The sequence below is a fragment of the Myxococcaceae bacterium JPH2 genome, from assembly GCA_016458225.1.
Taxonomy (GTDB): domain Bacteria; phylum Myxococcota; class Myxococcia; order Myxococcales; family Myxococcaceae; genus Citreicoccus.
On sequence record JAEMGR010000005.1, the window covers coordinates 745842 to 803512 of the forward strand.

At 70.6% G+C, this 57671-nt stretch carries 42 protein-coding genes (2 of these 42 cut by a window edge); 20 read left to right on the top strand and 22 right to left on the bottom strand.

What is annotated here, in order from left to right:
• The 5 genes from kynU to JGU66_11900 form a co-directional block, all read left to right on the top strand.
• Window positions 1–477, top strand: partial view of a kynureninase gene (gene kynU / locus JGU66_11880; protein ID MBJ6761466.1) — the final stretch only. It extends 801 nt beyond the left edge of the window; only the last 477 of its 1278 coding nucleotides appear in the window; its start codon lies off the left edge, out of view; its stop codon occupies window positions 475–477.
• Window positions 470–1861 (top strand): FAD-dependent monooxygenase, encoded by a 1392-nt coding sequence (locus JGU66_11885; protein MBJ6761467.1) that lies wholly within the window; start codon window positions 470–472, stop codon window positions 1859–1861. The genes kynU and JGU66_11885 overlap by 8 nt, the downstream gene beginning before the upstream one ends.
• Window positions 1839–2576 (top strand): SDR family oxidoreductase, encoded by a 738-nt coding sequence (locus tag JGU66_11890; protein ID MBJ6761468.1) that lies wholly within the window; start codon window positions 1839–1841, stop codon window positions 2574–2576. The genes JGU66_11885 and JGU66_11890 overlap by 23 nt, the downstream gene beginning before the upstream one ends.
• A 91-nt stretch (window positions 2577–2667) precedes the next feature.
• The gene (locus JGU66_11895; GenBank protein MBJ6761469.1) at window positions 2668–5871 is read left to right on the top strand and encodes a TonB-dependent receptor; all 3204 of its coding nucleotides are present in this window, start codon (window positions 2668–2670) and stop codon (window positions 5869–5871) included.
• A gap of 29 nt (window positions 5872–5900) precedes the next feature.
• Window positions 5901–6701 (top strand): hypothetical protein, encoded by an 801-nt coding sequence (locus tag JGU66_11900; protein MBJ6761470.1) that lies wholly within the window; start codon window positions 5901–5903, stop codon window positions 6699–6701.
• Window positions 6702–6765: 64 nt separating this feature from the next.
• On the opposite strand, the gene JGU66_11905 is transcribed toward JGU66_11900, so the two are convergent.
• Both JGU66_11905 and JGU66_11910 read right to left on the bottom strand, forming a co-directional pair.
• Window positions 6766–7149: a hypothetical protein gene (locus JGU66_11905; protein ID MBJ6761471.1), complete on the bottom strand. Its 384-nt coding sequence runs from the start codon at window positions 7147–7149 to the stop codon at window positions 6766–6768.
• A 127-nt stretch (window positions 7150–7276) separates the two neighbouring features.
• Window positions 7277–10033: a carboxypeptidase regulatory-like domain-containing protein gene (locus tag JGU66_11910; GenBank protein ID MBJ6761472.1), complete on the bottom strand. Its 2757-nt coding sequence runs from the start codon at window positions 10031–10033 to the stop codon at window positions 7277–7279.
• A 175-nt stretch (window positions 10034–10208) separates the two neighbouring features.
• Between JGU66_11910 and JGU66_11915 the strand changes: the two genes are divergently transcribed.
• Complete coding sequence (locus JGU66_11915) at window positions 10209–11801, top strand: hypothetical protein (protein ID MBJ6761473.1); 1593 nt, start codon at window positions 10209–10211, stop codon at window positions 11799–11801.
• A gap of 21 nt (window positions 11802–11822) precedes the next feature.
• Here JGU66_11915 and JGU66_11920 read toward each other — a convergent pair whose 3' ends face one another.
• Complete coding sequence (locus JGU66_11920; protein ID MBJ6761474.1) at window positions 11823–14477, bottom strand: pentapeptide repeat-containing protein; 2655 nt, start codon at window positions 14475–14477, stop codon at window positions 11823–11825.
• Between the two features lie 21 nt (window positions 14478–14498).
• Between JGU66_11920 and JGU66_11925 the strand changes: the two genes are divergently transcribed.
• From JGU66_11925 to JGU66_11940, 4 genes are all read left to right on the top strand, one after another.
• Entirely contained in the window at window positions 14499–15323 is an 825-nt protein-coding gene (locus JGU66_11925) for a class I SAM-dependent methyltransferase (protein MBJ6761475.1), read from the top strand.
• Entirely contained in the window at window positions 15320–16069 is a 750-nt protein-coding gene (locus JGU66_11930) for a class I SAM-dependent methyltransferase (GenBank protein ID MBJ6761476.1), read from the top strand. Before JGU66_11925 ends, JGU66_11930 begins: the two co-directional genes overlap by 4 nt.
• 79 nt (window positions 16070–16148) lie before the next feature.
• On the top strand, window positions 16149–18773 hold the full coding sequence (gene uvrA / locus JGU66_11935) for an excinuclease ABC subunit UvrA (protein MBJ6761477.1): 2625 nt from the start codon (window positions 16149–16151) through the stop codon (window positions 18771–18773).
• Window positions 18773–19156, top strand: coding sequence for a YdeI/OmpD-associated family protein (locus JGU66_11940; GenBank protein MBJ6761478.1), 384 nt, complete (start codon window positions 18773–18775; stop codon window positions 19154–19156). The genes uvrA and JGU66_11940 overlap by 1 nt, the downstream gene beginning before the upstream one ends.
• 33 nt (window positions 19157–19189) lie before the next feature.
• Here JGU66_11940 and JGU66_11945 read toward each other — a convergent pair whose 3' ends face one another.
• From JGU66_11945 to JGU66_11980, 8 genes are all read right to left on the bottom strand, one after another.
• Window positions 19190–19687 carry an FBP domain-containing protein gene (locus JGU66_11945; protein ID MBJ6761479.1) on the bottom strand — a complete coding sequence of 166 codons (498 nt, stop codon included), beginning with the start codon at window positions 19685–19687 and terminating at the stop codon, window positions 19190–19192.
• 69 nt (window positions 19688–19756) lie between these two features.
• Window positions 19757–20233 (bottom strand): spore coat protein U domain-containing protein, encoded by a 477-nt coding sequence (locus tag JGU66_11950; protein MBJ6761480.1) that lies wholly within the window; start codon window positions 20231–20233, stop codon window positions 19757–19759.
• Window positions 20226–22568 (bottom strand): fimbrial biogenesis outer membrane usher protein, encoded by a 2343-nt coding sequence (locus JGU66_11955; GenBank protein ID MBJ6761481.1) that lies wholly within the window; start codon window positions 22566–22568, stop codon window positions 20226–20228. The genes JGU66_11950 and JGU66_11955 overlap by 8 nt, the downstream gene beginning before the upstream one ends.
• A gap of 10 nt (window positions 22569–22578) precedes the next feature.
• Window positions 22579–23352, bottom strand: coding sequence for a fimbria/pilus periplasmic chaperone (locus JGU66_11960; protein MBJ6761482.1), 774 nt, complete (start codon window positions 23350–23352; stop codon window positions 22579–22581).
• 16 nt (window positions 23353–23368) lie between these two features.
• The gene (gene pru / locus JGU66_11965; protein MBJ6761483.1) at window positions 23369–23896 is read right to left on the bottom strand and encodes a fruiting body spore coat protein U; all 528 of its coding nucleotides are present in this window, start codon (window positions 23894–23896) and stop codon (window positions 23369–23371) included.
• Between the two features lie 339 nt (window positions 23897–24235).
• Window positions 24236–25180, bottom strand: a complete 945-nt coding sequence (locus JGU66_11970) for a serine hydrolase (protein ID MBJ6761484.1) — start codon at window positions 25178–25180, stop codon at window positions 24236–24238.
• 2 nt (window positions 25181–25182) lie between these two features.
• Window positions 25183–26364 (bottom strand): DUF819 family protein, encoded by a 1182-nt coding sequence (locus tag JGU66_11975; protein MBJ6761485.1) that lies wholly within the window; start codon window positions 26362–26364, stop codon window positions 25183–25185.
• A gap of 23 nt (window positions 26365–26387) precedes the next feature.
• Window positions 26388–27416: a dipeptide epimerase gene (locus tag JGU66_11980; GenBank protein MBJ6761486.1), complete on the bottom strand. Its 1029-nt coding sequence runs from the start codon at window positions 27414–27416 to the stop codon at window positions 26388–26390.
• A 208-nt stretch (window positions 27417–27624) separates the two neighbouring features.
• Between JGU66_11980 and JGU66_11985 the strand changes: the two genes are divergently transcribed.
• The 4 genes from JGU66_11985 (at window position 27625) to JGU66_12000 (ending at window position 37799) form a co-directional block, all read left to right on the top strand.
• On the top strand, window positions 27625–29046 hold the full coding sequence (locus JGU66_11985; protein ID MBJ6761487.1) for a M20/M25/M40 family metallo-hydrolase: 1422 nt from the start codon (window positions 27625–27627) through the stop codon (window positions 29044–29046).
• A gap of 31 nt (window positions 29047–29077) precedes the next feature.
• Window positions 29078–30331: a peptidase C39 family protein gene (locus JGU66_11990; GenBank protein MBJ6761488.1), complete on the top strand. Its 1254-nt coding sequence runs from the start codon at window positions 29078–29080 to the stop codon at window positions 30329–30331.
• Window positions 30332–30487: 156 nt separating this feature from the next.
• Window positions 30488–36172, top strand: a complete 5685-nt coding sequence (locus tag JGU66_11995) for an AAA family ATPase (GenBank protein ID MBJ6761489.1) — start codon at window positions 30488–30490, stop codon at window positions 36170–36172.
• A 184-nt stretch (window positions 36173–36356) separates the two neighbouring features.
• A complete protein-coding gene (locus tag JGU66_12000; protein ID MBJ6761490.1) occupies window positions 36357–37799 on the top strand; it encodes a glutamine synthetase in 1443 nt (480 codons plus the stop codon).
• An 87-nt stretch (window positions 37800–37886) separates the two neighbouring features.
• Here JGU66_12000 and JGU66_12005 read toward each other — a convergent pair whose 3' ends face one another.
• Both JGU66_12005 and JGU66_12010 read right to left on the bottom strand, forming a co-directional pair.
• On the bottom strand, window positions 37887–38693 hold the full coding sequence (locus JGU66_12005; protein MBJ6761491.1) for an alpha/beta hydrolase: 807 nt from the start codon (window positions 38691–38693) through the stop codon (window positions 37887–37889).
• 21 nt (window positions 38694–38714) lie between these two features.
• Window positions 38715–39683: a class I SAM-dependent methyltransferase gene (locus JGU66_12010; GenBank protein ID MBJ6761492.1), complete on the bottom strand. Its 969-nt coding sequence runs from the start codon at window positions 39681–39683 to the stop codon at window positions 38715–38717.
• 159 nt (window positions 39684–39842) lie between these two features.
• Between JGU66_12010 and JGU66_12015 the strand changes: the two genes are divergently transcribed.
• On the top strand, window positions 39843–42497 hold the full coding sequence (locus JGU66_12015) for a S8 family serine peptidase (GenBank protein ID MBJ6761493.1): 2655 nt from the start codon (window positions 39843–39845) through the stop codon (window positions 42495–42497).
• Window positions 42498–42714: 217 nt separating this feature from the next.
• A complete protein-coding gene (locus tag JGU66_12020) occupies window positions 42715–46275 on the top strand; it encodes a protein kinase (GenBank protein ID MBJ6761494.1) in 3561 nt (1186 codons plus the stop codon).
• 3 nt (window positions 46276–46278) lie between these two features.
• Here JGU66_12020 and JGU66_12025 read toward each other — a convergent pair whose 3' ends face one another.
• Both JGU66_12025 and JGU66_12030 read right to left on the bottom strand, forming a co-directional pair.
• A complete protein-coding gene (locus JGU66_12025) occupies window positions 46279–46785 on the bottom strand; it encodes a hypothetical protein (GenBank protein ID MBJ6761495.1) in 507 nt (168 codons plus the stop codon).
• Window positions 46786–46855: 70 nt separating this feature from the next.
• The gene (locus JGU66_12030) at window positions 46856–48451 is read right to left on the bottom strand and encodes a sigma-54-dependent Fis family transcriptional regulator (GenBank protein MBJ6761496.1); all 1596 of its coding nucleotides are present in this window, start codon (window positions 48449–48451) and stop codon (window positions 46856–46858) included.
• 113 nt (window positions 48452–48564) lie between these two features.
• Between JGU66_12030 and JGU66_12035 the strand changes: the two genes are divergently transcribed.
• From JGU66_12035 to JGU66_12050, 4 genes are all read left to right on the top strand, one after another.
• Complete coding sequence (locus tag JGU66_12035) at window positions 48565–49293, top strand: DNA alkylation repair protein (protein ID MBJ6761497.1); 729 nt, start codon at window positions 48565–48567, stop codon at window positions 49291–49293.
• Window positions 49294–49504: 211 nt separating this feature from the next.
• A complete protein-coding gene (locus JGU66_12040; GenBank protein MBJ6761498.1) occupies window positions 49505–51727 on the top strand; it encodes a hypothetical protein in 2223 nt (740 codons plus the stop codon).
• Window positions 51728–51783: 56 nt separating this feature from the next.
• Window positions 51784–52326 carry a DUF2378 family protein gene (locus JGU66_12045; GenBank protein ID MBJ6761499.1) on the top strand — a complete coding sequence of 181 codons (543 nt, stop codon included), beginning with the start codon at window positions 51784–51786 and terminating at the stop codon, window positions 52324–52326.
• A gap of 20 nt (window positions 52327–52346) precedes the next feature.
• Window positions 52347–52739, top strand: a complete 393-nt coding sequence (locus JGU66_12050) for a TonB family protein (protein ID MBJ6761500.1) — start codon at window positions 52347–52349, stop codon at window positions 52737–52739.
• A gap of 8 nt (window positions 52740–52747) precedes the next feature.
• On the opposite strand, the gene JGU66_12055 is transcribed toward JGU66_12050, so the two are convergent.
• The 7 genes from JGU66_12055 to crtI all read right to left on the bottom strand — a co-directional run.
• Complete coding sequence (locus JGU66_12055; GenBank protein MBJ6761501.1) at window positions 52748–53647, bottom strand: MerR family transcriptional regulator; 900 nt, start codon at window positions 53645–53647, stop codon at window positions 52748–52750.
• Between the two features lie 169 nt (window positions 53648–53816).
• Entirely contained in the window at window positions 53817–54515 is a 699-nt protein-coding gene (locus JGU66_12060; protein ID MBJ6761502.1) for a lysophospholipid acyltransferase family protein, read from the bottom strand.
• Window positions 54512–54856 (bottom strand): lycopene cyclase domain-containing protein, encoded by a 345-nt coding sequence (locus JGU66_12065; GenBank protein ID MBJ6761503.1) that lies wholly within the window; start codon window positions 54854–54856, stop codon window positions 54512–54514. Before JGU66_12065 ends, JGU66_12060 begins: the two co-directional genes overlap by 4 nt.
• Complete coding sequence (locus JGU66_12070) at window positions 54853–55197, bottom strand: lycopene cyclase domain-containing protein (protein MBJ6761504.1); 345 nt, start codon at window positions 55195–55197, stop codon at window positions 54853–54855. The genes JGU66_12065 and JGU66_12070 overlap by 4 nt, the downstream gene beginning before the upstream one ends.
• The gene (locus JGU66_12075; protein MBJ6761505.1) at window positions 55194–56324 is read right to left on the bottom strand and encodes a glycosyltransferase; all 1131 of its coding nucleotides are present in this window, start codon (window positions 56322–56324) and stop codon (window positions 55194–55196) included. Before JGU66_12075 ends, JGU66_12070 begins: the two co-directional genes overlap by 4 nt.
• Entirely contained in the window at window positions 56321–57244 is a 924-nt protein-coding gene (locus JGU66_12080; GenBank protein MBJ6761506.1) for a carotenoid 1,2-hydratase, read from the bottom strand. Before JGU66_12080 ends, JGU66_12075 begins: the two co-directional genes overlap by 4 nt.
• Window positions 57241–57671, bottom strand: the 3' portion of a protein-coding gene (gene crtI, locus JGU66_12085) for a phytoene desaturase (GenBank protein ID MBJ6761507.1). It continues 1027 nt past the right edge of the window; the window shows 431 of its 1458 coding nt (coding positions 1028–1458); its start codon lies off the right edge, out of view; its stop codon occupies window positions 57241–57243. The genes JGU66_12080 and crtI overlap by 4 nt, the downstream gene beginning before the upstream one ends.

The window sequence follows — 57671 nt, forward strand, 5'->3', positions numbered from 1 at the left end:
CGCTCGCCCCAGCTCCCGCGCTTCGAGGGCTGGTGGGGCCACAACAAGGCCACGCGCTTCCAGATGGGCCCCACGTTCGACCCGCTCCCCGGCGCGGAGGGATGGCAGCTCTCCAACCCGCCCATCTTCCAGCTCGCCGCGCTGCGCGCCTCGGTGGAGTTGTTCGACCGCGCCACCCTGCCCGCGCTGCACGCCCGGAGCCAGAAGCTCACGGGCTACCTGGAGTTCCTCCTCGACCAACTGCCGGAGGGCTTCGTGCGCATCACCACGCCGAGAGACCCCGCGCAGCGCGGCGCCCAGCTCTCGCTGCGCTTCCGCGGCGAGCCCAAGCAACTGCTCACGCGGCTGGGCGAGGCGGGCGTCATCTGCGACTTCCGCGAGCCGGACATCATCCGCGCCGCGCCCACCGCGCTCTACAACTCGTTCCTGGACGTCTATCGCTTCGTGAAGACGCTGGAGGGCCACGCCCGTGGCTGAGCCCAAGGAAGCGGTCACCATCGCGGGCGCGGGGCTGGTGGGCTCGCTGCTCGCCATCAACCTGGCTCGACGCGGCCACCCCGTGGAGGTGCTGGAGCGCCGCGCGGACATGCGCCGCGAGACGGTGGAGGCGGGCCGCTCCATCAACCTCGCCATCTCCACGCGCGGCCTGTACGCGCTCCGGCAGCTGGGCCTGGAGGACGAGGCGCTGCGCCACGCCATCCCCATGCGCGGGCGGATGATCCACTCGCCTCGGGGCGAGCTGACCTTCCAGCCCTACGGCAAGGATGACTCGCAGCACATCAACTCGCTGTCACGAGGCTGGCTCAACCAGTTCCTCATGACGCGCGCGGAGGAGACGGGCCGGGTGAACATCCGCTTCCGCCAGCGCGTGAGCGGCGTGAACCTGAAGGCGGGCGAGATCCGCGTGGTCGACGAGGCCACCGGCGCGTCTCGCGACGTGCGCCCGGGCGTCCTCTTCGGGACGGACGGCTCGGGCTCGGTGCTGCGCCACACCCTGGCGGCGTGGAGCGATGCGCAGGTGACGCAGGAGCAGCTCGGCCACGGCTACAAGGAGCTGACCATTCCCCCCGGCGCGGGCGGGCGCTTCCAGATGGAGAAGCACGCGCTGCACATCTGGCCGCGGGGCACGTACATGCTCATCGCGCTGCCCAACGAGGATGGCAGCTTCACCTGCACGCTGTTCCTCCCGTGGCAGGGCCCGGTGAGCTTCGCCTCGCTGGATACGCCCGCGCGGCTGGAGGCGTTCTTCCAGGAGCAGTTCGCGGACGCGCGCGCGCTCATCCCCGACCTGGTGCAGGCGTTCTTCGCCCGGCCCACCGGGCACATGGTGACGGTGAAGTCCCCGCGGTGGCGCCTGGGCGGCGGCACGCTCCTGTTGGGCGACGCGGCCCACGCCATCGTCCCCTTCTACGGCCAGGGGATGAACTGCGGCTTCGAGGACTGCACCGTGCTGGAGGCGTGTCTGGACCGGCACGCCACGTGGGAAGGCGCCTTCGCGGAGTTCGAGCGGCTGCGCAAGACGAACGCGGACGCCATCGCGGACATGGCGGTGGAGAACTTCATCGAGATGCGCGACAGCACGGCCGACCCGCGCTTCCTCCTGGAGAAGGGCGTGGAGAAGGTGCTGCTCAACGCCTTCCCGGGAGAGTTCGTCAGCCGCTACTCGCTCGTGAGCTTCAGCCGCGTCCCGTACCGGCTGGCCTACGAGCTGGGCGCGCTCGCCAGCGGCATCGTGTCCGAGCTGGCGCGGGAGCTGACGCGCCCGGAGGACGTGGACCTCACGCGCGCCGGCCAGCTCATCCGAGCCCGGATGGTGCCCTTCATGAAGGAGAACGCGGATGGATTTCGGACTGAAGGGTAGACGGGCGCTGGTGATGGGCGCCTCGGCCGGCCTGGGGCGCGCGTGCGCCACCGCGCTGGTGAAGGAGGGCGCCACCGTGGCCCTCTGCGCGCGCGGCGGAGACCGCCTCAACGCCACGGCCCAGGCGATGGGCGCCGCGCTCGCCGTCCCGTGCGACCTGTCTCAGCCCGGCGCTGCCCGCGCGCTGGTGCGCGAGGTGGTGGCGAAGCTGGGCGGCGTGGACATCCTCGTCATCAACTCGGGCGGCCCGCCGCCCGGCGGCATCGAGTCCATCAGCGACACCCAATGGCAGGCGGGCTTCCAGAGCCTGTGGATGACGGCGGTGGACAGCATCCAGGAGGCCCTGCCCGGCATGAAGGCCCAGGGCTGGGGACGCATCGTGCTCGTCACCTCCACCGCCGCACGCGAGGCGCTGCCCAACCTCACCATCTCCAACGGCCTGCGCGCCGGGCTCCTCGGATTGGTGAAGACCGTCAGCAACGAGGTGGGCCCGCACGGCATCACCGTCAACGCGGCGCTGCCCGGCTACCATGCCACGGACCGCATGAAGGACCTGGGCCTCACCGACGAGAAGGTCGCCCCCCAGATTCCCGCGCGCCGCCTGGGTCGCCCCGAGGAGTTCGGCGCCCTCGTCGCCTTCCTCGCCTCCGAGCCCGCCGCGTACATCAACGGCCAGTCCATCGCCTGCGACGGAGGCGCCCTCCGCGGCTTCTGAGCCCTCCGCGGAGAAATCTCGCTGATTACCTCTTTTCGACTTTTCACGTCTTGAGACAGAGTTGACCCCGCTGGTTCGAGGGAGGTTGGCTTTGTCCAAACGTGCAGGTCTCGCCCGCGGGCTGTGTCTCGCGGTGTTGCTATGGGGTGTCGGGGCGTTGGCCCAGGGCACCTCGGTCATCATCGGAACCGTGGTCAGCGCGGACGGTGGCCACGCGCCCCTGGCGGACGCGGTGGTGACGGTGACGTCGCCCCACCTCCAGGGGGCGCGGGATGTCGTCACGGATGCGAGCGGCCTGTATCGCGTGCCGCAGCTTCCGCCCGGCACGTACACCGTGCGCGTGGAGCGAGACGGCTTCCAGCCCTACGCCCGCGAGGGGCTGGTGCTGCGATTGGACCGCACCATCCGCTTCAACGTGGAGCTGCTCCCCTCGACCATCACCGAGGAGCGCACGGTGGTGGGCGCGCCGCCCACGGTGGACGTGGGCTCCAGCAGCTCCGGGGTGAGCGTGGACCAGGAGTTCCTGCGCAACGTGGCCATCATCCGGCCCGGCACCAAGGGCGCGGCCTCGCGCTCGTTCGAGTCGCTGGCGGAGCTGGCCCCGGGCGCGCAGTCGGACCGCTACGGCGTCAGCGTCAGCGGCAGCACGTCCCCCGAGAGCCAGTACGTGGTGGATGGCTTGTCGGTGAACAACCCGGGCGTGGGCACGCTGGGCACGCCGCTGTCCGTGGACTTCGTGCAAGAGGTCAACGTCATCACCGGCGGCTACCTGCCGGAGTACGGGCGCTCCACGGGCGGCGTGCTCAACGTCGTCACGAAGTCCGGCTCCAACGAGTTCCACGGCTCCGTCTTCACCTACTTCGCCCCGGGCGCGCTCCAGGCCTCCACGGCGGAAATCCGCCAGGAGGGCAGCGTCATCTCCGCGCAGGGCACGCCCGTCAATCTGGGCAGCTTCGGCTTCGACCTGGGCGGCCCCATCATCAAGGACCGGCTCTGGTTCTACGTGGGTGCCGCGCCGTCCTTCAATCGCATCCGCGTGGACCGTCAGCTCAACGCGTATGACATCTGTGAGGGGCCGGATGACCAGGGCTGCGCGAAGAAGGACGCCAAGCGCAAGGACCTGGAGACGGGCTACTCGCTGGCCACGCCCATCGAGGGCACCAAGACGTCGCGCTTCGCGGATGAGCGCAGCCTCCAGTACGTGGCCAAGCTGACGTACCTCTTCAATCCCAACCACAACGTGTCGCTCTCCGTGTTCGGCGCGCCGCGCTCCTCCGGTGGGCAGGGCAAGTACTCCTTCAGCGCGGACGGCGCGCCCGAGGTCTGCCTGGGACTGGCCTGCACCGCGTACGTGCAGGGCGCGTATGGCTCCATCGCCACGCAGCGCAACAACGGCGCGCTGGACCTGGTGGCCAAGGACTCCTCGTCGTTCTTCGACAAGAAGCTGCTGGTGGACGCGACGTTCGGCTGGCACCACCAGAACGACTCCATTCTCCCGTCGGATGGCTCGGGCCTCTCCAGCGGCGAGGGCCTGTCCGCCACGCCCAACATCTCCTGGCGGCGCACGAAGAACCCCGGCTACCACACCATCGACGAGTTCGAGGAGCTGCCCGACGCGGACGCCTGCGGCACCACGCCCGCGGAGCGCCGGCTGCGCTGCCCCGTCACCAGCTACACGACGGGCGGCCCTGGCACCATCAGCACCCAGCGGTTGGACCGCGTGCAGGGCAAGGTGCTGGCCACCGGACTCCTCGAGGGCCTGGGCCACCACGTCATCAAGGCCGGCTTCGACATGGAGCGGCTGAGCTTCTACAACAAGCGCGCGCGCACCGGCCTCACGCCCTGGCAGGAGTGCACGGATGGCTCGTGCTTCTTCAGCCTCAACCAGTACGGCTATCTGGAGGGGCCGGACCAGCCGGTGTTCCTCGCGGAGAAGGAGGGCACGTCCACGTCCGTGACGGTGGGCGGCTTCGTGCAGGACAGCTGGTCCGTGCTCGACAAGGTCACCGTCAACGCGGGCGTGCGCTACGACGCGCAGACCATCTGGGGCCTGGATGACAAGGTGGGGCTGTACCTGCCCAACCAGTGGTCGCCGCGCGTGGGCCTCATCTACGACTTCACCCAGCAGGGGCGCAGCAAGGTCTTCGTCAACTACGCGCGCTTCTACGAGAACGTCCCGCTGGACATGGCGGACCTGTCCTTCCCGCAGCAGCAGCTCCTGTCCGCCACCTACGACGCGCCGCCGTGCAACCCGAGCGACGCCACGGGCCGGCTGACCACCTGCGTGCCCACTCGCAGCGGCCAGCCGCTGGGCAACCGCGAGAGCCCCAACCAGTACTGGGACGCGCAGGGCGGAGACCGCGTGCCGGTGGATCCGAACATCAAGCCGCAGTCGGTGGACGAGTTCGTCATCGGCGCGGAGTACGAGGTGCTGCTCGGCCGCGTGGGCCTGTCCTATACGCGCCGCGCGCTCAACAACGTCATCGAGGACATGAGCCGCGACGACGGCAACACGTTCTTCATCGGCAACCCGGGCAAGGGCTTCTCGTCGGACTTCCCGGTGGCGCGCCGCGACTACGACGCGGTGAGCCTCTATTACAACAAGGCCTTCACCGGCGGCTGGCTGGCCCAGGCCAGCTACACGTGGTCCACGCTGCGCGGGAACTACTCGGGCCTGTTCCGCGCGGACACAGGCCAGCTGTCGCCCAACCTGACGCGCGACTTCGACCTCTTGTCCCTCACCTACAACCGCGAGGGGCCGCTGCCTGGAGACCGCACGCACTCCATCAAGGTCATGGCGGGCCGCGATTTCGAGTTCGACGCGAACACCCACTTCAACCTCGGCGCCTACTACCGGACGCGCTCGGGCGCGCCGCTCAACTACCTGGGCGCGCACCCGCGCCGCAGCGGCTCGGAGACGTTCATCCTCCCGCGTGGCAGCGCCGGCCGGCTGCCCTGGGTGCATGACATCGACGCGGTGGTGGGCGTGGCCCGGCGCCTGTCCGGCCCCTACGTGCTGTCCGCCTCGCTGGAGGTCTTCAACCTCTTCAACTTCCAGCAGTACACCAACGTGGACCAGACCTTCACGTTCACGCGCGTGTATGCCATTGAGCAGGGCGGCAAGCCCGAGGACCTCACGGCCTGCGCCCACGATGAGACGAAGGCCGCGTGCAAGGTCATCTCCACGTCCACCAACACGCCCATCGGCACCGCGGACATCAACCCCAACTTCAAGCGCCCCACCGAATATCAGGCGCCGCGCGTCATCCGGCTGAGCGCGAAGTTGAGCTTCTAGCCTCGGCTCCCGCAAGGACACGACTCCACATGAAACTTCGATTGTTGGGACTGAGCGCGGGCGTCGCGGCGGCGGCCATCGCGGCGGCGGCTTGCAACACGGACGCTCCCGAGCCGCAGTGCGTGGTGGCCCGCGCCGTCATCGACGGCTCCACCGGCTCGTTCACCACCTCGTACACCCTCAAGCCCGGGCAGAACCCGGACCTCGCCTGCGCGCGGCTCAAGCCGGAGCCGGTGGGCATGCAGAAGTTCTTCAGCCAGGACCCGAGCGCCCCCGACTCCGTGGGCGTGCGCAGCGCGCGCATGGGCAAGCTCTCCGAGGACTACGCCTCACGGCCGGATCCGGATGCGGCGCACACGCTCTACTCGGTGGGCCCGCTGAGCACCGCGGTGCCAGGTGAAGACCACTTCTGTGAGGTGCCCACGCTGAACGCGGCCCGGCTCCAGGTGCCCTCCTCGCCCCCAGGCCTGGCGGACGGTGGCACGCTTCCGGACGGCGGTCCTCCCGCGATGCCCGCGCAGAGCTTCGAGTACGCGTGGTCCAACCTGCGCATCTACAACACGCCAGAGATTCCCGGCACGCAGTTCACCGCGGACCTGCGCTACACGGAGAACGGCTGCACGGCGGAGTACAGCGCCAAGGGCATCTGGCCCGTGGTGTCGTGCCGCAACAGCAAGACGGGGAAGGCGGATGACGCGCTCTGCGACCCGTACGCGGACTTCAACGCGGGGCGCCTGCGGGGCTCGGGCATCAACCCGCTGTTCCCCGTGAAGTGCGACCCGGACGTGCTGCTCTGCGTGCTCACGGGCGAGGTGCCTTCCGCGCCGTAGTCACGCAAACGCCGGCCGCGAGGTGAATCGCGCGGCCGGCGTAAAGGACGTCACGACTGCGACGTCAGGACTGCTTGGAGCTGGCGCGCTTCTTCTCCGCCAGCATCTCGCCCAGCCAGGGCCACAGCTTCTGGTACTCGGGAATCTCCTCGGACTCCTCAGGCGCCGCGGCCTTGGCGGCGGCCTTGGGCGCGGCCTTCGCGGCGACCGGCGCGGCCTTGGGGGGGGCGGCCGGGGCCGTGGACCGCGTCTGGCGGACGGGCGCCTGAGTCTTCGCCGCGGCCTTGGCGGGCTTCTGCGCCTCGCCCTTGGCCAGCACCACCGTCAAACCTTCGGCAATCCCTCCCAGGCGCTCCGCGGTCTCTCGGACCCGGCGAAGCTGCTGGACTCCCTGAGTGAGTCTCCGCGCAAGCTCCGGGGCCAGGGGCGAACTCTCCGCATTCTTCATTGCAGCGCTCTCTCCAGGAAGATGACGTGCATCGTGACGCGTGAGCACTATCCCAATCCGACCCAGGAAAGAAGTCCCGGCGTCTGTCGACGCACGCTGTTACACGCCGCGTGACGCTCCCGGGGCCTCATCCCCCTTCATCCGGGGAACCCTCGCCGAGCCGCACCTCCAGGAACTCATCCCCCCCCGAGAGCGGGTGCAGGGAGGTGGCGTGCGATGAATCAAAGACCTTCAGCGTGAGCTGGCGGGGCTCCACGGCGGGAAACTCGAAGGCGCCCTCTTCCTGGGAGAGCACCTCGCGCAGCGCCTCCTGGTCATCCGGTGCATGGCTGTAGAGCAGTTGGACCTGGGCGCCCACCAGGGAGCGGCCCGTCTGGGCATCCAGGACGCGCCCGCGAATCCGCCGCCCTCGCTCCAGCCGGACGGTGCCCAGGTCCACGCTCTCCCCCAAGGGGACGTCCACCTGGCGCGTGGCGTACGTGTAGCCCGGCACGTCGAAGATGAGGAGTTGCTTCTCATTGCGATAAACGGAGTAGGTAAAGGCCCCGGTCGGGTCGCGGTGGGACTCCGAGCTGACCGAGAACGCGGTGATGGGCTTGCCCGCCTCGTCCACCAGGCGTCCGGTGATGCGCCCCTGGAATCGCATCACCAGGCGCGTGTTGCGCGTGCCCGTCTTCGCGAGCACCTCGCTCTCCTCCGCCGCGGTGATTTCGTCTGACGCGTCTGAATCCAGTGCATCGTCGGACTCCTCGCGCGGAGCGGGCGCCCGCCTGGCAGGCCGAGGGACCTCCGTCGCATAGCCATCCAGACTCGCGCGCAAAGCGTAGCGGCCCTCTGCCATGCGCTCGAAAGAGAAGCGACCGTCCGGCCCGGTCCGAGCCTGGAGCGTGGAGAAGCCCAGCGCTCCCAAGCGCGTGTCCTCGTCGCGGGCCTCGGCCTCCACGTCCACCCCGGCCAACGGGCGGCCCGCGGTGTCCACCACCACGCCCGCCAGCGAGCCCGTCAGCGGCACGCGCAAGGACACCTCCACCGTCTCCGCGCCATGGATGCGCACGGGGACGGAGGCCTCGCGCCGCATCCCGCCCTCGCCCACCGTGTAGAACACGGCGTAGCTCCCGGGAGGAACTCCGAGGAGCGTGAAGTGTCCCTCCGAATCGGTCGCCTCGGTGACCGTCGGGCCCAGCTCCTCGCCCTCGGTGCTCGTGAGCGAGACCTCCACGTCCGCGATGGGCACGCCGAGGTGGTCTCCCACGAAGCCCTTCACCGTGCCGCCGTGATGAACCACCACGCGCACATCTCGCGAAGGGGCGTCCACCGACTGCGTGAGCGACAGGTATTCCTCCGCGCGCGCTTGCAGCTCGTAGGACGCGGCGGCCGGCGCCTTGAGCTGGAAGCGCCCCTGCGCATCGGACGTCACCAGCGAGCCGACGAGCATGGCGCGCGAATGGCGAATGGGCGCATGGAATGAAGACGGCGAGAGGTGGCCGTCCAGGTGGCGCGCCACGCCTTCCTCGATGACGGCCCGGGTCATCAAGCCCAGGGAGATCTCCGGGACCGGGTTCCCCTTCTCGTCGGTGACGACACCTTCGACGAGCACGGCGGGCTTGAGGGTGAAGTCCATGGCCTCTCCGAAGACCACCGTGCGCTCCTCGCTCACGTCGATGTGTCCCGGCGCCGACACCACGAAGCCGTAGCTGCTCGCCGACAGGGGGCCGATTCGGAAGTGGCCCGCCGCGTCCGCATCCGCCTCCCTCTCCCGAGGCAGCACGACGCGCCCCATCTGCACGAAGTCACGCACCACCACGTGAGCCCCCGCCACCGGCCGGCCATCCTCTCCGCGCACCGAGCCTTCCACGTACGCCAACGTGCCCAGCCGCAGCGTGACGCGGGCCTCGCTCAAGTCCTCGGTGAGGGCGACACGGGAGAAGCCCTGTCGGTTCGCGTTGTCCGCCACGAGCCGGTACTCACCGGGCGGCAGGGACTCGAAGGAGAAGCGCCCCTCGGAGTCCGTCACCGACACGCGCTCGCCCTCCTCCTCGTGGACCTCGACCCCCGCGATGGGGCGATCTCCATCCACCACGCGGCCCACGATGCGGCGCGCGCGGAACAACACGATGTCTTCGTCTTCTTCTCCCGTCACCGAGGTCTCGGCGACGTCCGAGGTGAGGAACCGCGGATGGGAGACGATGAACGAGTAGTCACCCGGAGGCAGCGGGCCCACGCGGAAGCGACCGTCCGCGCCCGTGCGGCCCTCGAAGTAGCGGGAGTGCGCCCGGTGGAACACCGTGACCTGTGCGTCGGGCAGCGGCACACCGCTCTCGTCCACCACCCGGCCGGACACGGCGTAGCTCGCCTGGAGAATCAAGGAGACCTGCTCCGAGCCCGACGGGACATCTCGCGCCAGCGCCGACCCCGCCGCACTCAAGGCCCAGATGGCCACCCTGCCCTCGGGCAACGCGTCCAACGTGAAGGTGCCGTCCGCCGCCGTCGTGGCGCGCGCGAGCACCGGCGCCTGTCCTCGCTGCTGCTCCACCTGCTCGCGCAACCACAGCGCGGCGGCTCCCTGACATCCGGAGTTGGACAGCGTCAGCTCCGGCGAGTCCTCTGAACAAGGCTGCGAGGACAGCGTCTCCCCCGCGATGGCCATCGTGGCGGACACGTCCACGCCCGCCGCGGGCTCGCCGCGCGCGTTCTTCACGATGCCGCGCGCGTGCAACAACCCACGGGGTGGGGCCGCGAGCGGAGGCAACACACGCAGCCGGTTCGACGCCGCGCGCACGGGCACCGGCGCGGGCTCACGACCTCCGCGCCAGGCCAACAGCCCCACAGCCACCACCAGCACGAGACTCCCCAGGCCCACCGCCACGTATGACCGAGTCCGCATGGTGCCCTCCCAGGCGCGCCAGCGTACCAGCGCCCCAGGGCCTGAGACGACATGCAGCTATTCCAATAAATACTGCTTTATCCCGAAGCAAAACCGGGGGCCCCGTTCCCAGGGAAACGCGGCCGTCGCGCCCCCATGGGGAGGGGTGCTCCAGGCCCGTTCGAGGAGCGACTCCATGAAGCGAATCATCGGGGGATTGTTGTGCGCGGGCATGCTGTCCGCATGTGGTGGCGCCGAGGCCGTGGACACTCGGGCGGCGGCCACCGCGAGCGAGCAGCAGGACCCAGGCATCCAGCTCGCGAGCGTGCGGTTGCCAGAGGGACAAACCCTCACGTTCTATGAGACGCCGGAGCACGGCATCGTCTCCGTCGCCAAGGGCCCCAAGGGCTCGCCCATGCCGGACAGCCGCGAGCTGCAAGGCCTGTCGGTCGTCGAGGCGTATCGCAAGCTGTCCGGCCAGGAAGCTCCCGCCGCGCTGGTGGAGGCGTCGCGCCGCATCGAGGATCCCGCCATGTCCGCGCTGCGTCGGCGGGAGCCCGCGCCGGATGTCGTGGCCCAACGCACGGAGGGGGGCGGCGTGAGCGCGGCGGGCACGCCCAACACGTCGTGGTTCACCTCCAACTTCTGCACGGGCCTCAACGTCGAGTACGACGCCATGTGGTGCCCCACGCATTCCTACGCGTCAGCGTGGTCGGGCTGGGGCGCGTGGCAGAAGTTCTATCAGACGTGCGGCACCACCACGGACGCCACCGGCGTGCTGCGGTTGGAGAAGTGGGGGAGCGGCGCATGGCAGCGCTTGCAGACGGTCAACCTCCAGACGTGGCAGTGGGCGTGTGCGTGGGGTTGGGGCGTGGGCCAGTACCGGTCGGGCATCGACTCGACGCAGGCAGTGCTGTTCTCGGAGCGCTTCCGCTACAGCATCCCCAACATCAGCGCCTACCTGGGAGACTTCCCGGACGACCGCAGCTATCCCAACTTCTACAATGACATCCAAGGCATCACCCACGATGCCTACAACTGGTACCTCACCCGAAACGACACCAACTGGGGGAAGGACGTGAACCTCAACGGCATCATCGGCCGGCAGGCGATGACCGCCATCAACGAGGACCCGTCGCCGCGCTACTCCATGCCCACGCCCTGGTACAACGCGGGCTTCCGGCACTACGGCGACCTCGTCCACGTCAACGGCCTCATCTACGTGGCCATGGATGGACCCGGCGCGGGCGTCGCGGGCATCGGCGTCTTCAATACCAACCTGCAATACATTGGCATGGCCTACATGCCCAACTGGTCGGGGGGCGTGCCGTTCCTCGCGTACAACCCTCGCAACAATTGGTTCTACGTCGTGACCAACGCCTTCGGGCCCACCACGATGCGCGCCTTCCAGATTGGCGTGTCCGGGAACACGGTCACCATCACGGAGAAGCAGAGCACCCAGCTCACGAGCCTCATCCCCGGTGACGCCTGGATTCAGGGCGGCAAGGTCTCCGCGCACGGCAACCTGTACGTCAGCGTCGGCGGTGACGGGAAGCAGTCCGGCATCTACATGATTGATGCCGTGAACGGCTATGTGCAGACGTTCTATCCCATCGGCTACGGCGCCTCGTCGGAGTTCGAGGGCCTGGACCTGTGGGACCTGGACGCGGACCCGCGCATCGGCGCGTACGGGCAGATCCACCTCCAGCAGCTCCACGTCGACTGGCCCGGCTTCGCCGACGACTACTGGCTGGCCCACTTCCGCGTGGACGACCCGAGCAAGCTGTAGCGCTCGGCGCCGAGCGGGGCCTCACCAGGGCCCCGCTCCCTTCGGCCAGCGGGTCTTCGCGTCGTGCTTCACGTCGCGCGCGTTGGCGGGCAGGCGCGCATCGCGCAGGTCCGCGCCGCTGAGGTTCGCGTAGTCCAGGTTCGCGTCCGACAGGTCCGCGCCCCGGAGGTCCGCGCCGTCGAAGCGCGTGGTCATCAGGTCGGCGGACAGCTTCGCCTCGCGCAGGTCCGCCAGGGTGAAGATGGCGCGGTAGCAATGGGCTCGGGAGAGGTTCGCGCCGCGCATGTCCGCGCCTCGGAAGTCAGCGTCGAACAGGTTCACGTCCGAGAAGTCCGTGCCCACGAGCTTCGCCTCGCGGAAGTCCATGACGTCGAGCATCGCCTCGGACAGTCGCCGCCCGCTCAGGTCGATGCCCGTCAGCGGAACCGGGAAGCGCTCCCCCAGGTCACGGCGGAAGCGCTCGCGCCACGCATTCCAGCGCCCGAGCCCATCCTCCACCTCGCCCCGCAGCATCGCGAAGGCCTCCTCCCGCGTGGGCAACAGGAGCCGGATGAGCACCTCCTCGGAGAGCACCCGCGCCTTCGTGGGCACACCCGCCTTCGGCTTCCCCTTCCCCAGCTCCCCTCGCGCCACATCCGTCACCACCGGTCCAGGCTTCGCCACCACGGCGCCGCCCAGCTCCTTCACCGTGACCTCCCGCAGGGCCTTGCTGGCCTGCTTGAAGCGTCCCTCGAAGAAGAAGTGATGACCCGCGAGGCGCTGCTCGAACAAGCGCACGGGCTCCGCCGGCACCACCACCCGCGTCTCCGATTCCAGCAGGAAAGGCTCACCGGCCTCGCGCGCCACCGCATCGAGTTCGATGACCGCGACGCTCCGGTCCTCGCCGATGAAGGCCACGTGATTGCCGTCGACGGCCAGCGGGTGGGCCCCGAGTTCCTCGCGTCGGGTCGGCTCCTCCTCCTCATCCCGCGCCTCTTCGGGAGCGTCGTGCCAGCGCGCTTGCGCCACGTCCGCGAGGAGCAGTCGCCCCCCGGAGCCGGTCACCGCCAGCCGCGTCCCTTCCCCCACGAAAGCCACCTGTCCCAACCGGAGCCGCGGGCGCGCCAGCCGCGACACGACAGCGCCATCGCGTGGATCCACGACGAGGATGGCGCAGCGGGCATGGTAGTGGTTCACGTCCTCGTCGAAGCTGACCGCGATCCACCCGCGCGCGGAGACCGCGAGCCCGCGCGCCACGCCGCCCGCCTTCAAGGGGATGGAGCGCAAGAGTCGCGGTGTCCCCACGAGCGACCAGATCCGCACGGCCGTGTCCACGCTGACCAGCCACGCGTCCTGGGGGCCAAAGGCACACGCCTGGACCCGGGCGTCATGCGTCAGCGTCGCGACCCGCACCTTGCGCTGCACATCCCAGACTTCGACGTCGTGGTCGGCGGAGGCTGCGATCCACGTCTGACTTCGCGAGAGGGCGAGCGGGCCACTCGCATAGGTCCCCAGTTGGAACGCCGGCAGCGACTCCTCGCCCAACAACTCGCCCACGAAGACCGAGTCGTAATCGAGCCGCACCCACTCCCCCGAGGCGAGCCCCTTCACGTCCGTGGGCGGAAACGTCGTGGGAATCTCCGACCGCTTCCCCGTGGCCCGCTCCCACGTCACGCACGTCGAGCGGCTCGCGGCCGACACGGCACGAGCAGTGAGCGCCAGTCCCTCGATGTCCGTGGGCGCCGCGTCGCCCGTGCACGGCTGCCCGTCCTCCGTGGACCAGACGCTCAGCGCGCCGTCCGTGGAGCCCGTCGCGAGCCACTTTCCATCCGGCGACAGCGCGGTGCTGGAGCCCTGCGCGTGACGGCGCGGCACCGTCAGGTGGGACAGCTCTTCCCCCGAGTCCACGCTCCACACGCGCACCCACCGCTCGTTGCCCAGCGAGTACGCGCGCGCTCCGTCTGGAGAGAACGCCACCCAGCGGCACCCCGCGCCTCCCGAGGCGCCCGTGGCCTCGAAGGTGTGTTGTCCCGTGAAGCCGGCTCGCGGCGCCAGACCCGGCACTTCCCAGAGCCTCACGTCTCCCACGCCGTGCCCGCTCAGCAGCAGGCTCCCATCCGGAGAGAAGGCCAGGGCGAGCACCTTGGTGCGCTTGCGCTTCGCCCGCTCCTTCCCCGTGCGCGCATCGAACACGCGCACCATGCCCCGTGAAGAGCCCGTGGCCAGCCACGCCCCATCCGCGCTGAACGCCGCCGCGTAGAGCTGTCCGTCCTCGGGTGGCAGCGTGTGCAGCAGGGCGCCGGTCTCCACGTCCCAGACGCGGGTGTCCTGCTCCTCGCCGAAGGTGATGAGCCGCGTGCCATCCGGGCTCACGCTCACGTTGCCCAGCTTGTTGTCCAGCGTCCCCACCTTCCACGCCATCCGGCCCGAGGGCTTCAACCGCCGCGCCTGTCCCCAGGTCGAGGTGATGACGTCTCCATCGGGCAGACAGAACAAGGACCGCCCCACGTCGAGCACCCGCTCGTCCACGAGCGCACCGTCCTCCACGGAGAAGGTCAGCAGGCGCGTGTCGTCGGCCAGCACCGAGAGTTCGCGGGAGTCCGACGAGAAGGCCAACCCCGAGAAGGATCCGGGCGCGTTGAAGCGCGTGGCGCCGTAGACGACACGAGCGGACGAGTCGAGAGGGGTGCGGGACATGCGAGCCAATATACTGGCCACATGCTTCCGCGAGCTGCTGACGCGCTCCCACCCCACCCTCGCCTCCCGCTGCTCGTCACCACCTCGGACCGGGTGGATGACGACCTGTCCACGCGCGCGCGCCTCGCGGCCGAGGACGCGGGGGTGCCCTTCGTGGCGCGGCACCACAAGCTCCCGCTCAAGAAGCTGCTCGCGGAGACGGCGGATGCGCTCGTCGTCTTCGAGGCGGAGGCCGTGTCGCTGGTGGACGCCGAGGGCGTGCTGCGCTTCTCGCCGGGCCTGGGACACCTGCGCATCCGGCAGCTCGACGCGGGCGTGCCCGAGGACATGCTCCTGCGCGTCGCCGGACTGCGCGAGGGCGAGCACGTCCTCGACTGCACCCTGGGCCTGGGCGCGGACGCGCAGGTGGCGGCGCGAATCGTGGGGCCCTCGGGCGCGGTGACGGGTCTGGAGAAGAGTCCCGCCCTGTACCTCCTCGTCCGCCACGGACTCGAAGGGCTTCCTCGTCATCCCGCCGCGTGCGCCATCCGCGTGGTGCACGCCGACGCGTCGGAGCACCTGCGCACGCTTCCCTCGGGCGCCTTCGACGTGGTGCTCTTCGACCCGATGTTCGAGCGTCAGCGCAAGTCCTCCGCCGCCTTCGAGGCGCTGCGCCGCCACGCGGACTACAGCCCCCTCACGCGAGAGACCGTGGCCGAGGCCCAGCGCGTCGCGCGCCGCGCGGTGGTGCTCAAGGGCTCGCGCTACTCGCAGGACTTCAAGAAGCTAGGCATCCAGCCAGAGCCCGCGCGCCCCAACGCCACCGTCCTCTGGGCGAAGCTCCCTGGCATCAGCGCCGCGCCATGACCGAGCCCCAGCCCCCGGACTCACGCCACGACGACGCGTTGACGGAGTTCGACCTCCCGCTCGTCCAACGGCTCGCGCTCCAGCTCCAGGTGACGGTGCTCAGCGTCCTCCTGCGCGCCAGCGACGTGCTGCTCGTGGTGCTGCGTCCCCGTCTGCTTGGGCCCTACCTGGGAATCTGGTGGGAAGGGATTCTGCGCACGCCCTACCGCGCGCGACGTTCGTTCGAGGTCGTCCGCGCGCTGCAAGCCAGCGGGCAGCGCTTCCGCGAACTGGTGTATGGCGAAACGCCGCTCGTCACCGCGCTGTTTGTCTTGAAGCGCGCCGGGGTCGGGCCCTCAAGCCGGCTGGTGGACCTGGGCGCGGGCCGAGGCCGCGTACTCATCGCGGCGAGCTGGCTGGGCTCGCTCGCGCACGGCGTGGAGCTGCTCGCGGAGCACGTGAATCGGGTCGCCCCGAGACTCCGGGCCGCGGGCATGACGCTGGAAGAGGGAGACATGATGCGGGCGGACCTGAGCCAGGCCACGCATGTCTTCACCAACTGGGTAGCGCTCGGCGATGAGACGAAGGCCCGGCTGGTCGCGCACCTGCGCACCTGCCAACCCGGAACGCGCATCATCACCGTGACCCGGTCCATCGAGGCCGAGGACTTCCCGCGCCGCTCGCGGCACTGGGCCCTCTTCTCCTGGGGTTTGGAAGCGGTGTGGGTCCACGAATATCGCCCCAAGGCTCCGCCCGAGCTGGCATGACGGGCCCCGGCCCCCTCGCCTCCCCCTTCACCGAACGGTCCCCTGAGCGGGGGCCTCTCGGATGCGCAGTCTTCCCGCCATGACCCGACGAAGTCCGCCGCCCTCCCGGGCGTCCACCGCGCCCCAGTCGCCCAGCGCTTGCGTTCGCGTGCGAGGCGCCCGTCAGCACAACCTCCGCGACGTCGATGTCGACATTCCTCGCGACGCGCTCGTGGTCTTCACCGGGGTCTCCGGCTCGGGCAAGTCCTCGCTGGCCTTCGGGACGCTCTACGCGGAGGCGCAGCGGCGCTACTTCGAGTCGGTGGCGCCCTACGCGCGACGCCTGCTCGACCAGGTCGGCGTCCCCGAGGTCGACTCCATCGAGGGGCTCCCGCCCGCCGTCGCCCTCCAGCAACAGCGCGGCACGCCCACGACGCGCTCGTCGGTGGGCAGCGTCACGACGCTGTCCAACTCGCTGCGCCTGCTGTACTCGCGCGCGGGCACCTATCCGCCCAAGCAGCCCCACCTGGAGGCCGAGGCGTTCTCGCCCAACACGCCCGCGGGCGCGTGTCCGCAGTGCCACGGGTTGGGCCGCGTGTATGAAGTCACCGAGCGCTCGCTCGTACCGGACGACTCGCTCACCATCCGCGAGCGCGCCATCGCCGCGTGGCCGCCCGCATGGCACGGCCAGAACCTGCGCGACATCCTCGTGTCGCTCGGGTACGACGTGGACCGCCCCTGGCGCGAGCTGCCCAAGAAGGACCGCGATTGGATCCTCTTCACCGAGGAGCAGCCCGTCGTCCCGGTCTACGCGGGGCTGACGCCGCAGGAGACCCGGCGCGCGTTGCAGCGCAAGGATCCGCCCAGCTACATGGGCACCTTCTCCGGCGCGCGGCGCTACGTGCTCCAGACGTTCGCGAGCACGGAGAGCCCCGCCATCAAGAAGCGCGTGCAGCAGCACCTGCTGAGCCAGGAGTGCCCGCTCTGCCACGGCAAGCGCCTGCGTCTCGAATCCCTCTCCGTGACGTTCGCGGGCGTGGACATCGGTGAGCTGTCACGCCAGCCGCTCACCCGAGTCGCCGAGGCGTTGCGCCCCACCGCGGAAGGGACAGCGCGCGGCTGGGCCCAGCTCGTGCGCGAGCATCCCGAGAAGGCCCTGGTGGCCGAGCGCCTCGCGCGCGACGTGCTCGGGCGCATCCAGGTGTTGGTGGACTTGGGGCTCGGTTACTTGTCGTTGGAGCGCAGCACGCCCACGCTGTCACCCGGCGAGCTTCAGCGCTTGCGGCTGGCCACGCAGATCCGCTCCAACCTGTTCGGCGTGGTGTACGTGCTCGATGAACCGTCGGCGGGGCTGCATCCCGCGGACACGCAGGCGCTCCTCCAGGCCCTCGAGTTGCTCAAGCGCTCGGGCAACTCCCTCTTCGTCGTGGAGCACGAGGTCGAGGTCATCCGCGCGGCGGACTGGGTGGTGGACATCGGGCCCGCCGCGGGCGAGCAGGGCGGACAGGTGCTCTACAGCGGTCCTCCCGCAGGACTGGAAGCCGTGGAGGCGTCGCAGACGCGGCGCTTCCTGCGCGAGGCGGACCTCGCCGTGCGCCGCACGCCCCGCGCGCCCCAAGGTCAACTCCAGTTGCGAGACATCACCCGCAACAACCTGCACCACCTCGACGTCGACATCCCGCTCAAGGCCCTCACCACCGTGACGGGCATCTCGGGCTCGGGCAAGTCGAGTCTGGTGAGCCAGGTGTTGGTGGAGCTGGTGTCTCGGCACCTGGGCCACGCGAACCCCACCGAGGAGCCCGAGGAGGGCGAGGAGCTGGAGCGCGCCGTGCCGCTCACGCTCGGCGGGAGGATTCACGGCGGCATGGAGGACATCCAGCGGCTGGTGGTGGTGGACCAGAGGCCCATCGGCCGCACGCCGCGCTCGAACCTCGCCACGTACACGGGCCTCTTCGACAACGTGCGCAAGCTCTTCGCCGGGACGAAGGAGGCGCGGGCGCGCAAGTACGACGCCGGGCGCTTCTCCTTCAACGTGCCCAAGGGACGCTGCGAGACGTGCGCGGGCGAGGGCTTCGTCAGCGTCGAGCTCATCTTCCTGCCCAGCGTCTTCGCGCCCTGCCCCACGTGCCACGGCGCCCGCTACAACGCCCGGACACTGGAGATTCAATACCGAGGCAAGAACATCGCCGAGGTGCTGCGCATGACCGTGGATGCGGCGCACGAGTTCTTCGCGGACGTGTCGCATGTGATGCGCTCGCTCGGCGTGTTGCGCGAGGTGGGCCTGGGCTACTTGAGACTGGGCCAACCCGCCACGGAGCTGTCGGGGGGCGAAGCCCAGCGCATCAAGCTCGCGACGGAACTCCAGCGCACCCAGCATGGGGACACGCTGTACGTATTGGACGAGCCCACCACGGGGCTCCATCCCGCGGATGTGGAGAAGCTCCTGGCGCAGCTCGATCGCCTGGTGAACGCGGGCAACACGGTGCTGCTGGTGGAGCACGACATGAGCCTCGTGGCACGAAGCGACTGGGTCATCGACATCGGCCCTGGGGCCGGCGAGGCCGGCGGGCGCGTCGTGGCCCAGGGCACTCCCGCGGAGGTGGCGCAGTCCCACGAGAGTCGCACCGCGCCGTTCCTCGCGAGGGCGCTGGGAGGCACTCGCGGACATGCGCGCCATCCCGTAGCATCACCTGCCCGCCGCTCCCGCACCGCGAGCTCCCACTGATGAAGACCTCAACCCGAAAGACCACAGCCAAGAAGACCGTGGCGAAGAAGACCGTGGCGAAGAAGACCGTGGCGAAGAAGACCGCAGCCAAGAAGACCGCAGCCAAGAAGACCGTCGCGAAGAAGGCTCCGGTGAAGGAGCCGGACACCTCGCGCCTCCAGAGGGCGCTGCACCCCATGCCACCGTTCGTCGAGCGGGCCCTCCAGGAGCACCGGCTCGTGGAGGCCTACAGGCAGCGTCCGGCCTACCAGCGGAATGACTACGTAGGGTGGATCTCCCGCGCCAAACAGGAAGCGACCCGGCAGAAGCGCCTGAACCAGATGCTGGAGGAGCTGGCCGCGGGCCACGGCTACATGCGCATGGCGTGGCGCCCCAAGTCCTGAGGCACGTCTACGCGGGATCGAGAGACTCGCCACTCAATTCCTGTCGTCAGACAGTTCGACCGGTGACGCCTGCTCGACCTTGAAGTCCAGGACCTCTTGCGCGAAGCGGGACATCCGCGCGCGCAGCTCCGCGAGAATCTCTCCTGGATGGCGACCGGAACGATTGGCCGCGTCCTCCAGCCGATCCTTGCAACGCAGGTCCGCGCAAAGACTCACGCCCACCCGGCGCTTGCTGTTCACGTCCGTGGTCAGCAGCCCCACCTCGGACGACCCGCCATAGGTGTGGCACCACTCGCACATGCTCGCCATGCGCTCTCCCCCCAGGGAATCCCGGCGGAAGATGATGCCAATCGGCTTCACGCTGCCCGTCGCGGCGAAGACGAGGTACACGCGCGCGCCCGAGGTCTCCGTCCAGGCGAGATAGTCCCGGACGAAATGGGGAAAGGAGACGCCCTTGGGCATCTCAATGACCCGGCGATCTCTCGGTCGGAATGCCTGGATGAGCGCCCGGTCAGTCTCGAGTCGGAACACGACGGCTCCTTGAGGTAGTTCCTGCAACTAACAGGCAAGCCACCCCAGGTCCATTCAAGACGCGCGCGCTCAGAAGGTCATCGTCACCACCACCGTGTCGGAATACGCGCCCGACGCCACGTTCTGGAGGGCGGGAATCCTGCCATAGACAGGCAGGCTCACGTCCGCCCCGAGAATGGGCAGCACCGGCCCATAGCGTGACGTGCCCGAGCTGCCATCGCCCCAGACCGTCAGGTGCGCCGCGTCCATGTAGAGGTTGTAGGAGAGGGTATTGGAGGAAGGTCCCTGCATCTGCCGAGCGGCGTAGCTGCCCGAGCTGCCTCGGCTCAAGGAGATGTTGACCACCGACAACTGCAGCAAGTCACAGCGGTAGCCCACGCTCCCCACCGTATCGAGCGGCACCGCGGAGCCCGGATTGTACGCGCCGAAGCTCAGGCCCACGATTCCCTGCAAGGAACACGAGGCCCCCGCCGACGCGGGCACCAACGCACACAGTCCCGCGAGGAAGAGGCCACCCCCGCGCCCTCGCACGTCGCGCCTATTCATTCACACACCTCACCCGCCCCACGTCCACGACCCGGCCCGACACCGCGGGGACATCCAAGGTGGCGACACATTGGCCCCCCGAAAACACCACCGTCGCCGGGTAGCGCCCCGGCGGCACGCCCGACAGCTCGAACTCTCCCTTCGCCCCCACCGGAGAGCTCCAGCGCTCCCCTCCCGCCTCGACTCTCAGCTCGCCATACGCGGGCGCGCGCGACTCCTCCCCCGTGACGAGCACCAGCCGTCCGCGCAGGGCGCGCAGCACCCGCGCGCGAAAGTCGAGCACCACGCCGCCCCGGCGCCACGGCACCACCATGGCCTCGGTCGTGGGCACCTGCATCTCCAGGGGAAGCTCCTCGTCCGAGAGTGACAAGCGATTGGGGCTGTAGGCTTGCAGTCGCGTCACCACGTACTCGCCCGCGGGGTCCGTGCGCCCGATGACATGGTTGTTCAAGCGCACCCCAATCCCTTCCACGCCCGTCACACGCACCAGCGCGAAGCCCTGGTCCACCACGCGGGTGGCGCGCACGCGTCCGCCAATGGCGACCACTCCGCCAGACACCTCCGCCAATCCCACCAGGTTGCCCGCGGCCCACTCCATGCCCGCCGTGGCGCGGCCCACGTCTCCCTCGTAATCCACCCGCCCTCGCGCCTGCTCCGCGCGCCCCGTCTGTCCTTGGACCTGGAAGCCCCAGCCCCCCTCCAACGGCACGCCGCGCGAGACATCCACCGAGGCCGTGTCCCCACCCACCGCGCGGCCATAGCCCACCGAGGCCGAGGTCCGCGCATCCAGGATGGCGCTGAGGAACACCGTCCCCTCCAGCGCGGCGACCCCGGACTGTTCCTGGCCTCGGCTCGCGGTGAAGGAGAGCGTGGCCAGGTCCGTCACCCGCGCGGACGTGGTCGCGCCCAGCCACGTGGTCCAGCCGCGGTCTCGCCAGTGCGTCACCGCGAGCTGTCCGCCCACGTTCACGCGATTGCCCAGCGAGAGGAAGAAGCCACCGCCCGTCTCCAGCCGTGGGTGATCATCCGCCGGCGCGAGGTTGGTGTGGGCATAGTGAGCGCTCATCGCTCGCGTGAAGAACGAGCCGCCCATCCACTGTCCTTGCAACGCGTAGGCGACTCCCGCCGCCACGCCTGTCTGTCCTTCGCTCCGGCTCACGGCCTCCGCCAGCTCCATCGCCCCCACCGGAAGCTGCGCGGTCTGCATGAGCCCCGTGCTCAGGCGGTCCGGGGACACCTCCAGACGCACCCCGGGCGTCAGCCATGGCGTCGTGCCCACGCGGAAGCTGCCCAACAGCAGCGGCGATCCGAAGTCGAAGCTGCGCGTGGCCAGGGACTGCCGCTCGGCCCCCACCGAGAGGTGATAGTCGACCACGCCCGGCGCCAGGAGCTGCTCGCCCAGCGAGTACGAGGAGCGCACCTCGCGGGCGCGACCGAACGCGTCCCGCACCACGTAGCGCGTGGAGCCTTCGCCCCGAGGCACCGTGACGTTCTCCAGTCGGAATGGCCCAGGCGGCAGGTCCGTGCGACGCACGAGCTGGTTGTTGACGTAGACCTCCAGCGACGACGGCGTGCTGACGTCCCCCGCGAAGTCCTGCACCGGGTTGCGCACGAAGTAGGGATTGAGTTCGAACGAGCGCAGCACGTGCAGCCCCGCCACCACGGCGCCACCGCCCAGGGCACCGCCATAGCCGGTGGACTCCCCCGCGATGGCGCGCACCATGACCTCAGGGAAATCCACCGTGAGCTGCGTCAGGCCGCGCAGAGGCTCGCGGCCTGGATGCCACTGCGCCTGCGTGGTGAACAGGCCCCGGCCCACCGAGGCGCCCACCTCCCCAAACAGGGTCAGCCACGTGTTGCGCGTTCGCGCGGCGTAGTTCAGGAAGCCACTCGGATCGCCTCGCACGCCGTAGCCCCGAGGCGGCTCCAGGGCCAGGTCGATGCGCGTTGGACGAAACGCCGTGGCAGGCAGCCGGACCTGGAGCGTGGCCGCGCGCGCGTCGAACTGGAACGTCGTGTCCGGAGCCAAGGAGCGCAGCGAGACATAGCCCTGCCCCGCGACGACCTCCGTGCGTCCCCCCAGCTTCCCCATGTCCACGTCGCATTCCTGGAGCGTGGAGAGCGGGAGCCACACGTCCTCGTCGCGCAGCAGGGGGAACACCTCACCGCGCGGGATGTCATTGAGGGTCAGCTCGGCGACGATGGGCTCTTGCGGCGCCACCCGCGCCTCGGGAGTCGGGAGCGCTCGCGCCTCCAGGCCCATCACCAGGAGCGAGGCCGCGCACGCCCATCCCAGGTGCCCCCACGAGCGCCGTGCCGACATGGCCCGAGACATGACGGAGGACTCAAGACGCGCAGGGCGCCGCCCCGCTGTTGGGAATGGCGACGGTCTGGCGAAGCACGCCCTGGTCCGTCTCCACCTCCAGCTCCACGGAGCGCACCTTTCGACAGTGCTCCGGAGGAACCTCCAGCTCGAAGACCTGCGAGCCTCCGGCCAGCACGTACCAACCCGGCTGTCCCAGCTCCGCCACGGCCTTGCCCTCTGCGTCCAGGCCGTGGCCGCGCGCCTGACGCACGAAGAAGTTCACCGTGCCCGCGTTGCGCACGCGCAGGCGCAGGCGCGAGGCGCGCACCTCCGCGTCCTCGATGCGCCCCTCGAAGACCCGGCGCTTGGGCGCGACGAACACCGGCAGCGAGACACGGGTGAGGACCTTCAGGCCCGCCGTGGGCACGGCGGGCTCCAGCGGCGGCAGCTCCTCCACGATGAGCCGGAAGGCCCGCTCCGCCTCCGCGGGAGCCGAGGAGAGCCCCACCCGAATGGGACGAGACTCCCCTGGCTCCAGCGTCAGCATCGACGGGAAGAAGAACAGCTCCTGCGTGGGTTCGAGCGTCATGTGTCCGCGCTCGTCCTGGGCCCAGGTGTGGACCGAGGCCTGGAAGCGCGTGGGCTCCGTGCCTTGGTTCTTCACCATCACCACCGTCCCGCGGGCGCCGGACGCCAGTTCGAGCCGGACCGGGTTCACCTCCACCGAAGAGGCACTCACGCCCCTCGGGAGCATGCAGGCCAAGGCGGCCCATCCCACGAGGGCTCGGGTCCGGGAGAGCAAGCGGATGCACATGACGCGTCGGTCTCCCTCAGAAGGTGATGGTGGCGACGACGACGTCGCTGTAGTTGCCCGAGGGCACGTTCTGCCCCTTGGCCACGGTGCCGTAGACAGGCACGGGAACGGACAAGCCCGTGCCCACGTAGGCCAGGCCCGTGCCCGCGGTGTTGCCCCACACCACGAGGCGCGCGGCGTCCTGGTCCAGCGAATAGGACAGGTAGTTCGCCGAGGCCGTGTTCTTCATCCGACGCAGCGGCGCGGCATCCGTGGAGCCCGTGTCCGCGTTGGAGCCCTGCCCCATCGTGATGACAGCCGTGCCCAACAGCGTGCACTGCACGTTCATGGTGCCGGAGCCGAGCAGGTCCACGCCTGTGCTCGCGTTGAGGATGACCGGGTCATAGCTGCCGAAGTTGAGGGTGCCCGAGCTGATGCTGCACACCGAGCCCACCGTGGCCGTCACCGTCAGGTTCGCGGTGGCCGTGGCGGCGTGCGCGTCGGAGAACGAGGCGAATGCAGAGGCGACGCCAATGACAGCGGCAACACGCGAGATGGCTTTCATGGGCAATGCTCCAGCAATGGGCCGGCGGATTCCGGCGAGACCTTCACTGTTGCAAGCTGAGCGCCGGGCCCCGCCGCGCCCAGCACGGCCCACCGGTTTCGCGCAGCAGCGCACGCTGGCATCGCGCGCTATCGGTCAGTTCCCTGCGCGCGACGCCGCGACGTTGTCTGGAGGAAAGGTCCCCTGCCCCGAAGCCGCTCCACGCGCGCGCGAGCCACGCCGCGACGAGCGGAGGGGCACAGCGAGCGGTGACAGGGTCTTCCCAAGCTGGGAAGCACGTGGCGCAGGGTGTTGCGTCAGCGCTCCCCGCGCTCGTTCACACGTGAGCGGTCCCCACGCTCAATCACAGTCGTAGTTCGGAGGCGCCTCTCCCGGCGCGAGGCGCGAGGGAGCGGGACCGCCCGCCGCCGCGAGCGCCTCGCCACAGTCCAGCGCCGCGTCGCGCGAGAAGTGGCGGTAGAGCACGCACGAGGCGCGCTCGATGAAGAAGGCCTGCTTGGGCCAGTCCGGCCCGTGCGCGGCCAGCAGCGCCACCGCGTAGCGCCGGCCATCTGGCAGGGTCACCAGCCCCACCTCGTTGAGGACGTTGTAGCGCGCGTCATCCGAGCAACACCCCGGAGGCAGCCAGCCGCCCTTGTGCTGCAACGACGCCCGCGCGGCGGCGGGCAAGCGCGTGCCCAACCAACCGCCACAGCCCTCGCGCGGCGTGAGCAGCATCCAGGCGCGCAGCCGCTCCGTCCGCTCGGCATCCAGCAACTCGCCCCGGTCCAGGCGCCGAAGGAAGGACACCGCGTCCGCCGCGCAGAAGTAGTTGTCATTGCCCAGCGCGCGCGGCGAGTTCGTCGCCCAGCGCGGCTTGCCGTAGTTCCACTTGGTGAGCGCCGTGTGCTCCAGCCCCAGCCCGTGCAGATAGACGTTGATGGCGTCCGGGCCGCCCACCAGGTCGATGACCTCTCCAGAGGCCTCGTTGTCGGACGTGCGGAAGACCTTCTCCGCGCGCGGCGACACCTGGGACAGCGCCACGTCTCGCAACGCCGCCGCCACCCAGAACACCTTGGCCGAGCTGGCGGACACATGCGGCACCGTGTCCGCCGCGCCCGCGTACTCGCCCGTGCCCACCTCCTGCACCGCGAGCGCCACGTCCGAGCCCGGAGCCAGCCGCGCGGCCTCCTGCACGAGCCCGTCCACCACGCCCTGCAACGAGGGCCGAGGCGCCTCCGAGGACACCGGCGCCGTCGCACACCCCAGCACGAGCCCCGCCGTGCACACCCAAGCCGCGCGCATCATCAGCCTCCGTGGATGAAGTGGTGCACCTGCTCCAGCACCAACGCCGTCACCAGCCCGCCGTAGGTCCCCAGCACGTAGCCCAGCACCGCCAGCAGCACACCCACCGGCGCGAGCGCGGGGTGGAACGCCGCCGCCACCACCGACGCGGACGCGGTGCCCCCCACGTTCGCCTGCGAGCCCACCGCCGCGAAGAACACCGGCGCGCGCAGGTAGCGCCGCACGCCCATGGTGACTCCCGCGTGGATGACCATCCAGAGCGCGCCCACCGCCACCAGCGCGGGCGCGTCCAGCAGCTTGCGGAACTCCGCCTGGGCTCCGATGGTGGCCACCAGCAGGTAGAGGAACAGCGAGCCCATGCGGCTGGCGCCCGCGCCCTCCAGCTTCCGCACCGGCGTGAAGGACAGCACCACGCCCGCCGTCGTCACGAGCAGCACCACCCACGTGAAGCCCGTCACCACCGTGCCGATGTCCGGCAGCCGCGCCGCGAGCGCGGTGGCCGCCACGGTGACGCCGAAGGCGATGGTCACCATCCACATCAGGTCCGGCAGGCTCGCGGGCCGCGCGGTGCCCGCTTGGAGTCGAGCCGCCTCCTCACGCACCGCCTCCAGCGCGCGCCGGTCCGCGCCGATGCGCGCGTCCATGGCCAGCTCCCGACCCGCGAAGGACAGCAGCACCGCCGTCCACACGTTGGAGACGCCCACGTCCACCACCACCATCATGCTGAGGATGCTGTCGAGCGCGCCCACGCTCTGGCCAATGGCCACGAAGTTCGCGCTGCCGCCAATCCACGAACCGCTGAGCGCCGCGAGCCCCTTCCACGCCTGGTCCCCCAGCTCCGCCGGCACCAGCCGCCCGAGCACGAGGTACGCCAGCGGACCGCCCACCATGATGCCCAGCGTGCCCGCCAGGAAGAGCACCACCGCGTCGCGACCGAGCCTCGCGATGCCGGGCAGGTCCACCGAGAGCACCAGCAACACGAGACTGCCGGGCAGCAGGTACGTCCGCACGAAGCGGTACAGCTCCGACTGCGTGGGGATGACGCCCAGGTTCGACAAGAGCGTGGGCACGAAGTACGCGAACACCAGCAGCGGCACGACCTGGAACAGCCGGCCTCCCGCCCGCGTCCGCTCCACCGCGTAGAGCGCCGACAGCACGGTGAGCAGCACGGCCAGCACCGCCATCGGGTCCTGGATGAGCGCGGCCTTCATGAAGCGGCCCGGAGTTCGACGCCCAGTCCGGCGCCGCTCCCGAGCTGGATGCGCCCCGCCACCACGGGGTGCCCCACGAAGGGGTCCTCCGCCAGCAGCAGGTTGCCGTCCAGGTCCACCCAGTCCACCAGCGGCGCGAGCTGCGCGCCCGCCGCGATGCCCACGCCCGTCTCCACCATGCAGCCCAGCATCACCTTCAGCCCGCACGCGCGCGCGGTCTCGATGATGCGCAGCGCCTCGCGGATGCCACCGCACTTCTGCAGCTTCACGTTGATGCCGTGGTAGCCCTCCACCAGCCGAGGCACGTCGCCCGCCATGGACAGGGCCTCGTCCGCCACCAGGGGCAGGGGCGAGCGCGCGCGCAGCCACTTCGCGCCCTCCACGTCCGCCGCGGGCAGCGGCTGCTCCACCAACTCCACGCCCTGCGAGGCCAACCACTCGATGTGCGCCAGCGCCTCATCGGGGCGCCACGCCTCGTTGGCGTCCACGCGGATGGGCTGCCGCGTGTGGGCCCGCACGGCGCCGAACGTCTCACGCACGCGCTCCGCGCCCAGCTTCACCTTGAGGACCGCGAAGTCCGCCGCCTCGCGGACCTTGAGCGCGAGCGCCTCGGGCACATCGATGCCGATGGACATGGACGTGGCCGGCATCCGCGTCGGCGTGACGCCCAGCATCCGATACAGCGGCGCGCCCAAGAGCTTCCCCGCCAGGTCATGCAGCGCGAGGTCCACGGCCGCCTTCGCCGCGTGGTTGCCGGGCAGCGCCGCCTCCAGCGCTTCGGAGAGGTCGCGAAAGCAGCGCGGGTCACGCCCCTCCAATACCGGGGCCAGCACCTGGAGCGCGGCGGTCACCGTCTCCGCGGACTCGCCATAGCGCACGTTGGGCGCGGCCTCGCCGTGGCCCACGTGGCCCTCGGCGCGGAGCTCCACGAGCACGTTGCGCTTCGAGGTGCTCGTCCCTCGCGCGATGGTCCAGGCGTGACGCAGCGGCAGCTCGACGGTGCGAAAACTCAGAGGTGCGGACATCGGTGCGGTCTCCCGTTGCGGAGGCTCGACACGCGGGCGTTCAAGCCACCCCCGCGCACGAGCCCCATCTCGACTTCTCCTCGCTTCGAGCCTCGACCCGCGCGCCCACCGTGACGCCCCTCCAGAATCCGTTGCCCCCGCGACCGCGTGTCGTGGTGCGCACGCTACAATGAACCCGCGTCCTCCACCCGCGTTCCGCACGGTTGCCATGCGCTCCTTGCTTTGTCTCTGGTTGATCCTCATCCCCGGGCTCTGCCTCGCGGATGGTCCCCGCGAGGCCGCGGAGATGCGCGCGCTGCTCGCGGAGCTGGTCGCCGCTGACACCTCCAATCCTCCCGGCAACGAGGTCGCGGCGGCCCGAGTCGCGGCGCGGTGGCTGAAAGAAGCGGGCATCGAGTCGGAGCTCCTCGAGCCCTCGCCTGGACGCGGCAACCTCCTGGCGCGACTGAAGGGAAAGGGCGCAGGTCGGCCCGTGCTGGTGGTGGCGCATCTGGACACCGTGCCCGCCGTGCGCGCCGAGTGGGAGAGCGACCCGTGGGTCCTCACCGAGAAGAACGGCCTGCTCTACGGCCGCGGCGTCCAGGACAACAAAGGCATGGTGGCCGCCAGCGTCCTCGCGCTGCGTCGGCTGAAGCGCGAGGGCACGCCCCTGTCGCGCGACGTGGTGCTCTACCTGGGCGCGGATGAGGAGGTGGGCTCCGGTCAGGGCCTGGACTGGATGCTGGAGCACCGGCCCGAGCTGCGCGAGGCGGAGTTCGCGCTCAACGAGGGCGGCCTCACGGAGCTGACCCGCGACCGGCGCCGCGTGCTCTTCGTCGCCGTGCAGGCCGCGGAGCGCGTGTCGCGCAACGTCGTCCTGAGGGCGAAGGGCCCCGGAGGCCACTCGTCCGCGCCGCCCGTGGAGCCGGGCCCCCTGGTGCGCGTGGCGCAAGCGGTGGCGCGCGTGGGCACGCTCACCTTTCCCGCGCGCCTGACGCCCGCCACCCGCCTCCACGTCCAGGGCCGCGCCGCCGTCACGCCGGGCGAGCTGGGACAAGCGCTGCGCCGCATCGCCGCCGCGCCGGACGCTCCCGCCCAGGAGGACGTGGACACCGTCGCGCGCCTGGAGCCCGCGCTGGGCGCGGTCCTGCGCACCACCTGCGTGCCCACCCTCTTCCAAGCGGGCACGCGCCCCAACGTCATCCCCGCCTCCGCCGAGGCCACGCTCAACTGCCGCCTGCTGCCCGATGATGACGCCCGCGCCGTTCGCGAGCGCATCGTCGCCACCATCGCGGACCCCACCCTCCAGGTGGACATGGACGTGAGTCCGCCCGACTCGCCCATGTCCCCCGTGGGAGACAACGCGCTGTTCCGCGCCGTGACGTCCGCCGCCGCGCGCGTGTGGCCCGGGGTGCCCGTCATCCCCCGCATGTCCACCGGCACCACCGAGTCCGCCACGCTGCGCCGCGCGGGCATCCACGCGTATGGCATCGACCTGTTCGCGCTCACGCCCGACGACGCGCGCACCGCCCACGCGCCCGGCGAGCGCATCCCCGTGGGGTCGCTGCAACCCGGCGCGGAGTACGTCTACCTGACGCTGAAGCACCTCGCGAAGGAGGGTGCGACGCCGAAGTCCGCGGGCTCCTTGTGAGGGCCGCGCCGCGCCTGACAGACTCGCGCGCGTGAACGCACGCGCCCGCTGGCTGACCGCCTTGTTGCTCTCCCTCGCGACGGCATGCGCCTCGCAGCCGCCCTCGTCGCTCCCGGGTTCCTCCACCGATGACGGCCCCACCACGCGCCAGTGGCGGCGCGGCGCGGAGGCGCGGGACTTCGAGCGCTTCACGCGCGACGGCACGACCCTCACGGCGGACGGCGCGCTCGTCCTGGGCGACACGGCCCACGCGAGCACGGTGCCCTTCCCCACCGGCGCGCCACCGGACGCGGGCACCGGCGCCACGCTCGACGCCTATCGCGTAGGCACGGCGGTCTCCGAGGTTCAGGCCGTCTCGGGAGGCTTCGACAGCGTCGTGCCGTCGTTCGAGGCGCAGACGCCGCCGGGCACCTGGGTGCAGGTCTGGGTGGCCGCGCGCATCGAGGGGCAATGGACGCGCGACTACGAGCTGGGCGTGTGGGCCTCCGAGCGGGACACCGTGTCGCGCCACAGCGTGAACGCACAGGAGGATGCGGACGGCACCGTGTCCACGGACACGCTGAACCTGAAGCGCCGCGCGGACGCCTTGCGCGTGACGGTGGGCCTCTACTCCACGCGGCCGGAGGCGAGCCCTCGCGTGCGCGCGCTCTCCGCCGCGGTGACGGACACCCGCCGCACGGCCGAGGACTCGGCCTCCGAGCGCACGGCGTGGGGCACCGCGCTGGAGGTGCCGGGGTACTCGCAGATGCTCTATCCGGACGGCGGCGAGGTCTGGTGCTCGCCCACGTCCACCACGATGTTGCTGGGCTACTGGAGCCGCAAGCTGGGCCGCGCCAACCTGGAGGAGCCCGTGCCCCAGGCCGCGGCGCACACGTATGACGTCGCGTACCAGGGCACGGGGAACTGGAGCTTCAACACCGCCTACGCCTCGGCGCGCGGCAGCGGCGAACTGCAGGGACTGGTGGCCCGGCTCGACACCTTCGCGCAGGTGGAGCGCCTCATCGCGGCGGGAATCCCGGTGAGCATCAGCATCGCGTTCGAGGAGGGCCAGCTCACGGGCGCGCCCTCGCGGCGCACGGACGGACACCTCATCGTCGTGCGCGGCTTCACGCCCGAGGGAGACGTCCTCTGCAACGACCCCGCGGCCCGCAGCAACGAGGGCACGGCCGTCACCTACCGGCGCTCGGAGCTGTGGCGAGCGTGGAGACACTCGCGCGGCGCGGCGTATGTCCTGTGGCCCACGGGCACGCCGCTGCCTCCCGACGTGGTGGAGTGGCTGCGCTAGCGAGACCGGCAGAGAGGCGGCGCGCTCGCTCCGCCTGCTCGCCCCGGTGCTTCGCGCCCTGAAATCGCGACGCCGCGGTGTTCAGCTAGGCGGGGAGCCGTCGCCGCGCGAGCAGCACTGCCGTGGCCTCGGCTCCCACCACCGCGGGAGTCGAGGATGTTGCAGTCCCTCTGCGACAGGGGTGTGCGGGAAATCCATCGCGGGCACCGGTACCTCGTGTTGCGAGGACACCTGCCGGGCGGTGAGCTCCGGGTCATCAAGCAGGTGCGCGCCGGGCCGCTCGCGGTGGGCAGCGGCGCCATGCTGCGGCACGAGTACGCGCTGCTGCGGTCCCTGCAAGGAGGCATCCCGGGGGTGGCCCGCCCGGTCGCGCTGGAGGAGGACGCGGCGCATCGGCCCGTGCTCGTCCTGGAGGACGTGGGCCCGGAGAACCTCCAGCAGTGGACGCGGCGCCGGCCCGTGACGGTGGAGACCTTCCTGACCATGGCCACGCAGCTCGCGGCCATCGTCGCGCGGCTGCACCGTCAGCACGTCATCCATCGCGACCTCAACCCCACCAACATCGTGGTGGCCGCTGGCGGCGGGCAGGTCACCCTCATCGACTTCGACCTGTCCACGAAGGTCTCCGGCCTGTCGCCGCCCGACGAGAGCCCCGGGGAGCTGCCGTGGGCCCTGCCCTACGTGTCCCCCGAGCAGACCGGGCGGATGAGCCGGCCCATCGACCATCGCGCCGACCTCTACTCGCTGGGCGCGACGTTCTACGAGCTGCTCACGGGCCAGCCCCCCTTCCTCGCCACGGATCCCGCCGAGCTGGTGCACGCGCACCTCGCGCGCCCGCCGGTCCCTCCCACGTTCGCCAACCCCACCGTGCCGCAGCCGCTGTCGGACATCGTGCTGCGGCTGCTCGCGAAGATGCCCGAGGCGCGCTACCAGAGCGCGGAGGCCCTCCTCGCGGACCTGGAGGAAGCGCGCCGCCGCTGGAGCACGGGACGCGCGGAGTCCTTCGAGCTGGGACGCGTGGACCTTGCCCGACAGCTCGTCGTCTCCGAGCACCTCCACGGACGCGAGCGCGAACAAGCCGAGCTGAGCGCGGCCCTGGAGCGCGTGCGCCACGGCCCCAGTGAGACGGTGCTCATCACCGGCAACGCGGGCGTGGGCAAGTCGTCGCTCGTCCGAGACCTCCAGCGCCGGGCCCCCCCGGGAGACCGCTTCCTCTTCGGGAAGTTCAACGCGCTCCAGGGCAACGTTCCCTATGCCGCGTTCGTGGAGTCCTTCCAGTCACTCTTCCACGCGCTGCGCGAGGAGCCCGAGTCTGTGCGCGAGCTGCTGCGGCGACGCCTGCTCGACGCGGTGGGGGACTCGCTGCGCGTCATCCGCGACGTCGTGCCGGAGCTGGAGTCCTTGATGGGCGCCCTGCCTCCGCCTCCGGAGCTGGGCGCGGTGGAGGCCGCCGCGCGATTCCACCTCGCGTTCCAGTCCTTCGTCCAGGCGCTCCCCGAGCCCGGTCAGACGCTGGTGCTCTTCCTGGACGACCTCCAGTGGGCGGACTCCGGTTCGCTCCAGCTCCTGCAGAGCCTGATGCGAGACCCCGACTCGCGGCGGGTGCTGCTGGTCGCGGCCTACCGCCCCGATGAGGTCGAACCCGAGCATCCGCTCGCGCACGTGCTGGCCGCCCTGCGCATCCCGCAGGTGATGCGACACCAGACCCTCGCGCTCGCGCCGCTGACCCTGGAAGCGCTCACGCGATTGTGCGCGGAGACCTTCCGCCGCGCGCCCGAGGGGGTCTGTCCGCTCGCGGATCTCCTGCTGCGCAAGACCGCGGGCAACCCCCTCTTCATCCGCCGCCTCCTGCGCGACCTGCACCAGGATGGCCTGCTCAGCTTCGACCTGGAGCGGGGCGTCTGGGATTGGGACCTCGCGCGGCTGGAACGGGTGGAGGTGACGGAGAACGTGGTCGAGCTGATGCGCGACTCCATCCGCCGACTCCCACCGCGCGCCCAGGACGTGCTCAAGGTCGCCGCGTGCCTGGGAGACCGCGTGGAACTCTGGCTGCTGTCCGCGCTGGTGGGCGCACCCGAGGACGAGTCCGCCTCCGCGCTGTGGAGCATCCTGCGCGAGGGCCTGCTCATCCCCGAGCAGGAGGCGCCTCGTGCCCTGCGCGTGGACGGCCCACCGCTGCCGGGAGCCCCTCCGCCTCAGGACGCCACGTACCGCTTCGCGCACGACCGCGTCCGGCAAGCCGCCTACGCCCTGCTGTCGGACACGCAGCGAAAGCGACTGCATCGCGAGGCGGGGCGCCTGCTCTTGCGAGGAGCCTCGGGTGAGCTGCTCGATGCGCGGCTGTTCGCCGTGGTGGACCACCTCCACCTGGGCGCGGAGGCCGTGAGCGGATCCGCGGAGCGACTGCAATGGGTGGGGCTCAATGGTCAGGCGGGCCGCAAGGCCAAGGCGGCCTCCGCGTTCGGCGAGGGACTGGTGTACCTCTTGCGCGCCATCGACCTCCTGCCCCCCTCGCTGTGGCCGTCCCGCCGCGCCCAGGTGTTCTCCCTGCATCAGGACGCGGCGCTGTGCGCGTACCACTCGGGCGAGCCCGCGCTGGCCACGCGGCTGGTGCGCACCGCGCTGGAGCACGCCGCGAACCGGTTGGAGCAGGTGGACCTCTATGCCCTCCAGACGCTCGCGAGCCTGGCGAACGCGGACCTGGCGCAGGCCGCGCACTGGGGGCAAGCGGGGCTGAGCCTCTTCGGGGTGGAGTTCCCAGAGCACGACCGCGAGGCCGCGCTGGCGGCGGAGCTGGCCGCCGTGCCCGGCAACATGCGAGGCCGCTCCCCGGAGGAGCTGCTGAGCGCGCCGCGCATGGAGAACCCCGAGCACCTCGCGCGCGTGAGACTCCTGTCGGAGTTCATCAGCGCGGCGCTGCTGCTGGACCCCACCCTCTTTGCCCTGGCCAACACCCGCGCCTTGAACCTCCTGCTGACCGAGGGCAACGCGCCGTGGGCGCCCGTGGTGTACGCCGGCCACGGCATGGTGCTGGCGACACTCGGAGACCTGGAGGGTGGCAACGCCTTCGGGAACCTGGGCGTGGAGCTGGCGCGGCGTATGGGGGATGCGCGCATGGAGTGCCGCGCGCTGCTCTCGCTCACGCTGCACATCCAGCACTGGCGCGCGCCGCTGCGCACCAGCCTGCCGCTGATGCGCCGAGCCACGGCCACGGGGATGGCCAGCGGTGACTTCCAATCCACCGCCTACGCGCTCACCACCGCGCTCACCATCGAGCTGGCCATGGGGACCGAGCTGGCGCGGGTGATGGGCTCCGTCGTCGGCACGCTCTCCTTCCTGCGCAAGAGCGGCGTGCGGGCCACGACCGACGCGGTCATCGTCTGCCGCCAGTTCATCCGCAGCCTCCAGGGACTCACGCACCAGGTCGCCCGCTTCGACGACGACGACTTCCGCGAGCAGGCCCTGCTCGACACGCCCCACATGGCGCCGTCGGTGCGCCACCTGCTCGCCTCGCTGCGCATGGAGGCCGCGTACCTGCTGGGCGACCTGGACGAAGCCCAGCGCATGGCTGACGCGACCGTGCCCCTCGTGGAGCATGCCCGCGGCTTCTTCCGCTCCGTGGAGAGCGCCTTCTTCCTCGCGTTGACGCTCACCGCGCGCGACGACGCGCCCGCCCGCACCGTCGCGCGGGTGACGCCCTCTCTGGCGCAGCTCGCGGCGTGGGCCACGCAGTGTCCGGAGAACTTTCGTCACAAGCATCGGCTCGTCGCCGCCGAGCTGGCCCGGCTGGAGTCTCGCCCCACCGAGGCGATGGCGCTGTACGACGAGGCCATCGACGGCGCGCACACCGAGGGCTTCCTGCGCGACGAGGCGCTGGCGAACGAGCGCGCGGGGCGCTTCTACCTGTCGCTCGGGAGACGCCGCTTCGCGCTGCTCCACCTGCGGGCCGCGCTGGAGACGTATGCGCGCTGGGGCGCGAGCGCGAAGGTGGCCCTGCTGGAAGAGGAGTTCCCCGGCCTCAAGCTCTCCAACGAGGGGGCCGCACGCCTCGCCCCCGATGCCTCGCTGGACCTGAGCAGCCTGCGCAAGGCCTCCGAGACGCTGATGGGCGAGGTGGTGCTGGACCGCCTCTTGGAGAAGCTCATGGCGGTGTGCTTCGAGGTCGCCGGGGCGACGCGGGGCGCCTTGGTGCTCGATGAAGACGGCGCCCTCGTGGTCCGCGCCGTGGGCGTCACGTCCGAGCCCGTCGGGCTGGAGCGCGTGGCGCTGGCCGCGTCCGATCAAGTCCCTGCTTCGCTGGTGGAGCACGCGTGGCGCACGGGGGAGACGCTGGTGTTGTCGGACGCCGCGCACCAGGGGCGCTTCGTCGCGGACCCCTACGTCGCGCGCCGCGAGGTGAAGTCCGCGCTCGCCGTCCCCATCCTCCGGCACGGTCGCGCCGTGGGCGTGCTGTACCTGGAGAACGAGCTGGCCACGCGCACCTTCTCGCCCGAGCGGGTGGGCGTGCTCCGGACGCTCTCATCCCAGCTCGCCATCTCCCTGGAGAACAGCCAGCTCTTCGAGCAGCTCAAGGTGGAGGTGCAGGAGCGCCGACGCGCGGAGCAGTCCGTCCGCTTCCTCGCCGAGTCGGGCCTGTCCCTGGCTGAGTCGCTGGACCTGGAGTCCATGCTCGCCCAGGTGACGCGGCTGCTCGTCCCGTTCCTGGCCGACTGGTGCATGGTCACGCTCGTGGAGAAGGATGACCGGCTGCGCGTGCTCGCGCTCGCCCACGCGGACCCCCGCTGGGAGGCGCGGCTGAGACTGCGGCTCGGTCAGGCCCCTCCGGACTGGCATCGGGACATGGACTCGCCCCTGGCCGAGGTGCTGCGCACTGGAACGCCCCGCTTCGCGTCCGACGCCCCGCTCGACGACCCCGCCGCGCCTTCGCGCTTCCAACACGAGCTGCGCGCGATGGGCCTCGGGCCGCTCATGCACGTGCCGCTCACCGCGCGCGGCAAGACGCTCGGGGTGCTCACCTTCGCCTCGTCCGCGACGGGGCATCGCCACGACGAAGCCGACCTGCGACTGGCCCAGGAGCTGGCCCGCCGCGCCGCCGTGAGCATCGACACCGCGCGGCTGTATGGCGAAGCCCAGGACGCCATCCGCGTGCGCGACGAGTTCCTCAGCGTCGCCTCGCACGAGCTGAACACCCCGCTCACCTCCCTGCGGCTGACGGTCCAAGGCGTCCTGCGGCACCTGCCAGCCAACCTGCCGGAGCGCTCACGCAAGGCGCTGCGCATGCTCGACCAGCAGACGCTGAAGCTGGCCCGGCTGGTGGAGGAGCTGCTCGACGTGTCCCAACTCCAGTCCGGTCGGCTGGCGCTCACCGTGGAGTCCGTGGACCTGGCCGCCGTCATCCACGCCGTCGCGGAGCGCCTCCACGAGTCCCTCGCGCAGGCCCACTCGCCGCTCGTGCTGCGCGTGCAAGGCCCCCTGGTGGGACGCTGGGACGCACAGCGCCTGGAGCAGGTCCTGCTCCACCTGCTCTCCAACGCCATGAAGTTCGGCGCCGGGGGACCCATCGAGCTGGCGGCCGGCACCCGCGACGACACCGTGTGGCTCACCGTGAAGGACCAGGGCATCGGCATCGCCCCCGACCGCCTCCCCCACATCTTCGAGCGGTTCGAGCGGGCCGTCTCCGTGCGCGCCTACGGCGGGCTGGGGCTCGGCCTCCATCAGGTCCGGGAGGTCCTCACCGCCCTGGGCGGCACCGTCCAGGTGGAGAGCACCCTGGGGGAGGGCACCCTCGTCACCCTGGAGCTGCCCCGGGCCGGTCCGCAGCGTCCGGATTTCGACATCTGAGCCTCCAAAACCCGGTTTGGAGCGTTCAGAACCTACATTCAAGGCTCTGAAGCCAAGGCTCTTGGCTAAATGCCACGAGATTTAGACTTGATTTCTCGCCAGCAAATGTAAATACCTGTGCCCAGAACTTTCTGGCCCCGCCCACGAAGCGCTCGGCGAGGGCCCACTGCCGGGAGGCATGCTCATGGAGTCGACGAAGCCGCTGCGGGATTTCCTGGAGATTCCCTACGACGAGCTGGAGGTGATGAACCTCCGCGTGAAGGAGCAGCGCATCAAGCGGGAGTCGCCGGAGAAGCTCCGCGACGAGCGCATCAAGTACCTGACGGACGAGAAGCGGATCAAAGCCGTCACCGTGTGCTTCACCGACCTCGAGGGTCGGCTGCACATGCTCGACTACGACAAGAAGTTCCTGCTCAAGAGCGCCGACAACCTCACCTTCGACGGCTCGTCCATCCGGGGCTTCTCCGCGCAGGCGGAGAGCGACCTGCGGCTGAACATCGACTGGGCCTCGTTCTACTGGCTGCCGTCGGACATCTTCGGGCCGGGCAAGGTGCTGGTGTTCAGCGAGGTCCTGGAGCGCGACGGCACGCCGTACCACTCCGACATGCGCGGCCAGCTCAAGCGCTTCACGGACGGCCACTTCCAGAAGGACGGCTCCGTGTTCCACGCGGCGCCGGAGATTGAGGGCTTCCTCTTCAAGGGCCGCGACGCCGAGCGCCACTACCACGAGACGAACCAGTTCGAGTTCATCTCCACGGGCGGCTACTACCACGCGCTGCCGGGAGACTCGCTCCGCACGTTCATCGACAAGGCGGCCGAGGCCCAGCGCGCGATGGGCTTCCAGAACGAGAAGGACCATCCGGAAGTGGCGCCCAGCCAGTTCGAGATGAACTTCACGTACAGCGAGGCGCTCATCGCCGCGGACCAGATCCAGCTCTACAAGCTCCTGTGCCGCCAGGTCGCCGCGCAGATGGGGCTGACCGCGTGCTTCCTGCCCAAGCCCGTGACGGGCGTGAACGGCAACGGCATGCACATGAACATGTCGCTGTCCAAGGGCGGCAAGAACCTGTTCTACGACAAGAACGGGCAGGACGGCCTGTCCGCCGAGGGCTGGTCGTTCATCGACCGCATCCTCACCAACGCGAACGACATCTGCCTGGTGCTCAACTCCAGCGTGAACGCGTACCGCCGGTTGGATCCGCACTTCGAGGCGCCGAATCAGATCAAGGCGAGCGCAAACAACCGCGGCGCCATGGTGCGCATCCCGTTCGGCAACGAGCGCAGCGCGCGCGTCGAGGTGCGCAGCGTGGCTCCGGACTCCAACCCGTACATGGTGCTGCTCACGCTGCTGCGCACCGGCATGGAGGGCCCGCAGCCGCAGGAGGACGCCGAGTCCAAGCGCAGCCGCACGCGCTTCCTGCCGGACAACATCTTCGACGCCGTCCGCCTGTTCAAGGGCAGCCAGTTCGTCGCCCAGATTCTGGGTGAGAACGTGCAGGGCAAGTTCGCCGAGCTGAAGACCGCCTCGGCCGAGCGCAGCCCCAAGCAGCTGGGCACGCGGGTGAAGACCTCGGAGATCCAGTTCCACCACGAGGTGACCAACCAGTACCTCTGGAGCATCTTCTGAGACGCGCGGGTCCTCTTCGGTAGGACCCTCACGGCGCGCGGCCCCTCCCCGGGTCGCGCGCCGTTCGCGTCTTGAAGCGCGTGCAACTCACAGCAGGGACTGGAGCGCCTCCACCACGCGGGGCCACTCCTGGGAGCGCGGGTCGATGAGTTCGTAATGTCCCGTGCCCTCCAGCCGCACGTAGGTGATGGGCGCGCCGAGCGCGGTCCCTCTCGCATGGAAGGCGTCGCTCATCTCCACGGGCACCGTGTCGTCCACCGTCCCGTGCACCAGCACCTGCGGCACCGTCAGCGGCTGGAGCATCGCGGGAGAGGCCACCGCGTAGCGCGCGGGCAGGTCGGTCGCGCCCTCGCCCACGAACGCCGCCACGGCCCCATCACCCAGACGCTTCGCCACGCCCTCTTCCAGGTCCACCACGCCCGCGAGGGACACCACGCCTCGGAGCTTGAGCGGATCCGCTGAGTACAATGGCTGACCAGGCTTCAGCCGAGACCGCGCCGCCAGCCACATGGCGAGCTGCCCGCCCGCGGAGTGGCCCATCACCGCCACGCGGTCCAGGTCCAGCCCGCGCGAAGGCGCCACGGCCCGCAAGTGGTCCAGCCCCGCGGCCACGTCTTCGAGCGTCCCGGGGTAGCCGCCGCCCGCGTGCCCCACGCGACGGAACTCCAGGCTCCACGTCGCGAAGCCTCGACGGGTCAGGTCCGCGCAGAGGTGGCCAGCGTGCTCCAGCCCGTACTTCGCGCGCCAGAAGCCGCCGTGCACGAAGACCACCACCGGGTGCGGACCCGGGCCCTCGGGCACTCGAAGCTCCGCGAACCGGTGCGGCCCCTCGCCATAGGCGATGCGCTCATCGGGGGGCGGCTGCGGCTCGTCGAGGACCCAGGTGGAGTTCATCCCGGCATCTTCCGGAGGGACTCATTCCTCGGCAAGCGCGCCGCGCACGGCGGTGAGGAGCAGGTCGTACTTCCCCCCGAGGAACGTGCGGAAGCCGTGCTGGTGCAGGTAGCGGCGATAGAACGACAGGTCCTTCACCACCAACGACAGGTCTGGCTCGCGCAGGTTGCGCACCCGCGCGCCATAGACGACCTCGCCTTCGCGGAAGCGCGAGTTGGGGAAGCCCAGCACCAGCGCCGCCGCGGGCTCCAGGTGCTCCTGCACCAGCTTGCGCAGGAGCGCGTGGTCCTCCACCCCCGGGCTCTGCAGCGTGCCCACCGACACCACGAGGTGGAAGCGCCCGAGGTCCGGCGGCAGCGCGTTCAGGTCCGCGACGTGGAAGGAGTGCCGAGCGTCCGGGAAGCGCGCCCGCGCCTCGGCGAGCGCCGTGGCGCTGTGATCCACGCCGACGAAGGCGACGTCTTGGAGTCCCTCGAACCACGCGAAGGTCTCCAGCTCGTCACCTCGGTTGACGCCCAGGTCCAGCACGCGCGCACCGGGAGGAAGCCGCAGTCGCCCCAGCGCTTCGAGCCACGGCAAGAGAAACCCCGCGTCCTCGAACTTGCGCAGCGCGGAGAACGCCGAGCCCGCACCGTATCGCTCCTGCCGGGGCGTGGACTCCGAGGACGCAGCGCCATGCCAGGACGCCTCGGCGCCCAGCGGCTCGAACGTCAACGCGATGTGCGTGGCGTCCACGGAGCGCGGCGTGAGCAGACGGCACGACAATCCTTCCGCCAGGTCACACCACGAACGGAAGGAACGGTGGACGAGCGTTCCCTCCGGCCCGACTCGCGCCCCCGGATACTCACCGCGCCCCAGGTCTGGATCCGCAACCTCGATGCACACCCGCGGCTCACCGCGAGCCAGTGCCTCGCGAATGTGGCGCACCACGAGGACGAGGGGCTCGGCATGGAAGCGGCGCGGAGCAGCGGATGACGTGAGGCTCGACATGGCCCCGGCAGCGTAGGGGCTCCGCTGAACCCAGGGACGGAAATCCACTGTCGCGTTCCTCCGCGACACCGCAACAGCAGCGCTCTGTGTTCAATGTCGACATGACACGGCTGTGCTATTTTTCAAGATAATCAGGCTTGGCCTGAAATTGGAGGATGGATGCGCAGAGCCGTAGGTGTTGCGTCGATGTGGGTGATGGCCGTGACCTGGGCGGGCTGTGAGGTACGCGAGGTCGAGCCCCCGGGTTCCACCGACCTCAAGGCCCAGAGCGCCCTGGTCTCCGAGGGCTACCGCCACGGGATGACCTGGCGGGTGTTTGAACAGAGGGGCCTCTATGTCGACATGGGCGCGGATGGGCAGAGCAATGCCTATCTCGGTGACACCACGACGGACACGGCCTTGCCCGTGCTCTGCCTCAAACAAGATGGGCGCGCGGCTCCAACTGGGTTCACCTTCACCGCCAACAATGGATGGGCCGCCGGAGAAGTGAAGCTCACCCCGGCCATCCCCGCCTTGGTGCTGACCTCACCCGAGCTGGCGGACACGATGTGCGCCGAGACCTTTGGCCCGGGCTGGCAGATGGCCGAGTTCCACGATGGAGGGGGTGGCTGGGCCTATTGGGCCCAAGGCACGCTTCCCACCACAAGTCGGTTCTGGGTCTCCATCAATGACCAACCGGCCAATCCTTGGAACTCCACCGGCGTCATCCCCCCTACGCCCGCCCCACCGAAGTTCTTCGAGAACGAGAACGCATTGCCAGGGCGGTTCATCGTCATGCTGCCGGACAGCACCGCAGCACAGAACGTAGCAGCACTGGCTCAGACCCTGGCGACGGCATACAGCGGCACGGTGGAGGATACCTACCCAGGGCTGCCCGGTTTCACGTTCCTCGGAGTGGACGCGAAAGCTCGCGCACTCAGCTTGGACACCCGCGTGGACTCCGTGGAGCAGGACAGCGAGGGCAGCGCGCAACAGGCCACCAGTGGAGTCCAACAGTCCCCCGACTGGGGGTTGGACCGGATCGACCAACGGTTGCGTCCCGTCGACTACCGGTATCAGTACAACACCACGGCCGCGGGAGTGAATGTCTATGTCCTGGACACGGGTCTGCGGCGTTCGCACGTCGAGTTCGAGGGTCGTGCCATCCAGGCTGTCGACTTCGTCCGCATCTTTGGCCAGCGCGAGGACTGCAATGGGCACGGCACGAGTGTGGCCAGCGTCATCGGGGGAAAGACGACGGGCGTCGCAAAGGCCGCGAAGATCATCTCGGTGCGCGTCGCTGGCTGCAAAGGAACTGCCTACAACCCCGCCGTGTCGCTCGTGAATTCCACCCTGGTTGCGGGAATGGACTGGGTGGCGCGCAACCACGTAAAGCCCGCAGTGGCCAACATCAGCTATGGCTCCTCCCCAGGCTTCTTCCGTCGCTGGCTCAACTGGAAGACCCCCACCGACAAGGCTGTCCTGCGAGCGATTCAGGCAGGAGTCACCGTGGTCATCTCGGCTGGCAACGAAGACAAGGACGTCGAGCGGTCCTCTCCAGGCCGCCTGCGTGAAGCCATCACCGTGGGCGCAACGGACCAGAGCGACAAGCGCTCACAGTTTTCCAGTGGCGCTTCGAACTACGGCGCGGGCGTGGACATCTTCGCCCCGGGTTCCCATATCCTCTCGGCCGATATCGGCTCCGACACGAGCTACTCGACCGGCTCTGGCACCTCGCTGGCGGCTCCCTTCGTCGCGGGAGCGGCGGCGCTCTACCTGCAAGATCACCCCTTGGCCTCTCCCAACGAGGTGGCCACGGCCCTCTACAACAACGCCACGCCCAACCTGGTGGTGGACCCTCGCGGCTCCGTGAATCGACTGTTGATGACGCTGCCCATGGTGGTCCGCCCCCAGGACGTGGGCGTCATCGCGCCCGCCACGGGGTGCCCCGCGAACAGCCCTGCGCTGCAGTTCAACCTGGACAACGAAGACAAGCGCGCCAGCAGCTATGTCAGCGGCTGGGTGGGCGGCACCGTGATGACTGGGAACTCGGACACCCAGCTCAACTTCTGCCGGGTGGACGGGGTGTTGTTTCATTCCCTCTTGGCGTCGAGCGATTCACGCAGCAACTACGCGGTCTTGAAGCTGGGCACGCAGTGCCCCACGGGGTCGGTGGAGTTCTCTCGGTACTTCGACAACGAGGACCGCAACAACCTCAACTCGTATCTCGGCAACATCGCCCCCAACACCATGGATGGGAACACGCGCATGTACTTCTGCCTCTTCCGAGGCGGAGGGACCGTCGCCTTGAGGCTGCCCTCGCTCGGCTTCGAGTATGGCGTCTTCGCGGAACCCGGCTTCGCCGTCGCCGCGGCCACGGGGCTCATCCACACGGACGATGAGGACACCCAGAACATCAATGGCTATTCAGCCGACCCCGCGTGGTTCTCCGCGGCGACGGCCATTGTCAGCGATGGCGGAAACACGGACCTGCACACGGCCAAGGCAGGGTTCCCCCTGTGCGGCGATGGCACCTGCAATGGCGTGGAGAGCCCCGTCACCTGCGCCGCCGACTGCCACACGGTGTGCGGCGACAACGTGTGCGAAGCGCCGGAGACGGCCACGTCCTGTGCCTATGACTGTGGCTCGTGCGGCGATGGCGTCTGCGGCTCGGGAGAGCAGACCTGGAACTGCGGCATCGACTGCGGCTACTGCGGCGACGGCACCTGCAGTCCTGGCGAGTCGGGCTTCAGTTGCGACGTCGACTGCGGCTACTGCGGTGACGGCATCTGCGGCAGGAACGAGGACCACTGGACCTGCTTCAATGACTGCTGAGGGACGGCCGCTCTACTTCCAGTGGAGGTGAAGCCGTAGCGCAGCACCCTCGCGTGGTCGTCACCCATGGCACGGTGACGACCCCGCGGCGCCTTCGCCATGCGCGCGGGCTCGCGCTCTTCCGCTACGCTGCATGGCCGCCGCCCTGGCCCTCTCCTGCCTGGACGGAAGACAGGGGCACTCCGCCGTGCGTGAGGAGTACGAAGCCGAGCTGAGGATGGCGCTCGCCGAGGGGTGGATCTCTCGGGACGAAGTGGACTCGCTGCGCGCCGAGGTCGCGCGACTTGGACGTGGGCCTCTGGAGTTGCTCACCGAGCAAGGCCGCTTGTCCTCGGATACCCTTGCCTCGTTGCGCCGCGAACCTCCTCACGCGCACGGTCCACGCCCCGATACGGGCGAGCCCGAGGCCACGCTTCCTCCCGTCGAAGAGGGCGCCGCGCCGCCGCCTCGCTCCGATGCGCCTGCGTTCCCCGTGCCGCATTGGGATCGCTACCGCTGCGTGCGCTTCCTGGGGCAGGGCGGCATGGGTCGCGTGTTCCTGGCCCATGACCCTCGGCTGCGTCGCGAGGTGGCGCTCAAGTTCGTTCGCGACGAAGACCCGGAGCTGACCCGCCGGTTCATCGCCGAGGCCCGTGCCCAGGCTCGCGTGGACCATGAGCGCGTCTGTCGCGTCTACGAGGTGGGTGAGGTCCAGGGACGCGCGTACATCGCGATGCGGTACGTGGATGGACAGCCGCTCCATGCGCTCGCCTCGGCGCTCACCGTGGAGCAGAAGGCGCTCGTCCTTCATGATGCCGCGCTGGGTGTCCACGCCGCCCACCGTGCCGGGCTCGTCCACCGCGACCTCAAGCCCTCCAACATCCTGGTGGAGCGCACCGAGGACGGTGGCCTGCTGCCCTCGGTGATGGACTTCGGGCTCGCCCGTGATTGGAAGGACGGCGACACCGCCTCCGGCACCGTGCTGGGCACGCCCCACTACATGGCCCCCGAGCAGGCCCGGGGCGAAGTGGCTCGGCTGGACCGACGCGCGGATGTCTACAGCCTCGGCGCCACGCTCTACCATCTGCTGACCGGACAACCGCCTGTCCCTGGCTCCAATGGATTGGAGGTGCTCAGTCGCATCGCCACCCACGAGCCTCGCCCACCTCGCGCCGTGGACGCGGACATCCCCTCGGACCTGGAGGCCATCGTCCTCAAGTGTCTGGAGAAGGACCGCTCGGCCCGGTACGACTCGGCTCGGGCGCTCGCGGATGACCTGGACCGGTTCCTCAACGGCGAGCCCGTGCAGGCCCGCCCCAGCCCGGGCTACCGACTTCGCAAGCGACTGCGCAAACACTGGCGCGTGGCCGCGGCGCTCGGCGTCGTGGCGTTGGCGCTTGCGCTCGGCGTGGGGCAGACGGTGCGCGCACGCCGTGAGGTGGCCCGGAGAGAGCAGCTCGCCCGTCGCTTCACGGAGAGCGTCGAGCGCATCGATGCCATGGCGCGTGCCATCGGACAGGCGCCTCTGCATGACACCCGCGCGGACCGTCGCCTGCTGCTGGCGCGGATGACTGACATCGAGACCAGCATGCGCGAGGCCGGCCCCGTGGCCGAGGGCTCCGGCCACTACGCCCTGGGCCGCGCCTTCCTCGCGCTGGATGACCTGTCCTCTGCGCGCCAGCACCTCGATGCCGCGTGGGCGACGGGGGAGCATGAGCCTCGCGTGGCGTATGCGCTCGCCTGGGTGCTCGGCGCTCAGTATCAGCGCGCGCGACTGGAAGCGGAGCGCAGCGCCGAGCCCTCCCAGCGCGAGGCGAAACAGCGCGACGCCGAGCACCGCCTCCGCGCCCCCGCCCTCGACTTCCTCCAGCGCAGCCAGGGCGCCGAGGTCCCCGCGCCCGAGTACGTCGAGGCCCTGCGCGCCTTCCACGAGGACCGCCCCGACGCGGCCCTTCAACAGCTCGATGCGCTCGGCGGCAGACTGCCCTGGTTCCATGAGGCCCCGCTGCTGCGCGGCGACATCCTCCACGCGCGAGCCCTCCATCGCTGGAACGCGGGTCAGCGCGACGCCGCGCGCGCGGACTTCGAGGCGGGCCGTCGTGCCTATGCCGAGGCCGCCGCCATTGGACGCAGCGTGCCCGCCGTCCACCGCGCGCGGGCCGACCTGGAGCAGGATGCGCTCCTCATGGAGGTCAGCGGCGGCGGCGACGTGCTGCCGGCCTATACCCAGGGACTCGAGGCCGTGGGCCATGCGCTCACGGCCAACCCCGACGACGCGGATGCACACCTGTTGGCCTCGCGGCTTCATCGCCGCTTCGCGCAGCAGCGCGTGAGCCAGGGCAGCCCCGAGGCCGAGGCCTTGTTGGGTCAGGCGGTCGCGTCGGCTCGGCAGGCGCTCACCCTGGCGCCGACCAATGCCGTGGCGTGGCACGCGCTGGGCTCGGCCTACTGGCAGTGGTCGCGCGCTCGGCAGCAGCGCAGTCAGGATCCGAGCGAGCAGCTCCGAGCATCCGCCGAGGCCTTCGAGCACGTGCCCGCGACCGAGCGCGACTTCAACTTCCACATCGACCGGGGCCTCGTGTACCGCGTCTGGGCGGACCATGAGGGCGCGCACGGCGGCGACCCGCGTGAGCATCGGGCCCGCGCCATCGAATCCTTCCGCACCGCGCTCGCCCAGGACGCCAGTCCAGCGGAGACGTGGATCAACCTGGGCACGGAGTACGTGAAGCAAGCAGCGGATCCACACGCGCCCTCACCCGAGGCGAGCCTCGATGAGGCCACCGCCGCGCTGAGCCGCGCTCGCGAACTGGACCCGAGCAACGTCGTCCCCTGGTTCTACGAGGGCGAGGCGCTCATCACGCGGGCTCGGCTGCGAAGAGACCACGGCGGAGATGCTCGCGCGGATCTCGAGCGGGCCCTCTCGCTCTATCGCCACGGCGCCACCCTCAACACGCACCTGCCCCAGCTCCCCAACGGAGTGGGCACGGCGATGTTCGAACAGGCGAAGGAGGCGTGGAGCCGGGGCGAAGACGCGGAGCCGCTCGTGCGCCAGTCGCTGGAGGCCTATGCCCAGGCGCAGGACCGCGCGCCCACGCAGGGCTTCGCCGCGTTCAACGCCGGAGAACTCCGCGCGTGGTGGGCCGCCATGCAGCTCTCCCACGGAGATTCGCCACTCGCCAGCGCGCACGACGCGGAGGCTTCGCTCCAACAAGCCCTGCGCTCACTGCCCGACCTGCCCGAGGCGTGGACGCAGCTCGGCCGTGTGCGCCTGCTCGTGGGGGCCTTCCAGAAGTCACGCGGCCAAGACGCGCGCCCGAGCCTGGCGAGCGCCACGGAAGCCCTTCAGAAGGCCCTCGCGCTCAATCCCTCGCTCGCGCTCGCGTGGCGTTACCAGGGGGAGACGCAGGCCCTCTCGGAGCACGGGGAGGACGCGCTGCGCTCGGTCGAGAGGGCGGTAGCGCTGGAGCCCACGGGACTGGAGCACCAACTCGCCTTCGGCCACGTCAGCTTGATGGCGGCGAAGGTCTCTCGGGACGCCTCGCCTGTGTTGAAGCAAGGGTTGGTGCGTGTGGAGCAGGCGCTGTCCGCGCGCCCGCACTGGCCCGAGGCACAGGCCCTGCGCGCGGCGCTCCTCACGGCGCTGGCGGACACACCCGCCCCGGCCGAGAAACGGAGCGAGTGGCTGCGGCGTGCTCGCGAGGACCTGAATGCCGCGCTCCAGGGCAACCGCCACCTGGAGCGCGCCTGGGGCTCGATGGATCCACGCGCTCAGCGAGAGGCCACCGCGCCACCGCCGTGAGCGTTACCGGGCCCGCACGCCGTCGGGCTCGCCGCCCTTGCTCGTCACGTCGAGGCTGCCGTTGATGGTGACCTCGATGGACGTCGGACAGCCGGCCTGGCAGTCCCCCTTCGTCCCCGTGAGCGCGAAGTTCTCGACGGTCGCGTTGGGGCTCACCACGCCCTGCCAGCTCGAATGGGCATTCACCTGCACGCAGCCCGTGGTGACGCCCACGAAGATGGACGGCAGGTTGACGCACCGGTTCCCATCCGTGTCGTTCTCGATGATGAGCGGCTGGTCCTGCTGCACCGCCAGACACTCGGGCTTGAAGTGGGTGCCGCCGGTCGAGCTCTCTCCGATGCGCAAGAACGCGCACGTCCCGCCATCACCGCACGCCGTTGTCGTCGCCTTGCACGTCGTGTCCGCGGCCTCGCGCACCGTCGTCGCGCTCTCGCTCGGCGAGGTCGCCGTCACGCACGCCACGCCTCCCAGGGACAGCATCACCACCAGACCCACGTCTCGAACTCGCATGTGTGCCCGCTCCTTGTCTCGACTCCGCGGGCCCGTATAGCGAGGAGCGTGCCAGCACGGCCAGCACCTCTCAGGTGCCCTTGGCGCCCAAGCCCAGCTCCTTGAGGCGGCGCCCCAACGCGCGCCGAGACACCTCCAGGCGGCGCACCATCGCGTCCAGGTCCCCGTCGGACTCGTGGAAGCAGCGGGTGATTTCCTCCGCGCTCAGGTCGCCGGCGGTGCGCAGGTGCGGGCTCTTGTCGATGAGGTCGTAGAGCGAGGGGCGCGGTATCCCCAGCGCATCCGCCGCGGCCTTCACGTCCCAGTCGTTGTCTCGCAGCGCGGAGAGCAGCTCCTCCTGCGTCACCTGCGAAGGCTTGCGTCGCGTGACCGAAGCCGGCCGAGGCGTCACGGGCACGGCACGCGGCGTCGAGACTCCAGGCCCCAGCTCGGCTTCCAGCACCGGATCAATGTGCAGACGCGGCTGGCCCCGACTCCCGATGACGAGCTGGCGTGTGAGGTTGCGGAGCTGCCGGATGTTCCCGGGCCAGCCGAAGTGGACCAGCCGCGCGGCCAGCGTCGCGGGCAGCCAGGGCTCGGCGTGGGGGTCTTCGCTCTCCAGGTGGTGGGACTCGCCCAACGTCGCCAGGGCCTCGGCGGCGAAGTGGAAGAAGAGGCGCCCCAGGTCCTCGCGTCGCTCGCGCAGCGCGGGCACGCGGATGTCATAGCCCGCGAGCCGATGCAGCAACGGCGCCTTGAAGCGCCCGTCGCGGATCTGCTCCTCCAGGTGCGCATCCGTCGCGGCGATGAGGCGCACATCCGTGCTCACGGGCGTGGTGCCGCCCACGGGATACATCTCCCCTGTTTCGAGCACGCGCAGGAGCATCACCTGCACCTCGGGCGGCGCCTCGCCCACCTCGTCGAGGAACAGCGTGCCGCCGCGCGCGGCGCCGAAGAAGCCCTCGCGGCTGCTCGTCGCGCCGGTGTACGCGCCCTTCTGCGTGCCGAACAACTCAGCGGCGGCCAGCTCCTTGGGGATGGCGCCCAGGTTCACGCTGACGAACTTCTCCGCGCGCCGTCGGCTGCGCTGATGGATGGCCCGCGCCACCAGCTCCTTGCCCGTGCCCGTCTCGCCGCGAATGAGCACCGGAACGTCCAGGTCCGCCACGCGCTCGATGTGTCGACGCACGCGGCGCACGCCCGTGCTCTCGCCCACCATCTCCAGCGTGTCCGAGGCGCCCTCCAGGTCGAGGTCCACCGTGTGCAGCAGCACCACCACGCGCCCGGCCAGCTCCAGCGCCACGCCCTCCGCGAGCGCGTCCGCATCGAAGTCCCGGCTGCCTTCGAGCACCTCACCCGCGAGCACCACGCGCGTGCCGCCCTCGCCCACGACCAGCCGCACGCCCCCCTCACCCACCGGCTCGAACACCAGCGACTTGCGGCTGACGAACGGATCAGACAGCGGCAGGCCCAGCGCCTGGTTGGGGCGCGTGAAGTCCGGCGCATTGCGCGACACCTCCACCGAGCGCCCGGCCGCCACGGCCTGAAGCAGCAGCCGCTCTCCCGCGCGCCGAGGCACGGGGTGCGAGACGAGGGTCAGCGCGGGGACGACGCGTGGAGTTCGCGCGCGACGCCCCCGGTCCTGGAGCGCGGCCGTCGACACATCGGCAATCGGTTCGGAAGGCATGGGAGGTCCCGGCCGGACTCCCGGCGCGGTGGCCGGCACTCTACCGCCGGAGACGACGTGTCGGAACGCGACGGTCGACACGTCGGCCGACGCGCATGGCTAGAGTGCCCGCCATGCCCCAAGCCCCCACGTTGACGGCGGCCGCGGTGCGGCACGAGCTGGCCCTGCTGGCGGATCCGCACAAGGCCACCGTCCTCACCCGCTTCTTCCAGTGCGCCCCCGGCGGCTATGGCGAAGGCGACCGCTTCATCGGCGTGCAGGTGCCGCCACAACGCAAGCTGGCCCGCACCTTCCGCGCCCTGCCCCCCGAGGCCATCTCCGAGCTGCTCCAGGACGGCATCCACGAGCACCGCTTCACCGGCTTCCTCATCCTGGTGGGCCGCTTCGCTTCGGGAGACACCGCCACGCGGGCCCACAGCTTCGCGCTGTGCCGCACGCACCTCGCGGGCCTCAACAACTGGGACCTGGTGGACACGGTGGCCCCGGGGCTGCTCGGTCCTCACCTCCTGGACAACCCCACGCTCAAGCCCTGGCTCGACACGCTGGCGCGCTCCCCTGTGCTGTGGGAGCGGCGGATCGCCATCATTTCCACGCTGGCCTTCATCCGGGCCGACGCGTTCGAGGACACGCTGCGGCTCGCGGAGCGGCTGCTCCACGACAAGCACGACCTCATGCACAAGGCGGTGGGCTGGATGCTGCGCGAGGTGGGCAACCGAGACCTGAAGCAGGAAGAGGCGTTCCTCGACCGCCACGCGCACGAGATGCCACGCACCATGCTGCGCTACGCCATCGAGAAGTTCCCCGCCGACCGCCGTCAGCACTTCATGCGACAGAAGGGCTGAGCAGGCAGGCCCCCGCGCGCCTCGCACTGGCCTCGAAGACAGCTCCCCTGCGCGAACGTCGACACGGGCAAGGCCCCACCGAGGCACTGTGCCCCGCCCCCCGATGGGACCCACCCTTGGCGAGTGATGGGGTGACGACACGGGGGAAGTCATGATGCGGCGGTTGCGTCTAAGTGCGGTGTGTTGGGTCGCCTGGGTGTGCTGTGTCGGCGTGGCCTGCTCCTCGAATCCAGAGAGGGGCGCGCACACGCCCGACTCGCCGCCCATCTCCAACGGCCCCCGCCCCGTCGACCCCGCCACGCCCGACGCGGGACCGCCGCCCGCTCCGCCTCCCGAGCCCCAGACGCCGCCGCCCCCTGAGCCGCCCACGGGCTATCCCGAGGCGCAGGTCTTCCCGCCGGCCTTCGAGCAGGAGCTGCCTGGCTCGCGCACCGTGGCGCAGCGCACGACGTTCCGCTTCCGCGTGCCGGTGGCGCGCGCAGGTGAGCGACTGAGCTTCGTGTTCGTCGCGGGCGATGACGCGCTGCGGATCCACGCGGCCACGGTCGCTCGCGCGGATGCGAATGGAGCGCTCGCGTCGGCGCCCGTGGCGTTGTCCTTCCAGGGCGCTCCCGGCGCCACGCTCACCGCCCACCACACCGTGCACAGCGATCCGGTGGCGCTCTCCGTGAGCTTCCGCGAGGAGCTGGCGGTCTCGTTCGAAGTCGACGGCGCGATCGCCCAGGGACAGGCAGACCTCTTCCCCCAGAGCTACGCGGCCGAGGGCGCCCATGCCTCCGCGCCCGAGCGCTTCGGTCAGCCGCAGGGCCGACTGGTGGGGCTCGGCGGCATCGAGGTGGAGGGCACGGCGGCGCGCACGGTCATGCTCATCGGCGGCGGGCTCGCGGCGGGCAAGGGCGCGCCCACGGGAGACTACCGGGACACCTGGCCCGCGGTGGCCGAGCGGCTGCTCGGCGCGCCCGTGCTCAACGTCAGCCAGGAGGGCCTGGGCGTGGACGCGGCGCTCACGGCGCTCGACGCGGGCACGTTGAAGCTGACGGGCGTCTCGGATTGCCTCGTCATGTTGGGTGGAGACGAGGCCACGACGACCTCCTCGGCCACGCTGCAGACCTCCCTCGACGCGCTCCTGTCCCGGCTGCGCGCGCACTGCAACGTGTACGCGGGCACGCTGCCGCCGCAGGGCGTCTCCACGGCCAGCGGGACGCCGGACGCCACGGCGCGGCGCGCGATGAATGACTGGCTGCGCTCGGCCGTCCCCGCGCCGCAGGTGGTGGACTTCGACGCGCTGCTGAGGGACCCCTCCAACCCCGAGCACTGCCAGTCCGACATGCAGGATGGCGCCGGCGTCCTCTCCGAGCGCGCCCAGGTGCGGATGGGCGCGGAGGTGGCGCGGCGGCTCGGCGGCGCGCCCCCGGAGGAGCGCCCCCGGACGATGACCACGGAGGTGACGCACTCGGACTCCAGCCACGACGTGCTCGCGGTGGATGCCAGCGGCACCGTGTACGCGGTGAAGAACGGCGCGGGGCGCTCGCGCCTGTGGGCCAGCACGGACAACGCGCGCTCGTTCAAGCCGCGCGGGATGCACCCCACGGGCTCGGCCTTCCAGGTGATGACGGCGCTGAAGGACGGCACGCTCCTGGCGGACACCCAGGCCATGGACGGCACGCACGCGATTGCGCGCTCCATCGACCACGGCGCCACCTGGAGCAACGTGCTGCCCCTGGGACTGTTCCGCATGCTCCAGCCCGGCAACATCCGCGAGCTGCACGGCACGCTCTTCTTCGGCGAGTACCAGGTGTTCGCCGAGGAATCGCCCGTGCGCATCTGGGCGAGCACGGACCGAGGCGCCACATGGAAGGTGCGCGCCACGCTGCAGGGGCGCCGGCACTGCCACTCGCTGGTGGCGGACCCCGAGCAGGGCGTGCTGTGGGCGATGATGGGTGACCTGCACGGTGGGCTCTTGCGCTCGGTGGATGACGGCGTCACCTGGAAGCCCGTGCTGGACGGCCCCACGGGCGTCGCGGTGGACGGCATCATCACGCCGCGCGGCCTGCTCTTCGGGACGGACAACCTCTACCGGCCGCCCGTGCCCGTCATCCGCCGCGTGGGCACCGACGACGAGGTGGCGCAGATGAAGCGCCTGCCGGGCCCCAGCTACTCAGTGCTGCGGCTGCGCAACGGGGGCTACCTCATGGGCACCACGCGCGAGACGAGCGGCGACGTGTACGCGGACGGGGACGTGAGCGCCCATCTCTTCGCCAGCGCGGACGGCGTCTCCTGGACCGAGCTCACCGCCTACCCGCGCATGTTCCCGGACGACTACGCGCGGGCGGACGTGTACTGGGAGCTGTCCTCGGGCGAGGCCCTGCTGAAGCTGACCAACGTGGAGGGCATCGGGACGGGGTTCCAGCTCCTCAAGAGCACCCTGCACTGAAGGGCCGGACCTCGTGGGTTGAGGCGCGCAAGCCCCCCGGGCTAGCATGCGCGCGCGTGGAGAGCCCCGAGCGCGTCGTATTCCAGCAGAGCTTCGAAGGACTCATCCGCGCCCTTGGCTCGCGCATGGACGACGATTGCGTCCAGCGCCTGCGTCAGGTGGGAATCGACCCCATCCGCCCGCTCGCGGTGGCCTACCCGCTGGAGGTCTGGGTGGGCGCGCTGCGCGAGGCCGCCGCCACGCTCGCCCCCAAGGCGCCGCTGGACGAGGCCGCCGCGCTGGTGGGGCACCGCTTCCTGCACGGCTACGGCGGCACGCTCATTGGCCGGGCGCTGCTGACCGGCGTGCGGCTGCTGGGACCGCAGCGCATGCTGGAGCGCATGACCCGCAACCTGCGCACGGGCACCAACTACCTGGAGGCCCACCTGGTGCAGCAGGGCCCCACGCACTACGTGCTCACCTGCCGCCCCGTCGTCATCGTCGGTTTCTACGTCGGCCTCTTCTCCGCGGGGCTCGAAATCAGCGGCGCGCAGCAGCCCGTGGTCCGCGTGTTGAGCACCGACGGCGACAAGGCCGTGTACGACCTCACCTGGACGTGAGCGGGCCCTATACTCGGGCCATGTCTCGCCTCGCCCTCGTCGCCGCGCTGGCGCTCGCGCTGCCCACCCTGGCCCTCGCCGCCGGGGGACGCCCGCAGCTCCAGACGTATTTCCAGTCCAGCCTGAGCAGCGCCACCTACTCGCAGAAGACCTTCGCGCGCGTGGCGCGGAACTGGGCCCAGCCGGGCGCGAAGCAGGTTCCCGCGGTGGGCAAGAAGGCCATCGTCCAGGCGTTGCTCGGCCCGGACGGCAAGCTCGTCTCCAGTCAGGTGTTGATGGCGTCCGGCTCCAAGGCCTGGGACGCGGCGGCGCTCGCCGCGGTGAAGAAGGCCGCGCCGTTCGACCCGCTGCCGGCGGGCACCACGGCCCCGCTGGAGGTGCACTTCCACTTCGCGTGGGTCGCGGACAAGTAGCGCAGCGCCTACTCCAAGAGCCGCGTCCAGTCGCGCTCGTCCTCGAAGAGGCGCACGCCGAGCCGCACACACACCTCGCGGTGCGCCAATGCCGCGCGCCCGCCCACCCAGATGAGCTGCCCCCGAGGCATCGCGTCCACCAAGGCCGTCAGCGTGGACTCGAACGAAGCCCGGCCCTCGTCCTTTACGGAGGACAGGCCCACGAGGTCCGGGCGGATCCGCGTCACCACCCGCCCCAGGTCCGCGGCCGGCACCCGCTGCCCCAGCAGCGTCACCCGCACGCCCGCGTGGCGCAGGCGGAGGGCGGCGCCCAACAAGCCAATCTCGTGCTGCTCCTCCGGGAAGCATGAGAGCACCGCGTGACGACGCCCGCCCTTGGGCGCGCCGTGCAGCAGGCTCACCATGCGCATCCGCACCATCTGCGAGACCAGGTGCTCCTGCGCCACGGTCAGCAGGCCCGCGTGCCAGCGGTCACCCACTTCCAACTGCACGGGCGACAGCACCTCTTCATAGGCCTTGAGCGGCGGCAGCGCGGACAGCGCCTCGTCGAGGATCTCCGAGACGCGCGTCTGGTCATAGTCCTCGGCCGCCGACAGCATCGCGGCCTTCCACGCCTCCAGCTGCGCGCCGTTGACGGTGGGGCGGACTTCGCCCGGCGGGGGCTCCGCGGACAGCTCCGAGAGCAGGCGCGGCACCATGCGCGCCGCCTCGCTGATGGCCACGCCCTCATCCGTGAGCTGCTTCAAGCGCTTGAGCAGCGCCACGTCCCGCTCCGTGTAGACGCGGTAGCCCGAGGGCGTGCGCTCCGGGGTCAGGATGCCGTAGCGCCGCTCCCAGGCGCGGATCAACTCCACCCGGACGCCGGAGAGTTCGGCGGCGATGTGGATGCGGTAGGTGCGCTCTGCCATGGTGTGTGTCACCGCGGAGGTCGGAACGAGGCACTTCGCACGTGCGGCCAGAGAGCGACCCGCTCTTCCGCTGACTCCGCGTCCTGTACTCCCACCGGGATGAGGGTTTTGAGGTGCTCCCGAGCGCCCGGATCTCCTAGCACGACCTCGTGGGGAGCGCAGGCCTTCATCACCGCGCGGACCGCGGCGAGCGGGCGGGCCAGCGCCGCACCGAGTCCCAGCGCTCGGCCACGCCCCGGGCGCCCTCGATGCATCGCGTGAAGCCCTCCAGGTCCGTCACGCGCGCCAGCCGCGCCACCACGCCCTCCAGCCCCTCTTGGAATCGAGCCAGCGGCCCCGGCGCGTGAGGCTCACCCACCTCCACGAGCACGTCCGGGCGCTCGTCCTCGAAGAACGCGTAGCGGATTCCCATGGGCACACAGGTGACGTCCGCGGCCCGGGCCAGCAGCTCCACGCCGCGCCCCAGGCGCAGCGGCAGCACGCCGAAGGGACGGTGCTCCCCCTCGGGGAAGAGACACATCGTCGCGTGCGGCCCGCGCAGCAGCTTCCGCGCGTAGCGCAGCGAGCCGAGCGAGGACGCCGCATCCCCGCGACGGATGCTGAAGGCCCCCAGCCTCGCCAGGAAGCGGTAGCGGCGAAGGTTCTCCTCGTCCATGAGGCAGTAGCCGTCCCAGCCCGCCAGCTGGCAGAGCTGGTGCGCCACGAAGCCGTCCCACCAGTTGGCGTGGTTGAGATAGACGAGCCGGCCCTCCGGCCCCGTGGGCAGCGCGCCTCGCATCCACAGGCCCCGGAACGCGCCTCGAAACTTCCATCCGACGTAGCGGTCCAGCGCCCACCCGAGGGGCCCGCCCTTCGCCGCGCGAATCAAGCGGCCCGGGCCTCGCCGCGCGCCAGGGCGGTGAACAGCGCCACCCCCAGCGACACGAGCGCGCTCGTCAGCAGGAAGAACAGCACCTCTTCCAGCGGCACCGCCCCCACGTACCAACCCAAGTGGCGGCCCTCGCCAAACCGCCAGAGGCCCGTGGAGATGGCCAGGTGGTCCGCCACCGACAAGTACACGCCCACCCCGAACGCCGGAGGCAGCACCGCGCGAAGGACCGCTCCGGTGCGCGCGCCGTGGTGACGCCACAGGAAGAACAACTGCAACCCGATGACGGGAAGTCCCCACGCGAGCAGATGGATGAGATAGGCCCAGCGAGAACCCATCACGACGCCACCTCTCGTGAGACCCGGACACGAGGCTCGGGAGCGAGCACGCGCTCCAACCGGGCCCGTGCCCAGACCCCCACCAGCAGCGTCTGGAGCCCGAAGAACAGGTACTCCTCCACCGGCAGCCAGCCCAACCGAGGCCCCCAGATGCGCTCCGGCGCGAAGTCCCACAGCCCCCACTTCACGGCCGCGTTGTCCCACGGCGTCGTCGCCGCGTAGACGACGAGCAACAGCCACCCCAGCGGCAGGAGGAACCGCCACGAGAGCATGCGCCGCTCTCGCACGAGGAGCAGCGCCAGGGGCAAGACGACGAACAAGCCCAGGAAGCGCGCGTAGGTCATCCCGGTCCTCCGCTCGGCTCGGGCCACACGCGCTCCAGTCGGCCACCAGGGCGAAGCCGATACAGATGCCCGCGCCACATCACCGGGCCGGAGCGGCGCAGCGAGCACAGGAACGCGGCCAACAGCAGACACTCCCCCAGCAGCCAGTCCGTCCCCGCGCGCATGAGGCCGCCCGCGTCTCCTTCGGCTCGGGCCACGTCATCGCCTACCCAAGCCAACCGCCTCGACAGGCCCAGTCGAGCCAGCACCAGCAACGCCACCGCGCCCCCCAGCAGCGGCTCGCGCAGCGCCCCGGCGATGAGGAGCAGTGGCACCGTGGGCGTGAACAGGAGCGGCACGGAGGGGTACAGGTCGGGTCGATGCGACGCGAGCACGCGCATCCACCGCGTGAAGCGCGTCAGCGGTCCCCACCAGTCGGAGCTGGCCTCCAGCGGGACCACCGCCGGAGCGGCCGCCAGCGCCACCGTCAGGCCGTGCGCATGCAGTCGCCGAGACAGCTCCAGGTCCTCGCCCAGATGATCCGCCACGCTCCGCAGCGTCTCCACCGCCCGGGGAGACAACCCCAGCGCCTTGCCGCACACCGCCGGAGCGCCCACGCTCATGACGTGCAGCGCGCGGAAGCTGTGGTGCGTGTAGCGCAGCAGACCCGCGAGCGCCCGGGCCGACACGCCTCGGGGCGACACGGGCATGGGCGCGGCCGTGCTCAGCGCGGCCCCCGCGACCACGGGCGCGACCAATCCCTCCACCAGCGCGCCCGTCACCGCCACGTCCGCGTCCACCGCCACCACCACGCGCTCCCGCGTATCGAGCACCTCCAACGCGTGCAGCAGGTGGCCCACCTTGCGGTTGGGCGTGAGCGGCTCGCTCGGCAGCCACCGAACCCCCGGCGCCAGCCGAGGCCGATACGGCGAGATGACCACGTGCTCCAGCGGCCCCGCGTAGTCCACGGGCCGAGCGAGGTTCTCCAACTCCTGCCGCGTGGGCGCCTCCACCGGGCGCAGCAACAACACGGGCACGCGCGTGCGCTCCGCAACCGGCACGCGCCGCCCCAGGCGATGCCAGGTCACGACACTGAAGGCCGCCGCCACGCCCGCCCAGGACAGCGCCACCATTCCCAGCGCGCTCATGCGGCATGCTCCACGCGGGTGCGGAAGTGCGCCATCCAGCGAATGAAGGGCGAGTGGAAGCGACGAAAGTCCGCCACCTCTCCGAGCGAGTCCAACCCACCCTCACGCACTTCCAGACGCGCGTAGAACGGCGAGGACTCCAGCAACCGAGGCTCCCCCAGCGGCGCGGGCCCCGCCGCCAACCGCTCGGGGATGCGCAGGCCCCAGCTCGACACGTAGGTGGACCGCCGCTCCGACGAGAGCCCTCGCGCGCATGAGACCTCCGAGGCGGAGGCCGTCAGTCGCAGCGACGGGACGCGGCCCGGCAGGTGGTAGTCCACCACCGTCGAGTCCGCGCGGTGCGTCCGCGTCCAGTGCCACCCCGACAGGCGCTCACCGAGCAGCTCCTCGCCGTGGTTGGTGTCGTGATAGCCCAGGCCCTCCACCGCCACGCCCAACGTGTCCACCTCCAGGCGCGCGCGGGCCCGAGGCGCCACCGCGCGCCAGTAATGCGGCAACCCCGGCGCCAGCATCACCTCTTCGCCCGAGGGCGTCAGCGGCTCCAGCAGGAGGCGCGCACGCACCGGCCGGCCCCAGGGCGCGGTCCAGTCATCCACCTCCATGCGCACCGCGCCGTCCTCCGCGTAGGTGAGCGACGAGCGCCCGATGCTCAACTGGCGCGGCGCCTCGACACGCGCCTCCGGGTACTCGCTGAGCACCCACGCCTCGCGCGTCCCCTCGTGGTACAGCGCGAAGTTCACCGCGCTGTGCTCCACCGGGCGTCCACCGCGCCGCGCCGCCGCCGAGTACCGAGGCGAGAACAGCGACCCCAGCATGAAGATGCACACCGCGCTGAAGGGGCCCGCGCTGACGTCCGCGTAGAACCAGCGATAGGCCCCCGCCACCTCTGGCAACGGCGGCAAGGTGCATGGCTCGCTCATGTCTCCCTCCGCAAGTGCGCCAGGGCCATCTCCGCGGCGAAGCGCCCGGACAGCATGACGAGCGGCACCCCACCGCCTGGGTGCGTCCCACCTCCCGCGAAGAACAAGCCGGGAGTCCCCCCCCGAATGCGAGGACGCCGAAACGGACCGAACTTCCCGTGCGGCAGGAAGCCGTAGATGGAGCCACCGGGAGCACCCTGCTCCGCCAGGTCCACCGGGGTCCGCTGCCCCATGATGCGCGCGCGTCCGCGCAGCTCCGGGAAGTGCTGATGGAGCTTGTCGAACATCTGGGCCTTCACCCGCTCCGCGTTCAGCTCCCACGCGCGCGCGGCATGCTCGGCGGCCTCGGCGTCCTGAGGCAGCGGCGGCGCGTTCACCATGACGAACACGCCCGTGCGTCCCGGCGGCGCCATGGTGGCGTCCGTCG

Coding starts and splice junctions, on each gene's coding strand:
- JGU66_11890 (MBJ6761468.1), top strand. CDS start 1,839: ATGGATTTCGGACTGAAGGGTAGACGGGCGCTGGTGATGGGCGCCTCG.
- JGU66_11900 (MBJ6761470.1), top strand. CDS start 5,901: ATGAAACTTCGATTGTTGGGACTGAGCGCGGGCGTCGCGGCGGCGGCC.
- JGU66_11905 (MBJ6761471.1), bottom strand. CDS start 7,149: ATGAAGAATGCGGAGAGTTCGCCCCTGGCCCCGGAGCTTGCGCGGAGA.
- JGU66_11910 (MBJ6761472.1), bottom strand. CDS start 10,033: ATGCGGACTCGGTCATACGTGGCGGTGGGCCTGGGGAGTCTCGTGCTG.
- JGU66_11915 (MBJ6761473.1), top strand. CDS start 10,209: ATGAAGCGAATCATCGGGGGATTGTTGTGCGCGGGCATGCTGTCCGCA.
- JGU66_11920 (MBJ6761474.1), bottom strand. CDS start 14,477: ATGTCCCGCACCCCTCTCGACTCGTCCGCTCGTGTCGTCTACGGCGCC.
- JGU66_11925 (MBJ6761475.1), top strand. CDS start 14,499: ATGCTTCCGCGAGCTGCTGACGCGCTCCCACCCCACCCTCGCCTCCCG.
- JGU66_11930 (MBJ6761476.1), top strand. CDS start 15,320: ATGACCGAGCCCCAGCCCCCGGACTCACGCCACGACGACGCGTTGACG.
- uvrA (MBJ6761477.1), top strand. CDS start 16,149: ATGACCCGACGAAGTCCGCCGCCCTCCCGGGCGTCCACCGCGCCCCAG.
- JGU66_11940 (MBJ6761478.1), top strand. CDS start 18,773: ATGAAGACCTCAACCCGAAAGACCACAGCCAAGAAGACCGTGGCGAAG.
- JGU66_11950 (MBJ6761480.1), bottom strand. CDS start 20,233: ATGAATAGGCGCGACGTGCGAGGGCGCGGGGGTGGCCTCTTCCTCGCG.
- JGU66_11955 (MBJ6761481.1), bottom strand. CDS start 22,568: ATGTCTCGGGCCATGTCGGCACGGCGCTCGTGGGGGCACCTGGGATGG.
- JGU66_11960 (MBJ6761482.1), bottom strand. CDS start 23,352: ATGTGCATCCGCTTGCTCTCCCGGACCCGAGCCCTCGTGGGATGGGCC.
- pru (MBJ6761483.1), bottom strand. CDS start 23,896: ATGAAAGCCATCTCGCGTGTTGCCGCTGTCATTGGCGTCGCCTCTGCA.
- JGU66_11970 (MBJ6761484.1), bottom strand. CDS start 25,180: ATGCGCGCGGCTTGGGTGTGCACGGCGGGGCTCGTGCTGGGGTGTGCG.
- JGU66_11975 (MBJ6761485.1), bottom strand. CDS start 26,364: ATGGCGGTGCTGGCCGTGCTGCTCACCGTGCTGTCGGCGCTCTACGCG.
- JGU66_11980 (MBJ6761486.1), bottom strand. CDS start 27,416: ATGTCCGCACCTCTGAGTTTTCGCACCGTCGAGCTGCCGCTGCGTCAC.
- JGU66_11985 (MBJ6761487.1), top strand. CDS start 27,625: ATGCGCTCCTTGCTTTGTCTCTGGTTGATCCTCATCCCCGGGCTCTGC.
- JGU66_11995 (MBJ6761489.1), top strand. CDS start 30,488: ATGTTGCAGTCCCTCTGCGACAGGGGTGTGCGGGAAATCCATCGCGGG.
- JGU66_12000 (MBJ6761490.1), top strand. CDS start 36,357: ATGGAGTCGACGAAGCCGCTGCGGGATTTCCTGGAGATTCCCTACGAC.
- JGU66_12005 (MBJ6761491.1), bottom strand. CDS start 38,693: ATGAACTCCACCTGGGTCCTCGACGAGCCGCAGCCGCCCCCCGATGAG.
- JGU66_12010 (MBJ6761492.1), bottom strand. CDS start 39,683: ATGTCGAGCCTCACGTCATCCGCTGCTCCGCGCCGCTTCCATGCCGAG.
- JGU66_12015 (MBJ6761493.1), top strand. CDS start 39,843: ATGCGCAGAGCCGTAGGTGTTGCGTCGATGTGGGTGATGGCCGTGACC.
- JGU66_12020 (MBJ6761494.1), top strand. CDS start 42,715: ATGGCGCTCGCCGAGGGGTGGATCTCTCGGGACGAAGTGGACTCGCTG.
- JGU66_12025 (MBJ6761495.1), bottom strand. CDS start 46,785: ATGCGAGTTCGAGACGTGGGTCTGGTGGTGATGCTGTCCCTGGGAGGC.
- JGU66_12030 (MBJ6761496.1), bottom strand. CDS start 48,451: ATGCCTTCCGAACCGATTGCCGATGTGTCGACGGCCGCGCTCCAGGAC.
- JGU66_12035 (MBJ6761497.1), top strand. CDS start 48,565: ATGCCCCAAGCCCCCACGTTGACGGCGGCCGCGGTGCGGCACGAGCTG.
- JGU66_12050 (MBJ6761500.1), top strand. CDS start 52,347: ATGTCTCGCCTCGCCCTCGTCGCCGCGCTGGCGCTCGCGCTGCCCACC.
- JGU66_12055 (MBJ6761501.1), bottom strand. CDS start 53,647: ATGGCAGAGCGCACCTACCGCATCCACATCGCCGCCGAACTCTCCGGC.
- JGU66_12070 (MBJ6761504.1), bottom strand. CDS start 55,197: ATGACCTACGCGCGCTTCCTGGGCTTGTTCGTCGTCTTGCCCCTGGCG.
- JGU66_12075 (MBJ6761505.1), bottom strand. CDS start 56,324: ATGAGCGCGCTGGGAATGGTGGCGCTGTCCTGGGCGGGCGTGGCGGCG.
- JGU66_12080 (MBJ6761506.1), bottom strand. CDS start 57,244: ATGAGCGAGCCATGCACCTTGCCGCCGTTGCCAGAGGTGGCGGGGGCC.